General features: G+C 45.5%; 47 protein-coding genes and 1 pseudogene (2 of these 48 only partly in view). 28 read left to right on the forward strand and 20 right to left on the reverse strand.

Going from position 1 to position 57,671, the window contains the following annotated elements:
* The 4 genes from nirB to ITG10_RS24085 form a co-directional block, all read left to right on the forward strand.
* Positions 1 to 2,349: the 3' portion of a nitrite reductase large subunit NirB gene (gene nirB / locus ITG10_RS24070; protein WP_017632328.1), read on the forward strand. Its footprint begins 234 nt before the window's first position; 2,349 of the gene's 2,583 nt are visible here — the last part of the coding sequence; its start codon lies beyond the left edge, outside the window; its stop codon occupies positions 2,347 to 2,349.
* 59 nt (positions 2,350 to 2,408) lie between these two features.
* Positions 2,409 to 2,753, forward strand: a complete 345-nt coding sequence (gene nirD, locus ITG10_RS24075) for a nitrite reductase small subunit NirD (protein ID WP_102315612.1) — start codon at positions 2,409 to 2,411, stop codon at positions 2,751 to 2,753.
* A gap of 141 nt (positions 2,754 to 2,894) precedes the next feature.
* Positions 2,895 to 4,364 (forward strand): NarK family nitrate/nitrite MFS transporter, encoded by a 1,470-nt coding sequence (locus ITG10_RS24080; protein ID WP_017632326.1) that lies wholly within the window; start codon positions 2,895 to 2,897, stop codon positions 4,362 to 4,364.
* A 160-nt stretch (positions 4,365 to 4,524) separates the two neighbouring features.
* The gene (locus ITG10_RS24085; RefSeq protein WP_017632325.1) at positions 4,525 to 6,315 is read left to right on the forward strand and encodes a bifunctional protein-serine/threonine kinase/phosphatase; all 1,791 of its coding nucleotides are present in this window, start codon (positions 4,525 to 4,527) and stop codon (positions 6,313 to 6,315) included.
* A gap of 68 nt (positions 6,316 to 6,383) precedes the next feature.
* Here ITG10_RS24085 and cra read toward each other — a convergent pair whose 3' ends face one another.
* The gene (gene cra / locus ITG10_RS24090; protein WP_017632324.1) at positions 6,384 to 7,388 is read right to left on the reverse strand and encodes a catabolite repressor/activator; all 1,005 of its coding nucleotides are present in this window, start codon (positions 7,386 to 7,388) and stop codon (positions 6,384 to 6,386) included.
* A gap of 384 nt (positions 7,389 to 7,772) precedes the next feature.
* Here cra and fruB point away from each other — a divergent pair, with 384 nt between their 5' ends.
* The 3 genes from fruB to fruA are packed head-to-tail and all read left to right on the forward strand — an operon-like array spanning position 7,773 to position 11,651.
* Positions 7,773 to 8,906, forward strand: a complete 1,134-nt coding sequence (gene fruB, locus ITG10_RS24095; RefSeq protein ID WP_136996423.1) for a fused PTS fructose transporter subunit IIA/HPr protein — start codon at positions 7,773 to 7,775, stop codon at positions 8,904 to 8,906.
* A gap of 9 nt (positions 8,907 to 8,915) precedes the next feature.
* Entirely contained in the window at positions 8,916 to 9,893 is a 978-nt protein-coding gene (gene pfkB, locus ITG10_RS24100; protein WP_017632323.1) for a 1-phosphofructokinase, read from the forward strand.
* A gap of 15 nt (positions 9,894 to 9,908) precedes the next feature.
* The gene (fruA, locus tag ITG10_RS24105; RefSeq protein WP_017632322.1) at positions 9,909 to 11,651 is read left to right on the forward strand and encodes a PTS fructose transporter subunit IIBC; all 1,743 of its coding nucleotides are present in this window, start codon (positions 9,909 to 9,911) and stop codon (positions 11,649 to 11,651) included.
* Between the two features lie 83 nt (positions 11,652 to 11,734).
* Here the strand turns inward: fruA and ITG10_RS24110 are convergent, their stop codons facing one another.
* From ITG10_RS24110 to ITG10_RS24125, 4 genes and pseudogenes are all read right to left on the reverse strand, one after another.
* Positions 11,735 to 12,769, reverse strand: a complete 1,035-nt coding sequence (locus tag ITG10_RS24110; protein WP_026084389.1) for an AraC family transcriptional regulator — start codon at positions 12,767 to 12,769, stop codon at positions 11,735 to 11,737.
* Positions 12,766 to 15,900, reverse strand: coding sequence for an efflux RND transporter permease subunit (locus ITG10_RS24115; RefSeq protein ID WP_017632320.1), 3,135 nt, complete (start codon positions 15,898 to 15,900; stop codon positions 12,766 to 12,768). Before ITG10_RS24115 ends, ITG10_RS24110 begins: the two co-directional genes overlap by 4 nt.
* Positions 15,897 to 17,071 (reverse strand): annotated as a pseudogene (locus ITG10_RS24120) (efflux RND transporter periplasmic adaptor subunit). The gene ITG10_RS24115 and the pseudogene ITG10_RS24120 overlap by 4 nt, the downstream one beginning before the upstream one ends.
* Positions 17,061 to 17,948 carry an ABC transporter six-transmembrane domain-containing protein gene (locus ITG10_RS24125; protein WP_017632319.1) on the reverse strand — a complete coding sequence of 296 codons (888 nt, stop codon included), beginning with the start codon at positions 17,946 to 17,948 and terminating at the stop codon, positions 17,061 to 17,063. Before ITG10_RS24125 ends, ITG10_RS24120 begins: the two are co-directional and overlap by 11 nt.
* Before the next feature lie 180 nt (positions 17,949 to 18,128).
* Between ITG10_RS24125 and ITG10_RS24130 the strand changes: the two genes are divergently transcribed.
* The 5 genes from ITG10_RS24130 to ITG10_RS24150 all read left to right on the forward strand — a co-directional run bounded on the left by ITG10_RS24130 (position 18,129) and on the right by ITG10_RS24150 (position 21,854).
* Positions 18,129 to 18,719, forward strand: coding sequence for a hypothetical protein (locus ITG10_RS24130; protein WP_017632318.1), 591 nt, complete (start codon positions 18,129 to 18,131; stop codon positions 18,717 to 18,719).
* A gap of 11 nt (positions 18,720 to 18,730) precedes the next feature.
* Positions 18,731 to 19,642, forward strand: a complete 912-nt coding sequence (locus ITG10_RS24135) for a sterol desaturase family protein (RefSeq protein WP_017632317.1) — start codon at positions 18,731 to 18,733, stop codon at positions 19,640 to 19,642.
* Between the two features lie 8 nt (positions 19,643 to 19,650).
* Positions 19,651 to 20,325, forward strand: coding sequence for a response regulator transcription factor (locus ITG10_RS24140; protein ID WP_017632316.1), 675 nt, complete (start codon positions 19,651 to 19,653; stop codon positions 20,323 to 20,325).
* On the forward strand, positions 20,322 to 21,614 hold the full coding sequence (locus ITG10_RS24145; protein WP_017632315.1) for a HAMP domain-containing sensor histidine kinase: 1,293 nt from the start codon (positions 20,322 to 20,324) through the stop codon (positions 21,612 to 21,614). Before ITG10_RS24140 ends, ITG10_RS24145 begins: the two co-directional genes overlap by 4 nt.
* A gap of 87 nt (positions 21,615 to 21,701) precedes the next feature.
* The gene (locus ITG10_RS24150) at positions 21,702 to 21,854 is read left to right on the forward strand and encodes a hypothetical protein (protein ID WP_009844874.1); all 153 of its coding nucleotides are present in this window, start codon (positions 21,702 to 21,704) and stop codon (positions 21,852 to 21,854) included.
* A gap of 107 nt (positions 21,855 to 21,961) precedes the next feature.
* On the opposite strand, the gene ITG10_RS24155 is transcribed toward ITG10_RS24150, so the two are convergent.
* The 3 genes from ITG10_RS24155 to yghU all read right to left on the reverse strand — a co-directional run bounded on the left by ITG10_RS24155 (position 21,962) and on the right by yghU (position 24,776).
* A complete protein-coding gene (locus tag ITG10_RS24155) occupies positions 21,962 to 22,285 on the reverse strand; it encodes a DOPA 4,5-dioxygenase family protein (protein ID WP_017632314.1) in 324 nt (107 codons plus the stop codon).
* Between the two features lie 208 nt (positions 22,286 to 22,493).
* Positions 22,494 to 23,720 carry an NAD(P)/FAD-dependent oxidoreductase gene (locus ITG10_RS24160; RefSeq protein WP_017632313.1) on the reverse strand — a complete coding sequence of 409 codons (1,227 nt, stop codon included), beginning with the start codon at positions 23,718 to 23,720 and terminating at the stop codon, positions 22,494 to 22,496.
* A gap of 198 nt (positions 23,721 to 23,918) precedes the next feature.
* Complete coding sequence (yghU, locus tag ITG10_RS24165; protein ID WP_017632312.1) at positions 23,919 to 24,776, reverse strand: glutathione-dependent disulfide-bond oxidoreductase; 858 nt, start codon at positions 24,774 to 24,776, stop codon at positions 23,919 to 23,921.
* Between the two features lie 286 nt (positions 24,777 to 25,062).
* Between yghU and ITG10_RS24170 the strand changes: the two genes are divergently transcribed.
* The gene (locus ITG10_RS24170; RefSeq protein WP_017632311.1) at positions 25,063 to 25,407 is read left to right on the forward strand and encodes a YajD family HNH nuclease; all 345 of its coding nucleotides are present in this window, start codon (positions 25,063 to 25,065) and stop codon (positions 25,405 to 25,407) included.
* 190 nt (positions 25,408 to 25,597) lie between these two features.
* On the opposite strand, the gene ITG10_RS24175 is transcribed toward ITG10_RS24170, so the two are convergent.
* Entirely contained in the window at positions 25,598 to 25,978 is a 381-nt protein-coding gene (locus ITG10_RS24175) for a hypothetical protein (RefSeq protein ID WP_017060877.1), read from the reverse strand.
* Positions 25,979 to 26,572: 594 nt separating this feature from the next.
* On the opposite strand from ITG10_RS24175, the gene ITG10_RS24180 reads away from it, so the two are divergent.
* The 3 genes from ITG10_RS24180 to ITG10_RS24190 all read left to right on the forward strand — a co-directional run bounded on the left by ITG10_RS24180 (position 26,573) and on the right by ITG10_RS24190 (position 32,043).
* Positions 26,573 to 27,811 (forward strand): OFA family MFS transporter, encoded by a 1,239-nt coding sequence (locus ITG10_RS24180; RefSeq protein ID WP_017632310.1) that lies wholly within the window; start codon positions 26,573 to 26,575, stop codon positions 27,809 to 27,811.
* A gap of 57 nt (positions 27,812 to 27,868) precedes the next feature.
* The gene (locus ITG10_RS24185) at positions 27,869 to 29,533 is read left to right on the forward strand and encodes a VRR-NUC domain-containing protein (protein WP_017632309.1); all 1,665 of its coding nucleotides are present in this window, start codon (positions 27,869 to 27,871) and stop codon (positions 29,531 to 29,533) included.
* 155 nt (positions 29,534 to 29,688) lie between these two features.
* Positions 29,689 to 32,043, forward strand: a complete 2,355-nt coding sequence (locus ITG10_RS24190) for a fatty acid cis/trans isomerase (RefSeq protein WP_017632308.1) — start codon at positions 29,689 to 29,691, stop codon at positions 32,041 to 32,043.
* A gap of 124 nt (positions 32,044 to 32,167) precedes the next feature.
* On the opposite strand, the gene ITG10_RS24195 is transcribed toward ITG10_RS24190, so the two are convergent.
* On the reverse strand, positions 32,168 to 33,106 hold the full coding sequence (locus ITG10_RS24195) for a LysR family transcriptional regulator (protein WP_248386970.1): 939 nt from the start codon (positions 33,104 to 33,106) through the stop codon (positions 32,168 to 32,170).
* Between the two features lie 93 nt (positions 33,107 to 33,199).
* On the opposite strand from ITG10_RS24195, the gene ITG10_RS24200 reads away from it, so the two are divergent.
* Genes ITG10_RS24200 through ITG10_RS24210 form a run of 3 tightly spaced genes read left to right on the forward strand, consistent with a single transcriptional unit; the run spans position 33,200 to position 37,240 of the window.
* Positions 33,200 to 34,525 carry a cytosine permease gene (locus ITG10_RS24200; RefSeq protein ID WP_017632306.1) on the forward strand — a complete coding sequence of 442 codons (1,326 nt, stop codon included), beginning with the start codon at positions 33,200 to 33,202 and terminating at the stop codon, positions 34,523 to 34,525.
* Positions 34,526 to 34,530: 5 nt separating this feature from the next.
* Positions 34,531 to 35,655 (forward strand): DUF917 domain-containing protein, encoded by a 1,125-nt coding sequence (locus ITG10_RS24205; RefSeq protein ID WP_017632305.1) that lies wholly within the window; start codon positions 34,531 to 34,533, stop codon positions 35,653 to 35,655.
* A gap of 4 nt (positions 35,656 to 35,659) precedes the next feature.
* A complete protein-coding gene (locus ITG10_RS24210; protein ID WP_017632304.1) occupies positions 35,660 to 37,240 on the forward strand; it encodes a hydantoinase/oxoprolinase family protein in 1,581 nt (526 codons plus the stop codon).
* A 147-nt stretch (positions 37,241 to 37,387) separates the two neighbouring features.
* Here the strand turns inward: ITG10_RS24210 and torS are convergent, their stop codons facing one another.
* Positions 37,388 to 40,387, reverse strand: coding sequence for a TMAO reductase system sensor histidine kinase/response regulator TorS (gene torS, locus ITG10_RS24215; protein ID WP_017632303.1), 3,000 nt, complete (start codon positions 40,385 to 40,387; stop codon positions 37,388 to 37,390).
* A gap of 92 nt (positions 40,388 to 40,479) precedes the next feature.
* On the opposite strand from torS, the gene torT reads away from it, so the two are divergent.
* Together torT and ITG10_RS24225 are read left to right on the forward strand one after the other, a co-directional pair.
* Complete coding sequence (gene torT, locus ITG10_RS24220) at positions 40,480 to 41,613, forward strand: TMAO reductase system periplasmic protein TorT (protein WP_017632302.1); 1,134 nt, start codon at positions 40,480 to 40,482, stop codon at positions 41,611 to 41,613.
* A 61-nt stretch (positions 41,614 to 41,674) separates the two neighbouring features.
* The gene (locus ITG10_RS24225) at positions 41,675 to 42,130 is read left to right on the forward strand and encodes a methylglyoxal synthase (protein WP_017632301.1); all 456 of its coding nucleotides are present in this window, start codon (positions 41,675 to 41,677) and stop codon (positions 42,128 to 42,130) included.
* A 73-nt stretch (positions 42,131 to 42,203) separates the two neighbouring features.
* Here the strand turns inward: ITG10_RS24225 and ITG10_RS24230 are convergent, their stop codons facing one another.
* From ITG10_RS24230 to helD, 5 genes are all read right to left on the reverse strand, one after another.
* The gene (locus ITG10_RS24230; protein ID WP_248386971.1) at positions 42,204 to 42,401 is read right to left on the reverse strand and encodes an IS3 family transposase; all 198 of its coding nucleotides are present in this window, start codon (positions 42,399 to 42,401) and stop codon (positions 42,204 to 42,206) included.
* A gap of 24 nt (positions 42,402 to 42,425) precedes the next feature.
* Positions 42,426 to 42,836 carry an IS3 family transposase gene (locus ITG10_RS24235; protein WP_248386972.1) on the reverse strand — a complete coding sequence of 137 codons (411 nt, stop codon included), beginning with the start codon at positions 42,834 to 42,836 and terminating at the stop codon, positions 42,426 to 42,428.
* A 206-nt stretch (positions 42,837 to 43,042) separates the two neighbouring features.
* The gene (locus tag ITG10_RS24240) at positions 43,043 to 43,549 is read right to left on the reverse strand and encodes a helix-turn-helix domain-containing protein (protein ID WP_248386973.1); all 507 of its coding nucleotides are present in this window, start codon (positions 43,547 to 43,549) and stop codon (positions 43,043 to 43,045) included.
* 110 nt (positions 43,550 to 43,659) lie between these two features.
* Positions 43,660 to 44,010 carry a VOC family protein gene (locus ITG10_RS24245; RefSeq protein ID WP_017629647.1) on the reverse strand — a complete coding sequence of 117 codons (351 nt, stop codon included), beginning with the start codon at positions 44,008 to 44,010 and terminating at the stop codon, positions 43,660 to 43,662.
* Between the two features lie 92 nt (positions 44,011 to 44,102).
* Complete coding sequence (gene helD / locus ITG10_RS24250) at positions 44,103 to 46,178, reverse strand: DNA helicase IV (RefSeq protein WP_017629648.1); 2,076 nt, start codon at positions 46,176 to 46,178, stop codon at positions 44,103 to 44,105.
* Positions 46,179 to 46,355: 177 nt separating this feature from the next.
* On the opposite strand from helD, the gene yccS reads away from it, so the two are divergent.
* The 5 genes from yccS to ITG10_RS24275 all read left to right on the forward strand — a co-directional run bounded on the left by yccS (position 46,356) and on the right by ITG10_RS24275 (position 51,934).
* On the forward strand, positions 46,356 to 48,539 hold the full coding sequence (gene yccS / locus ITG10_RS24255; protein ID WP_017629649.1) for a YccS family putative transporter: 2,184 nt from the start codon (positions 46,356 to 46,358) through the stop codon (positions 48,537 to 48,539).
* Positions 48,540 to 48,871: 332 nt separating this feature from the next.
* Positions 48,872 to 49,057 carry a hypothetical protein gene (locus tag ITG10_RS24260; RefSeq protein ID WP_017629650.1) on the forward strand — a complete coding sequence of 62 codons (186 nt, stop codon included), beginning with the start codon at positions 48,872 to 48,874 and terminating at the stop codon, positions 49,055 to 49,057.
* A 121-nt stretch (positions 49,058 to 49,178) separates the two neighbouring features.
* Entirely contained in the window at positions 49,179 to 49,499 is a 321-nt protein-coding gene (locus ITG10_RS24265) for a hypothetical protein (RefSeq protein WP_017629651.1), read from the forward strand.
* Between the two features lie 185 nt (positions 49,500 to 49,684).
* Positions 49,685 to 50,947: a hydroxymethylglutaryl-CoA reductase gene (locus ITG10_RS24270; RefSeq protein ID WP_026084115.1), complete on the forward strand. Its 1,263-nt coding sequence runs from the start codon at positions 49,685 to 49,687 to the stop codon at positions 50,945 to 50,947.
* A 75-nt stretch (positions 50,948 to 51,022) separates the two neighbouring features.
* Positions 51,023 to 51,934: a LysR family transcriptional regulator gene (locus tag ITG10_RS24275; RefSeq protein ID WP_017629653.1), complete on the forward strand. Its 912-nt coding sequence runs from the start codon at positions 51,023 to 51,025 to the stop codon at positions 51,932 to 51,934.
* A 58-nt stretch (positions 51,935 to 51,992) separates the two neighbouring features.
* On the opposite strand, the gene ITG10_RS24280 is transcribed toward ITG10_RS24275, so the two are convergent.
* The 3 genes from ITG10_RS24280 to ITG10_RS24290 form a co-directional block, all read right to left on the reverse strand.
* Entirely contained in the window at positions 51,993 to 52,907 is a 915-nt protein-coding gene (locus ITG10_RS24280; RefSeq protein ID WP_026084116.1) for a YjjW family glycine radical enzyme activase, read from the reverse strand.
* Positions 52,908 to 52,931: 24 nt separating this feature from the next.
* Positions 52,932 to 54,488 (reverse strand): YjjI family glycine radical enzyme, encoded by a 1,557-nt coding sequence (locus tag ITG10_RS24285; protein ID WP_017629656.1) that lies wholly within the window; start codon positions 54,486 to 54,488, stop codon positions 52,932 to 52,934.
* Positions 54,489 to 54,775: 287 nt separating this feature from the next.
* Complete coding sequence (locus tag ITG10_RS24290) at positions 54,776 to 55,375, reverse strand: methyltransferase (protein ID WP_017629658.1); 600 nt, start codon at positions 55,373 to 55,375, stop codon at positions 54,776 to 54,778.
* Between the two features lie 161 nt (positions 55,376 to 55,536).
* On the opposite strand from ITG10_RS24290, the gene ITG10_RS24295 reads away from it, so the two are divergent.
* A complete protein-coding gene (locus ITG10_RS24295; protein WP_016797108.1) occupies positions 55,537 to 56,415 on the forward strand; it encodes a LysR family transcriptional regulator in 879 nt (292 codons plus the stop codon).
* 118 nt (positions 56,416 to 56,533) lie between these two features.
* Here ITG10_RS24295 and ITG10_RS24300 read toward each other — a convergent pair whose 3' ends face one another.
* Positions 56,534 to 56,884: a hypothetical protein gene (locus ITG10_RS24300; protein ID WP_017629659.1), complete on the reverse strand. Its 351-nt coding sequence runs from the start codon at positions 56,882 to 56,884 to the stop codon at positions 56,534 to 56,536.
* Positions 56,885 to 57,248: 364 nt separating this feature from the next.
* On the opposite strand from ITG10_RS24300, the gene ITG10_RS24305 reads away from it, so the two are divergent.
* Positions 57,249 to 57,671, forward strand: partial view of a cation diffusion facilitator family transporter gene (locus tag ITG10_RS24305; RefSeq protein ID WP_017629660.1) — the beginning only. The gene runs 474 nt beyond the window's last position; 423 of the gene's 897 nt are visible here — the first part of the coding sequence; its start codon is at positions 57,249 to 57,251; its stop codon lies beyond the right edge, outside the window.

The following is a 57,671-nucleotide window of genomic DNA, read 5'->3' on the forward strand; positions in this document are numbered from 1 at the left end:
CAAAAGGTTGCCAAGCTAGACACCGCCAATCAACAAGTCATCACTGAAAGTGGTCATGTTGAAAGTTACGATAAGCTAATCTTGGCGACGGGCTCTTTCCCTTTTGTTCCCCCTATTCCCGGTAACGACCAAGAACACTGTCACGTTTATCGCACCATCGAAGACTTAGACGCCATCGAGCTTTCAAGCAAAGGCAGCAAATCTGGCGTGGTGATTGGTGGTGGTCTGCTGGGCTTAGAAGCCGCAAACGCAGTCAAAAACCTGGGCTTAGAAACCCATGTGGTTGAATTCGCGCCTCGCCTAATGGCCGTTCAATTGGATGACGGTGGCGGTGCCCTACTGCGCAGAAAAATTGAAGACCTTGGTGTGCAAGTTCATACCGAGAAAGCGACCTCGGAAATAATCGACGGTGAAAACGCTCGCTACCGCATGAACTTCGCAGACGGCACCCATTTAGAAACCGATATGATCGTATTCTCTGCCGGTATTCGCCCTCAAGATGAACTAGCAAGAAGCTCTGATGTCGAGATTGGCGAACGTGGCGGTATCGTGATCAACAATCACTGCCAAACCAATATCGACAACGTCTATGCCATTGGTGAATGTGCACTTTGGGATAACAAGATTTTTGGCTTAGTCGCTCCCGGTTATTCGATGGCAAAAATTGCAGCTTCGCATATTGTCTCTGATGGTACTGACGACGCTGCATTCACGGGCGCTGACATGAGCACTAAGCTCAAGCTGCTTGGCGTCGATGTTGCCAGTATTGGCGAAGTACACGGCAAGACGGAAGGCGCTCAATCGTATACCTACAACGATGAAATTGAACAAGTTTATAAGCGCCTGATCATTTCGGCTGACGGCACAAAGATTGTTGGTGCAGTACTGGTCGGTGACGCAGAAGCCTACGGCTCGCTACTGCAAATCAAGCAAAACGATATTCCCCTTCCTGAAAACCCATCCGTGCTGATTTTACCTAACGTGGCCGATGATTCTGGTTCCGCTATGGGTGTTGAAGCTCTGCCTGATAGCGCTGTGATCTGTTCATGTTTTGATGTGACCAAAGGCGACATTAAAGACGCAGTATCTGCTGGCTGCACCACTATGGCGGCTCTAAAAGAAACCACCAACGCTTCAACAGGTTGTGGTGGTTGTTCTGCCCTTGCTAAACAAGTTCTCGATAGCGAACTGAGTAACCTAGGTGTGGAAGTCTCTAACGATATCTGTGAGCACTTTGCTTACTCTCGCCAAGAGCTGACTGACATCATCCGCGTCAACAAAATCAAAACCTTCGATGAGCTGTTAGATTCTCATGGAAACGGATTAGGCTGCACCGTGTGTAAACCCGCTGTCGGTTCGATTCTGGCTTCGTACTGGAACGATTACATCCTTGAAGATCAACATATCGAGCTACAAGACACCAACGACATCTATCTTGGCAACATGCAAAAAGACGGCACCTACTCTGTGGTTCCACGTATTGCTGGCGGTGAAATCACACCAGATAAATTGATCGTGCTTGGCGAAGTCGCTAAAGAGTTCGACCTGTATACCAAAATCACAGGTGGCCAACGTGTCGACTTGTTTGGCGCACAGCTTAACGAACTGCCTATCATCTGGAAAAAGCTGATTGACGCAGGTTTTGAAACGGGCCACGCCTACGGTAAATCGGTTCGTACCGTGAAATCGTGTGTCGGTAGCACTTGGTGTCGATACGGTGTCGACGACAGTGTCGGCTTAGCGATTCGACTTGAAAACCGCTACAAAGGCCTGCGTTCACCACACAAGATTAAGTTTGCGGTTTCAGGCTGTACTCGTGAATGTGCAGAAGCCCAATCAAAAGACTTTGGCATTATCGCTACCGACAAAGGTTGGAACCTCTACATCTGTGGTAACGGTGGTATGCGCCCTCGCCATGGTGACCTATTCGCCACTGATTTAGACGAAACCACCCTCCTTAAATACATCGACCGCGTTTTGATGTTCTACACCCGTACCGCAGACCGCCTACAGCGTACATCGGTATGGATGGAGAACCTCGAAGGCGGCATTGAATACCTCAAGCAAGTCGTGATTGAAGACAAGCTCAACGTAGCTGAAGAACTCGAAGCTGACATCGCACTCAATATCGAGAAGTACCAGTGTGAATGGAAAACTACCATTGAAAACCCTGAGAAGATGAAGCGCTTCCAGCACTACATCAACAGTGAAGAAATGGACACTAGTCTCTCTTTCATCAAAGAGCGAGAGCAACGTTTTCCTAAGCCGAGCTTGAGTGATGCTTCGAATTCAAAACGCGATGAAAAGCTCGCTAAAGCAGACCAAATCGAAGTGACTGAGGTTTCATAAATTTCATCAGGTTCACCAATAAAAAAATAAAAAACTCAATTTTAGACTAGGAGAAAGTCATGGAAAATTGGACAACCGTATGTAGCACCCGGGACTTAACCCCAAATGGGGGGATTTGCGCCAAAGTAGACGATAACCAAGTGGCTATTTTTTACTGCAAGCGCAGCGACACGCTTTATGGGCTCTCTAATTACGACCCTATCGGCAAAGCGAATGTGATGTCACGTGGTATAATTGGTTCATTAAGCGGTGAGCCTTACGTAGCCTCACCCTTATACAAGCAGCATTTCCACTTAGAAACTGGCGCGTGCCTTGAACAACCAGAACTCAAGCTCATGAAATTTGAAGTTCGCAAGCAAGGTGAACATGTACAAGTTCTCGCACCTCTTGCTATCGCCAGTTAATAAACAGCCGACATCATCCTGCAAACGCTTTAAAGCGTGAGCAATTTCGGCATAGGGTTTAGCCACATGAATGCGTTCGAATTTCGGAAGTAACGCACGAGCTAAAACCGGGTAATTTTCCAGATTTAAAGGATTTAAACCATGGATAACACAAAATTTTCGCTGCTTTCATTTACGGGTAAGATGAAAACCTTACACCTAAGTTGGATGGCATTTTTTATCACCTTTGTTGTATGGTTCAACTTTGCTCCACTACTGCAAATGGTAAAAACCTCGCTTGGTCTTTCCACTGAAGAGATCAAAACACTCCTTATTCTCAACGTTGCCTTAACCATTCCGGCACGTGTCGCAATAGGCATGCTAACCGACAGATACGGCCCAAGGTTGGTCTACTCTTCACTACTCGCGGTCTGTTCTATCCCTTGTTTTATGTTTGCTCTGGCAGACTCTTTCATTCAAGCGGCGATTGCACGTTTCCTATTAGGTTTCATCGGTGCTGGTTTCGTGGTTGGTATTCGTCTTGTGTCTGAGTGGTTCCCACACAATGAATTGGGTACAGCTGAAGGCATTTATGGTGGCTGGGGTAACTTCGGTTCAGCAGCTGCAGCATTCACGCTTCCAACTCTCGCTCTAGCTTTTGGTGGTGAAGACGGCTGGCGTTATGCGGTCGGTATTACTGGCGCAATGAGCTTAGCGTTCTCGTTTATCTTCTACAAAAACGTGTCAGATACACCAAAAGGTTCGACTTACTTCAAGCCTGCTCAAGTAACGGCGATGGAAGTGACATCAAAGGGTGACTTTTTCTTCCTACTTATTATGAAGATCCCAATGTATGCCGCTTTAGCACTACTGACTTGGAAGCTATCACCAAGCAACATCAACATGTTGTCTGACATGGCAGTTTACTCTGTGTATGCAGGTTTGGCTGCGCTTTACGTGTACGAAGTGTCGCAAGTTTGGAAAGTAAACAAGAACGTATTTAAAGAAGAAGTGCCAGAGATTCACCAGTACAAATTCAAGCAAGTTGCGGTACTTAACGTATTGTACTTCGCGACATTTGGTTCTGAGCTAGCGGTAGTTTCTATGTTGCCTCTGTTCTTCTCTGAAACCTTTGAATTAACACCAGTTCTTGCTGGTATGGTTGCGTCAGCTTATGCCTTTATGAACCTAATGTCTCGCCCAGGTGGTGGTTGGATTTCAGATAAATTCGGTCGTAAACCAACACTGCTTATTCTAACGATTGGTCTTGCTGTGGGTTACTTCGCAATGGGTCAAGTTGACAGCACATGGCCTGTATGGCTAGCGGTTGTCGCGGCGATGGCGTGTTCTTTCTTCGTACAAGCGGGTGAAGGTGCAGTATTCGCAACGGTACCTCTAATCAAGCGTCGTATGACAGGTCAGATTGCAGGTATGACGGGTGCTTACGGTAACGTGGGTGCGGTAGTTTACCTAACCGTGCTGTCATTCGTAAGTTACCAAACCTTCTTCTTAGTAATTGCGGGAACAGCGGTACTCGGCTTCGTTACGCTGATGTTCATGGAAGAGCCTAACGGCCAAATTGCTGAAGTGAATGACGACGGTAGCGTGACCTTGATTAACGTATCGAGCTAACCACTCATTGAATCGGGAGAAGCACCAAGGTTGGTATCACCGCTTTGGTGCTTCGTTCAGAGGCTCTACGTTCACTAGAGCTTTTGTTCTTCCGAGGATGTTCTGTCAAGGAAGCAGAAAGAAGAGCAGTTAAGAAGAGCAGTTAAGAAGAAGACCAGTTATGACAATTTCATTCAGCCAAGGGCAAATCATCGCGCCAGAATCAAACAACCAGTTAACGCTTAAGTTTGGTGGTTATTCGAATCAAGGCGTACGTGATGAAAACCAAGATGCCATCATTGTAAAACACCCCAGAACTCGCGCGGAACAAGAGTTGAAAGGCAGTGTTGCCTGCATAGCAGACGGCGCAAGTTGCAGTGAGCATGGCCAGAAAGCCAGTCACACCAGCGTGATGCAGTTTATCGACGACTATTACGCCACCCCCCAAAGCTGGAGCATTCAACGCTCGGCACAGAAAGTCTTAACTTCACTCAATTCTTGGCTCTTCAACACGTCTGTTTCTAATATTCATCCCGCCCAACAAGTGAACCACAATGCCCTCGTTTCGACGTTCAGCAGCGTGATACTTAAATCGAACACCGCACATATATTCCACGTTGGCGACAGCCGTATCTACTTATTAAGAGATGGAGAATTACGCCAACTGACACGCGATCACACGCGTAAAAATATGGGGCAGAAGCATTATCTAACACGTGCCTTAGGCATGGACAACCAACTCAACGTTGACTATCAAACCCTGCCTATCAAGAAAAACGACTGCTTTATCCTGACATCTGATGGGGTGCATGAGTTTGTCTCCCCCAACACCTTCAAGGAACACGTCAATAAGCCTGGAGCGGATTTCGAATACGCAGCACAAACCATCTGTAACACTGCTTTAAGCCACAATAGCTCAGACAACGTGAGCTGCTTGATTGTGCAAGTCAGTCATCTGCCTAAACCTTCGCTCATTGAATTCCATGAAAAGCTGGCTAAACGCGCGATTCCACCAGCGCTAAAACTTGGCCAAAGCATCGACAACTTTATGGTCCTTGAAGTGTTATATGCAGGCTCTAGAAGCCATGTGTATCGTGTGATGCAGAAAGAAACCCAAACCGAGTTCGTGCTGAAAGTCCCTTCCGTTCAGTATCACGATAGCCCTTCGCAACTTCGTGCCTTCTTTAATGAACAATGGGCGGGGATCTTGTTAAAAAATAAGAGAGTAATGAAGGTTCACCCGACGCCAGAGAACTCGCAATTCTTATATCAAATCTGTGAGTGGGTAGAAGGCATCACCCTGAGACAATGGATGTACGACAATCCAAAACCGTCACTCAATGAAGTGCGCGAGATATTAGAAAAGATCACACAGGGCATTCGCGTATTACAACGTGCAGATATGGTGCACCGAGACTTGAAGCCTGAAAACATCATGCTTCAACGTGATGGTGAGATCAAAATCATCGACCTTGGTGCAGTTTTAGTGAGAGGTATTGAAGAGGGAGAACAAACAGAACAAGACTCGACACCACTGGGCGCGGTGAATTACATCGCACCGGAAACCATTAAGCACAACACGGCCACCACAAGCTCGGATCTGTTCTCTATCGCAGTGATCGGCTATGAGATGCTGACAGGTACATTGCCCTACTCTGAAATGACTGCACAATCGCTCAAGCAATCTCGTCATCATCAGTGGGAATACCAACCACTCACACAAAAGCGTGCTGATATACCGGCTTGGGTGGATTTGGTATTACAAAAAGCCTGCGCGGAATCGCCAAGCGAGCGCCATCAAGTGTTGGGGGATTTTGTGGCAGACCTTTACACACCAAACCAAAGCTTGGTGAAAAGCAAAGCCAAACAACCTTTGATAAACCGAAACCCTATCCAGTTTTGGAAAGTGTTGGCTTTGTTGCTCGGCATTGTTGCCATTGTAGAAATGGGCTTATTGCTTGGTTCTAGTTAACGGTTAAGCTCTGGCTAACGACTAAACAAAAGCTAGCCGTTAAGCTCTGACTAACTGTTAAATGAATGCTAGCCTCGTTTGACTAAGCTTCTTGGCACAAGCTCAATTCCGGCTTGGTAACGCTTAGCCGACGCATTTAATGCCAAAGCAAAAGCACTATCGGCAATCACTTCGAATTGCTGCGGCAGTGAATGGACTTTGAAAGGTAAGAAATCCAATAAGCGGTTATCACCAAAGGTTGCCAGTTTCACTTGATTGATCAGCTCTGGCTTTTCAACCATCACATCCAATACACCTTCTAGCAAGGTGTAAGACATAGTCACAATCGCATCGGGCACTGTGCCTTTAGCAATCCACTCTTCAAACACTTCTCGACCTGATTCACGATCAAAGTGCTCGCCATAACCCACAACCATAGGCTTATTTTCTTTTAGCCCGGTTTGTTGAGTATGCGCTTTATTTGCCGCTTCAAAACCTAGCTGACGTTCGCGTGAGATATTTAAATCAGGCAGTGCGCCTATCAAGCCAACACTATGAATGCTGTCATCAAGAATCGAATGAGTCAGTTCAAACGCGGCTTCGAAATCTTCACTGATCACGCAAGCGAAGTGTTCATCATCTAACGGACGGTCAATCGCAATCACAGGTGTACCCGAGTTTTGCAGCTTCAAGTAAAACTCGTTAGCGTCTGGCATTGAGCTCGCCACCAACAAAGCATCAATACGACGGCTCACCAAAGCTTCCGCTACTTTACGTTCGGTTTCAGCATCATCATCAGAGCACCCAATCAGGATTTGATAGCCCACTTTACGTGAGTTCTGCTCTATCAGTTTTGCTAAACGCGCGTAACTGCTGTTTTCCAGATCAGGAATAATCAAACCAAATGAACGGCTATTACCAGCACGCAGCGACGAAGCAGCATGGTCTGGACGGTAGTTATACTCCTCTACCACCGCCATTACTTTTTGCTGCGTCTTCTCACTGATTCTGTATTTCTGCGCCTTGCCATTAATCACATAACTGGCTGTGGTTTTCGACACACCGGCTAGTTTGGCAATTTCATCTAGTGTCATATGGGTGACCTGTATTTTGTGCGTAGGATCATATAACCAATCTTCTGATCCTTGGATTAGTTGAATTATATGCTGAATCGATTCAGTATAAAAGCTGAAAGGATTCAGCAAAATCTGAAAAGTGACTTCAATCATCCTTTTGTATGGATTGAGCGTCATTTGTTGTGATTCAACTTCTCGTTATGAACGAAAGTGAAATTACGACACGCAGCAAAACTATTTTGAAAACCAAAATCGGCTTTGCTGAATTTTTTTACACTGAATGCTGAACCGATTCAGCAAACATAAAGCAAAGAGCAAGCAAAGAATTAAGCTCCATGAATCTTGCTCTAGACTGAATCGTAGCGATACACAAATTCTCAAGCGATACGCTAAAGAGGCACCATGCTTAAATTATCAAAATCTGACATCACTCTTGGTCAAACGGCCGATGACAAATTCAAAGCTATCCAGAACATTGCTGGCGACCTAACCGCGAAAGGCTTAGTTGACTCTGGCTACGTTGAAGGGATGCTGAACCGTGAAAACCAGAACTCAACGTTCCTAGGTAACGGCATCGCGATTCCTCACGGTACCACTGACACGCGTGGCCTAGTAAAAGAGACAGGCGTAGCGGTTCACCACTTCCCAGAAGGCATTGATTGGGCAGACGGCAACCGTGTTTACGTAGCAATTGGTATTGCAGCGAAATCTGACGAGCACTTAGGCATTCTTAAGCAGCTAACGAAAGTGCTAGCGGCAGACGGTGTTGAAGAGAAATTAAAGCAAGCGAAATCAGAAGACGAAATCATCGCCCTACTTAATGGCGAAGTTCAGCTAGAAGCCGACCTAGACGCTTCTTTAGTTCAGCTACTATTCCCTGCAAGCGACATGGTTCAAATGTCAGCTGTTGCGGGCGGCCTACTTAAGAACACAGGTTGCACAGACAACGCATTCGTTGCTGACCTAGTAACAAAAACACCGACTCACCTAGGCCAAGGCCTGTGGTTGTTGGGCAGTGATAAAGGCGTAACTCGCACTGGCGTATCGTTTGTTTCAACAGCAAACCACTGTGAGTACGAAGGCACACCAGTGAAAGCATTGGTCGCTTTCGCCGCTTGCAACAGCGCACACCAATCTATTCTGGCAAACCTAAGCAAGATGGTTTTCGAAGGTAAACAGCAACAACTGTTAACGGCTGACATCGCACAAGTGATTGGTCTTCTAAAAGGTGAAGCGGTTTCTACAGCCTCTCAAGACGATGACAACTGCGCAGTATTCAAAATTAAAAACGCACACGGCCTACACGCTCGCCCGGGCGCAATGTTGGTTGCTGAAGCGAAGAAATTCGAATCAACAATCCGCGTTTCAAACCTAGATGGTGACGGAAAAGAAGTGAACGCGAAGAGCTTGATGAAAGTCATCGCACTTGGCGTTAAACACGGCCACCAACTTCAGTTTGTTGCTGAAGGTGACGATGCAGCACAAGCACTTGAATCGATTGGTAAAGCTATCGCTTCAGGCCTTGGTGAAGGTTAAGGAATCGATATGCCTGATAAACAAATCAAAGCCGTTACCGTTACGCTTAACCCTGCCCTAGACCTGACAGGTGCTATCGACGCACTCAATGTAGGTTCAGTTAGCCTAGTAAACAAAGGCTCTCTGCATGCAGCAGGCAAAGGCGTAAACGTAGCAAAAGTACTTTCAGAACTTGGCGCTAAAGTGACCGTAACAGGCTTCCTTGGTCGCAATAACGAAGAAGCATTCTGCCAACTGTTTGAACAGATGGGCGCAACTGACCGTTTCATCCGTGTTGATGGCGCAACTCGTATAAACGTGAAATTGGTAGAAAACTCAGGCCAAGTTAGCGACATCAACTTCCCAGGTGTTCCTGTTGATGCTGACGCTGTTAAAGCGTTTGAAGAAACCTTGCTAGAACTAGCTAAAGACCACGAATACTTCGTGATTGCAGGCAGCTTGCCACAAGGCGTATCGCCAGAGCTTTGCGCTTCTTGGGTACAACGCTTGCGTGACCTAGGTAAAAAGGTGTTGTTCGACAGCAGCCGTGACGCACTAAAAGCAGGTATCAATGCACAACCTTGGTTGATCAAGCCAAACGATGAAGAGCTGTCTCAGCTGTTCAATGCAGAACTGACAACTCGTGACCAATGCCAACACGCAGGCCAAGCCCTAAGTGAAAAAGGCATCGATAACATCGTGGTGTCACTTGGCGCAGAAGGCGTGATGTGGCTAAACCAAGGTGAATGGTTACATGCTCAACCGCCGCGTATGCAAGTGGTGAGCACAGTAGGCGCAGGCGACACCTTAGTTGCTGGCCTATGTTGGGGTCACATGCAACAGATGCCAAAACCAGAACTTATTAAATTCGCAACCGCCCTATCTGCTCTAGCAGTTTCACAGGTAGGCGTGGGCATCACCAGCCAACAAGAGCTGGATTCAGTACTACAAAATATCCAATTACAGGCGCTTAGTGCTCCAACTAGCCAGTTAGACACAAGCAAATAGGACAAAAGGTTTATTATGAATATTACCATTATCACAGCTTGCCCAAGTGGCGTAGCAAACAGCATCATCGCCGCGGGCTTGTTAGAGCAAGCGACAAAAGCACTGGGTTGGAACGCTGCTATTGAATGTCAATCAAGCGTGCTACCTGAATCTCCAGTATCGCAAGACGCTATCGACAGCAGCGACGTTGTGGTTATCGCAGCTAACACAAACGTTGATAAAGCGCGTTTTGTTGGCAAAAAAGTGTACCAAGCGGCTATCTCTGAATGCACAGCAGATGCAAAAGCATTTCTAGAGAAAGCGGTAGCAGAAGCAACGGTACTAGACGCTTCTCAAGTTGAAGAAACGGTTGCAGTAACTGGTACGTCACCAGCGACAGGCAGCAAAAAGATCGTAGCGATTACCGCTTGCCCAACGGGTGTTGCACACACCTTCATGGCGGCTGAAGCGCTTGAAGCAGAAGGTAAACGCCTAGGTCACCAAATCAAAGTGGAAACTCGCGGCTCTGTAGGTGCGAAAAACCAACTAACAGACCAAGAAATCGCAGACGCTGATCTTGTTATCATCGCAGCAGACATCGATGTTCCACTGGATCGTTTTAACGGCAAAGCGCTGTACAAAACAACAACAAGTCCTGCTTTGAAGAAAACAAAGCAAGAGATGGAAAAAGCGTTCGCAGAAGCTAAACCATACCAACACACAGCTTCTTCAAATTCAGCACCTGCTGACGAGAAGAAAGGCGTGTACAAGCACCTAATGACAGGTGTATCTCACATGCTTCCTGTGGTTGTTGCGGGCGGTTTGATCATCGCACTCTCTTTCGTATTCGGTATCGAAGCGTTTAAAGAAGAAGGCACACTGGCAGCAGCACTGATGACTATCGGTGGTGGTTCTGCATTCGCACTGATGATTCCTGTTCTTGCTGGTTTCATTGCATTCTCGATTGCTGACCGTCCGGGTCTGGCTCCAGGTCTAATCGGCGGTATGCTAGCTAGTTCTACAGGTGCTGGTTTCCTAGGTGGTATCGCGGCGGGTTTCATTGCCGGTTACTCTGCTAAGTTCATTGCCGACAAGGTTCAACTTCCACAATCTATGGAAGCCCTTAAGCCAATCCTGATCATTCCGTTTATCGCGAGTTTGTTCACTGGCTTGGTGATGGTTTACATCGTAGGTGGTCCTGTTTCTGGCGTGATGAGTGCAATGACGACTTTCCTAAACAACATGGGAACGTCTAACGCGATTCTTCTAGGTGTGATACTAGGCGCAATGATGTGTTTCGACCTTGGTGGCCCTGTAAACAAAGCGGCTTACACATTCGGTGTTGGTCTATTAGCTTCGCAAACTTACGCACCAATGGCAGCAATCATGGCAGCAGGTATGGTTCCTGCTCTAGGTATGGGTCTTGCGACTTTCCTAGTGAAAGATAAGTTTGAAGCAGGCGAGCGTGAAGCAGGTAAAGCATCATTCGTTCTTGGCCTATGCTTCATCTCTGAAGGCGCAATCCCATTCGCAGCAAAAGATCCAATGCGTGTTATCCCAGCATGTATGGCAGGTGGCGCACTAACTGGTGCTCTATCAATGATGTTTGGTGCACAACTAATGGCTCCACACGGCGGTCTATTCGTACTACTGATTCCTGGCGCTATCTCTCCAGTACTTATGTACCTAGTGGCGATTGCAGCTGGTACAGCGGTAACAGGTTTTGGTTACGCTGCTCTTAAAAAGATGAGCGATTCTAAAGTGACTGCAGAGGCTTAATCCCACTACTCTGTTTAGATGATAAACAGAGGCTCTTGGTAAACACTTAAAACAAAAGGCTCCTCATATGAGGAGCCTTTTTATTATTCGCTGTCTTGTGTGGTTAAAACCGGCAACTGGAAAGAGAAAGTCACCCCTTCCACATCGTCATCATCTATATGGCGAATCATCTCCACCAAATAGCCGTTCACATCTAACTGTAAACCTTGCTGCTTAACCGCATTAAACAGCGCTTCTAAGGCTGTGCTATAAGCCACATCTGAAACCAGATAAACATCGCTACATAGGTAGTAACCTTCTGGAACGATCTTGTCGTAACGGTCTCTGGCCACTTGCCAATTTCCGATTTCAGCGTCTATATCGTCCCACTTGTTTCTCATCTGCTTTATCGGTGTGGTGCCCATGAGTTGTGTCGATTTCTGACCATACATCTCAAACACGGTATCCCAATCAGGATCGTCCAGTTTAAGCTTCTGCATACCGCGTTCTGGATACCAAACCAGCTCGGTCGGCATTGACTTAACCAATTCTTGTTCCATTGAAGACTGTACCCCCAGATGCGCCAATCTCTGAATGAAATCCGCCGTCTCCTTAGGTGTCGCGTTGTAGCCCATTTCTCGAATATGTTTTGCCGGCACCCCTAATTCACGTTTAAGCGCCTTACCTAAAGACTGTGACGATGAGAAGCCACAATACTGAGCAATTTCAATCACGCTCCACGGCTCATCATTAATCAACAAACCCACGGCGATTTGTAATCGAACGCGACTCAGATACTGCCCCGGTGTTTCATTAAATAGCTCAGTAAACTGACGATGAAAGTGATACGGAGAAATTGCGCTCTCGGTGGCGATCTCTTCCCAAGTACGACGCTCACCCCACTCTTCATGCATCAAAGTAAGCGCATGACTAAAGCGTTTTTGAAGGTGCTCTGGCAAAGATTCAATCAATGCAATCTCAGGCACCAGTTTAAAACCGGGCACCAATTGATAATCAGGTTTGTTCTCTTTCGTCATACGGTCTTTGTTTTCAGGCATAGAAGCTCTTATATCTGTCGACTTGATTGAATTCGATCGCTTGGCTTCACTATCGTCTTTGTCCTTTATAAAATCAATCACAAGCGCTCCAAAGTGAGCTGTGTCTGTACCTGTGGTTCTTGTTCGACCGCTCCATTTTTGATTAGATCTTCAACTTGAGGCGGTTTGCGGCAAAACAAACCAAGCAACACAGGTATCAAAATCAGCGTTACCGCAGTGGCGAACAGTTCACCAAACACCAACGACACCCCCGCAGGCTTTAAGTATTGTGCCTGTTCCGCAGTTTCGCTCAGTAACGGCAACAACCCACACACAGTGGTTATCGTGGTTAAGAAGATCGCTCTCAAACGGCTAGTACCTGCAATCACTAACGCTTGCTGTAATGGCACGCCTTGGCGATATTCAGCATTAAAGCGCGTGATCAGTACCAACGAGCCGTTAATCACGATACCCGTCATGGCCATCATGCCGAACATTGAGAGAATGCTGATTGGCAAATCCATTAAGTAGTGACCAAATATCGCACCTGCGAACCCGAACGGTATTACCGCCATGATAATCATCGGCTGCCAGTAAGACTTCAGAGGCACAGCCAACAAGATGTAGATCATTAGCAAGGTCAGAATCATTGCCGATTTAAAGCCATCCGACACTTCCCCTATCTCTTCAAACTCACCGCCCGCTTTAATGGTTACGCTTGGATATTGCAGGTGCAGAGATTCAATCGTATCATCAAGTTGCTCACGTGTTTTCTCTGGTGATTGTAGGTCGCGATTTTGCTTCCAATACAGGTTTATCACTTGCTCACGATCGCGGCGGTAAACCACTTGCGGCTCTTGCTCGTGACGGAACTCAGCGATATCGCCCATCATCACACTGCCGCCATTCGGCAACATAATTATGGCTTGTTCTAGCTGAGCTAAGGTTCGACGCTCATCTCTTGGGTATTGCAGCAACACCTTGGTCTCTTGTCCATTTTCTAACAAGCGATGCACTTCTCTTTCACCAAACGCTTCTCCGGCGAGTTGAGCTAATGTGGCTTGAGTTAACCCTAGTTGCTGACCATATTGATTCAACACTAAGCGAACTTGCGGTAAACCATCCTGACCATCATCGTAAACATCCGAAACGCCATTTAAGGACGCTAGAGTATCTGCTAGCTGCCCACTGACACGAGAAGCCAGATCACGTTCGTTGGAAGAGATCGTTAAGAATGTGCCGCCAGCAGGCTCCTCTGCTGCACTGAATTTCACCGAGTAAGCGCCTTCGATTTGCCCTGTACTCTCTCGCCATCCCTTCAGCAATAAATTGCCTGGCAAAAAACTTAAAGATTCATTGGTTAGCTCAGCGGTCACTTCAATTTCACCATAGCCATCAGACCACGCGAGCAGGTTTACGACGGGCTTTTCTTGCAAGGGATAATCGTCCATTAAGCCTTTCTCTACCTGCATCATCGCTTGCTCTACTTGCAACAAGGCTTGGCGCTGCAGTGGCAACGGCGCGCCGTCTTCTAACTCAATCACCGCAGTGATGTAACGCCCCGGAATTTCAGGGAACAGCGCACTGCGAATCGCACCATTTGACCACATGCCATAAGCCAGTGAAATAACCGCGACAAACCCAAGCAGGGACGCCACCTTGTAGCCAAGTGCAAACTCCAATACTGGCTTATAGATGTTGAGATTAAACCACTGCAAACCACCTTGAGCGGTATTCTGCATCTTGGCAAAGATACTTGTAGATGGCTTTTTCACTGAAAGCTGAGCCAAGTGCGACGGTAGAATAAATTTGCTTTCAATCAGCGAGAAGATCAAAGCGAATATAACCACTGCCGAAAACCCAGCTAGTACCTTGGCTAGCTCATTGTTAATCCATAGCATTGGAGAAAATGCAGCAATGGTTGTCAGCACACCGAATACAGTTGCCACCGACACGGAATGCACGCCCTGCCAAGCGGCTGTCTTTCCGTTTATATTAGGAGAATTCCGTTTTTCATGTATCGCTTCCCCGACAACAACCGCATCGTCCACCAGCACACCGAGTACCAAGATAAAACCAAACAAGGTGATGTCGTTGATGCTGTAGTTAAACCACTGCATTGCGGCGAGCGTTCCAGTGAGTGCTATCGGAATCCCCATTGCGACCCAAAACGCGAGCCTAATCTCAAGAAATATCCCAAGTAAAATCAGCACTATCAACAAACCTTGCCATGCGTTTTCGCTCAAACGAAACAGTTGTTCTTCAATGTAAGGCGCCATATCAGCCATGGTATTCAGCTCAATATCCGAAGGCAGAATCGCACGTTGCACATCCAGTGTTTCACTGATCGCTTCACTGACTTTAAGCAGATTGTCGGTTTGGCTAGTACTGACCAATAAAGCGATGGCATTGGAATCGTTGTTACGCACAACAGAGCCGCTGTATTGGTAGCCACGGGTTAGCTTGGCGATGTCTCCCAAGTGTATTTTTCCGTTGCTCCCTGAAATCACGACAAGCTGATTCAGTTTCTGCAAATCATCGGCGTAACCGTCACCACGAATCACCATCCGGCCTTTGTCACTGATAAGCTCACCGCTGCGAGATTCAAGCGAACGCTGCTCAACTAAACCTGCAAGATCTTCCAAGCTCAACCCCAGCGCTTTCAGTTGGTCAGGATCAGGCTCGATAACCAACTGGGGCGTTCGAGTTCCCCAGTTTGATACCTTCGATATTTGAGGGTTCTTCTTCAGCGCTTGTTCAAGCTGCTTCGCGATAGGTTGCAGCTCGTCATCGGTTCTTGGACCTGATACCACCACAAACGCTGCTAAATTGGTGAATTCATTGCGCACCACTTGTGGTCTTTCGGCTTGCACAGGAAAGCCGTTGATGGCGTTAACTTGGTTACGAATATCATCCAACAACTTATCTAAGTCTGTGCTGCTGGTTTTACGAACCACAACTCTAGACACGCCAGCACTCGATTGGCTGGTGATCTGTTTGATGCCTGCAATGCCGCTGATCGACTCTTCGATTCGTTGAGTCACGCTCTCATCAATCTGTTGCGCCGTACCGCCAGGATAAGCCACAGTAATACTGATTGATGATGGGGCAATTTGTGGAAACGACTCGACACGCAGTTGCCCAAACGCAAGCACACCACTGATCACAATCGCCATCATCAACAGATTGGCAGCGACTGGGTTATTAATGAACCATTTTGTCATCCAACTCATTGGTTTGATTCCTTAATCTGTTTGGCATCAGATTTACCCGCGAGCATGGCTTCAGAATGGATTCCATTGAATCTAGGCGCGACTTGTTTACCGATTAGCATTGAAGAAAGCGGATATTGCACCACGCGACGAGCCTTATCACTTTGATCGTTGAAGCGAATATCAAGCTCTTGGCTGCCTTGCCCAATAAGCGTTACCGACTCTTTTCGCAAACGATCTTCTGTATCTAACGTCCACACATAGCCATCTCGCGTCATCGCGCTCAGAGGTACGCTTACCACATCATCTTTTAGACCTAAATTAACCACAGCCTGAACCTGCTGATTAGGGAAAAGCCTTGGTTTGTTTTGATAAGGTGCCTCAACCGACAGCACGACTTGCCTTTGACGAGTCACCGAGTCCACTTGCGGTGATACATAGCGCACCTTTGCCGGCCATTGATTCCCAGAACGACTCACGACACGAATGCTCGGCTTAACCAAGGCAGCCTGTATTGTTGCCAATGTAATTCAGAAATTGGAAGCTCGATATCAATCGAATCACTGGCGGCTAACTCAAAGGTCACTTGCCCCGCCTCTACCCACTCTCTTGGGCTAATGTGACGCTTCATGACGACCGCATCAAAAGGCGCAGTAATCACTGACTCTTCGACTAGCTTCTTCGCACTGACATAAGCTTGTTGGTCTTGTTGCAGGTTGGCTTTTGCTGCAAGCACTTGAGGTTCTCTGCGCGCAAAGGACGAACTTGTTTTTGGGTTGAGCATTTTAAGAGCGACCGTTTGTTCATGCTTAGCCTGTTTCAATTCCAGCTCCGCTTGTTTTAACGCACTTAACGCTTGCGCCAAGTTCGCATCAACAGCGCTACTATCTAGCCTCGCCAACACATCGCCCTTATTCACTAAATGTCCCGGTTCGATGCTTTCATTCAGCCATTTTAGTTGCGCACTACTCGAGGCTTTCAGTTGAATTGGCCAACGAGCAGCGGTTAAGCCTAGTACCGTTAACGTCGATTCGTGCTGCGAAGGTGTCACCTCCAATACAGAAACCGGTGCCAATACTGTTTGTTTCTTCACAGGTTCCGCTGCCTCAGGTTCCAATTCGTCGACAACAATCAAGGCAGCAAAGATAGCCGCACAACCGACTAATACCGAAAGTGGCTTTTTAAACTTCATAAGGCATCTCCTTGGTAGCCTGTTGGACAGAGGTATGATTGAGTCGCTGACTGATCTCAGTAAGACGAGAAAGGGTTTGCAGAGTAATTGGCAACATCACTGCGGTTTCAACAAACTCCAATGAATAGGTAACGATTGAGAACACTTGCCCTGCAGTAGGCTGAATTAGCTGGCTCACCATCCACAAATTGCCCACGACTGCGCCAAACAGCACGGTAAAGATCAGCCCGTAAACAATGGCCTCGGTGTCTGAAAGCTTGATTTCACACTGTTTAAGTCGCTCAAAGTGCCAACGAAGCGCAGATAAGCGAACGCCACTCAACAGTTGAACTTGCTGTTCGACTTGATCGTTAAATTGGCCATTGAGCCGCCTGAATGTTCTATGAAACAAACCATAGATGGCCAGCATCGACAGCCCAGCAAACAACATGCAAAGCGCCAATGAGAAGTGAAACGTAGAGAGAATCACCACAGTCGCGACAAGCTGCACCACGGCCGTCATCAAAGCAGGCAAATCGTCTTCTAAGAAATCAACCAGCTCACGCGACATGGTGAGTCGCGCGTCTTTGGTTGATACAGATAAACCACGCAGGTTTCGCTCAACGATACTCGCCAGCTTTACACGAATCGCCCCATAAACACGGGTATCGTAAAAACGACGAACAACACTGATGATCACCAGCACAAAAAGAATCGCGGCTAGCATCACCAAAGGCTGGAAACTTTGGTTTAACACGCCGTCGATGGCGTAACCAATAAACAGCGGCAACAGAATAAGCATCACGTTTTCCGCCAGCACCATTAACCAGGTCGCAGCGACCTTTAATGGATTCAGCCGAATAATCGTCAGCAGAGAGATGGGATGTTTGAATAGCATTATTGAGCCCATAAATGAATATGGCGCCAGTATTACCAATTCAGCTTGGGAAAAAGTGTCCCAAATTGCTGTATTAGAAAATTAGGCGCCAGACTCGATCAACGAGAAACTCGGTTACCTTTTGTTTACCTTAGCTCCTTTACTGTCCTTGATAAGAAAAATGAAAAACAAGGAAAGAGCATGAAATTATTCGCTTCATTACTCACGACTGTCGGTATTACTGGCGCAGTTTGGGGGCTATTACATATTCAGCCCGCGATTGCGGATACATCGACTGAGCAGTCAATAACTGAGTCATCAACGAACAACGCCTCAAAGAAACAATCATCAGAGGTCAAACCACAAGCGACCGCAAGCACGACTTACCTGCGAGGCTTAAGCAAAACCATTCCTTTGGAAGACGTTCCAGAGTTGTGGGTCGATTTCTACCAAAACCTAGAAGCCAATGATGAGGAGATCGCAGAGCAACAAAAAGTCATCGTGATCTATCAAGACATCAGCTCAGACTTCAGCAAGGCTACAGTCACGATTGGTTTCCCGACTCAGCAATCAACATCAAATAAAAACAGCACCTTAATTAAGGTTCCAAGCAAGTCTGAAGGCACTTTGTTACTGAGCCAAGGCGAGCATACTGAGCAGGAGCTAGCGCTGGCTTGGGAAGGTATTGCAGTCTTAAAACAGGTAGATATGGTTATCGAGCACCACCAATTGAATCAGCATGGGTTGCCAGATTCCAGCGAGTTATACGTCTATTATAAGAATGGTCAGTAAAGGATTTAGTTATGGATTTCACTATGGATAGCATTGGGAACTTTCTCTCTCAAACATTCACAGAAACAAGCGTCATCCTGACCGAGACTTGGGTTGATGATAACTTTCTACTGCTTGCTCTGGCTCTGTTTATCTTTGAGCTTATACGCTATGCCTTTAAGAAAAAGCTAAGTTGGAACATGTTGGGTGACAGCGCGACTAACTTAGTCACCTTGTTCTTCTTATTGGTTACCGTTTTCTTTGTCGGATTAGCTTATGTGGGTGCGTTTGTTTACGCCTACGAGAACTTCAGCCTGACTCAACTGCCAATAACCGGTTGGACAATTCTTGGTTGCTTGATCTTGGCCGATCTCGCGTACTACTGGGAGCACAGATTCTTGCACAGCAACGGCTTAGCATGGGGTACACACTCGGTTCATCATAGCTCGCCTTACTTTAATATCTCGGTCGCTTACCGGTTTGGGCCTTTGGATTGGTTCTTCCCATTCTTCTTTCACTTGCCGTTAATTCTGCTCGGCTTTAACCCGTTTGTCGTGCTTATGTGTGAAACCTTTGTGCAGCTATACCAAACGTTATTGCACACGGAAACAGTTAAGCGATTACCTCGTCCTGTTGAAGCCGTGTTCAATACACCTTCACACCACAGAGTGCATCACGCAACCAACAAACAGTACCTTGATAAGAACTACGCTGGGATATTGATCATTTGGGATCGTATGTTCGGTACGTTCGCCAAAGAAGAGGAAGAAGTCAGATACGGTGTGTTCCCTAGAATCAACTCTGTGAACCCATTTAAGGTATATTTCCACGGCTACGTTAAACTGTGCCAGCAGTTATGGCACGCGCCAAATTGGAACTACCGACTACAACTTCTTATCCAGCCGCCTATCTGGGCTTGGAAAAGAGAACGAGAAACAAAGTAAGGACACTTATGAGCATTAACGCCCTGTTGATTGAAGACGACAGTGACTTGGCAGAAGCCATTGCAGACTATATGGAACTCGACGGTTTCGAATTCGATTTTGCTTACAATGGCAGCGCTGGGCTCAATCTTGCGTTAGAGGGGCGTTATGACATCATCTTAACGGACATCAACATGCCCAAAATGGACGGGCTTGATGTCTGCCAATCTCTTCGCCAGCAAGGCGTGACCACTCCAATTCTCATGCTGACGGCAAGAGACACGTTACAAGACAAGATCGCAGGGTTTGAGGTCGGTTCGGATGACTATCTAGTGAAGCCTTTTGCAATGGAAGAACTCAAAGTACGGTTAATGGCACTTGTTCGTCGTGCTCAAGGTTCCGTAACTTCATTGTCCGTGGCAGACCTCAAGTTGGACTTGGATAAGCATCAAGCCATTAGAGACGGCAAGCTATTGAAGCTTTCTCCAGTATGTTGGCGAATGCTCGTGATGTTAGTGCGAAACAGCCCTAACGTGGTGAGCAAAGCTAAGCTTGAAGAGGCATGGGAAGACGAAATGCCAAGCTCTGACAGCGTAAAAGCGCACCTGTTTAAGCTTCGCCAAGTGGTTGATGCGCCCTTTGATTCAAAGCTAATTCACACAGTTCATGGCATTGGTGTTGTCTTACATGAGGAGCAATCATGAAACAGGCAAACATGAATCGAGTCAGTATTAAGCGCGACATTTACCTCTACCTGTTTGGCATTGTCGTGCTATTGACTGCCATCTACAGCTTAATGGTGTCTCAGAGTTATCATATTGGCCTTAATGAGTCGGCAAAATATGGATTCTTGTATGAACTAGAAGTCGCAGAGCAACGTTACATCGAAACCGGGCAACTGCCAGACTATCAAAATCCGACATTCCAAGCCTTTCTAACCTATTCGGAACTGCCCGCTAAATTTCAACAAGCCTTTGATTGGAATACATTTGATAACGACGCTATTTATGAACACTACGAGGCTTCATCTAGCAATGAGTCAGGGCAATACCTCTATGCAGCCAAACATCAGATTTCTGACAAAGACGAAGCCTTGTACATCATTTCTGAGTACGATGAAGCGATCTACCTGAATCTATTCGAACTCAACCCACCAGAATCCGTGAATCAAATAAACAGTGCCTTTATCGCCATCGGTGCTCTTTTACTTTTGGTGTTCTTGATCATTCGCCTTCTGATACACCGAGTCACCAAACCGATTATTACCTTATCCAAATGGTCTGAATCTCTTGATGTGAACAACACTCAAGGACTGACTCAGTTTCGGTATAAAGAGATCGATAAGTTGGCTTCTCAACTGGTTAAAAGCGTACAAGGCGAACGCCAAGCCAATGAGCGTGAGAGCTTCTTCTTAAAAACTGCAAGCCACGAACTAAGAACACCGATTGCCACCATTTCAGCCAGTGGCGATATGTTGGTTCGATTGTCTGAAAGCATTCCGAACAGCGGTCAACGTGCCGTCGCACGAATCCAACGCTCAGCCACCAACATGAAAGCCTTAGTGACGACTCTGCTGTGGATGAGCCGCAATAACGAGATGGAAACCAACTATGAGCAAATCAAGCTCGCTCCCCTACTCGACAGCATTATTGAAAGCCAGCGTTACCTTTTGAAAAACAAAAAAGTCGATATTCAAATCAAGGTTTTTCAAGAAGAACATAACCTTCCTCGAGAGCTCACTGAAGTTGTGCTCACCAATTTAGTTCGAAATGCATTCCAACATGGTGGCAGCGGAGATATCAGGATCACGCTGACAGAACATCAGTTTGAGGTAACCAACCATTTGAAAGACGAAAACATGGTAAACAACTCTGAACAACAAACCTCTTTTGGTATCGGCCTAGAGCTCATTGAACGTGTTTGTCACAACCAAGGTTGGCAGTTTACTCATGAAACCAACAACAATGAGTTCAACGTTAAAGTAATTCTGTAGCGGTTTTCTAGATGCTCAATTGATGGTGACCAAAAGTTTACCTTGTCTTGGTTATGCTAATCGCACAATCTAGTTAGGAGTTATGTTATGGGCACTTGGATTTTAGAAACACTATTGTGGGCTGTGGTAACCGTGGCGGTTTGTGTCGCGATTTGGGGACTTTACTTACCCAATATCTTAATCGCACTAGGTGTGTCGGTAGCGGTATCGCTGTTACTGGGAAATAGCTGGAGAAGCTAGAATTTAAAAAGGAAATCATTCGAAAATTAGTGAGCTTTGATACACCCGACAGCAGCTATGTTTATTAAAAACGTTGATTAGCTAAAAACTGTCGGGCGCGAATTAAATTAGCTACTTAGTGTCTCTTCGAATACACCTAGTTCACGACCAAGCCAAATCGCACGTACTGTGTGGTCTAGCGTCTCTTCACCGCCCGTTACTGGGTGAATCAGCACCGACATATCGCCGCGCTCTTGTTCAAGCCACTCAACAATACCCGACTCTTTGTTAGCAAAGTGAATTTCAAACATCGGCATTTTATGCGGACCAACCAAACGCTGGATTAGCGGAAAAACCTCTAATACATCTTTACGTTCCGATAGAATTTTCTGACGCAGTGTTTCTGCTTGCTCTGCAAAGCGCAGAGGGAAATAGATATGACCGTGGTACATGGCACCATCCTTTAGAATTATGATGTCGCAAGTTTATACCTAAACCGCATTCAATAGCTAAAGCTAAATATTATAAGCCAGCCAAATCAGCACTCTCGATTTTACTCGATATCGCAGTTCTAGACTGTCTTTTGCATAAAACAAAAGCGCCATACATAGCCTTATGTATGGCGCTCATTGACGTATCAACCTGAGGGTAAGCCTCAAGTTAGATCTTTTTACTGTATGGGTTTAGCGCACATTTCAGTCTTTTTAGTACAACCAATGCGCTCACACGTCCCCAACTAAACAACACTCTTTGATGTAAACGGAAAATAGTGTCGTAAAGGTTTCGTACAAATCTACCACGCAAAAGTACTCTGTCATTCATCAACGCGCCGACCGCATAGTCATGCCCAACCGCTACCAACATTCCTCCATCGTGGAACACAAAGGGTTGTAATGCCTTACCTTTCGCTAAATGCTTAAACTGCTGAGCCAAATGACCCGCAGCTTGATTGGCAGCTTGAGCTCTTGGTGGAACAAAAGAACCATCCGGTTGTGGACACTCAGCACTGTCGCCAAGGACAAAAATATCATTGTCATTGGTTGTTCTTAGTGTCTGATCTACCACTAATTGATTGATTCGATTTGTCTCTAAGCCGTCTAGTTCGCTTAGCCAATCCGCACATTTAATACCAGCAGCCCATATTTGCAGATCTGCTGAAATAACCTCATATTCTGAAGTGACTAATTTCGCCTCTTCAGCTCTTTGAATTCGAGTGCCGGTTCTAACGTTAATGCCTTGTTTTATCAAAGCTTCATGAACTCGTTTCGACATGCATTCAGGCCCAACAGGCAACACGCGATCAGCCGCTTCAATCAAAGTAATTTCAAGGCTGCCTTCCTGACGATAGCGCTGTAGCTTGGCGCTCACTTTTGCTAGCTCCGCCGCCAGTTCAACGCCTGTTGCACCTGCGCCAACAATTGAAATTTTGCGCTGACTGCTTGCTCTCAATAGAGGGTTGATCTCCTGCCAAGCTTTTTGTGCTTGCACTGCTGAATCGAGGAATAAACAGTGTTCACTCACGCCTTCTGTTTTAAAGTCATTGCTAATGGCGCCGACTGCAATAACAAGATAGTCGTATTCTAGTTCTTGTGTCGTACCGCTAAAATGATTCAGCTTGATCACTTTATTAGCACGATCTAAGCCGCTCATTGAAGCTTGAACGTAGGTGTACCCATTACAAGATGCATGCTGGAAGTAACTGACAGCATCGAGTTCTTCGTCGAATGTTCCCGCTGCAATTTCGTGTAAGCGCGGTTTCCAGTAGTGGTGTGACGATGGCTCTACAAGTGTCACATCATAACGTTTATCACGACCTAAACGCGTAACCAATTCAAGGCCAGCAGCGCCGCCACCAACCACAACAATCTTCTCTTTCTGTTTCAGCATTCGCTTACCCACCATGCCTAAAGGCAAAATTTTTCTGATGGAGTGCATTATATTTATAACAAAATTGATGATAATCCCAATTAAAATCAAATCACCTTTACTAGTATGTAATAATAAGACTCAGATTGATTCATTGAAGGATCAAAAAAGCGCCACATTCAAAAAGAATATGTGGCGCTTCTATCTATCTAAATAAAACTAAGGCTTTAGTTTCAGCACGTTATCAATGTCTTCTGCAGAATGGCGCTCAGGAAGTTGCTCCCACTCTTCGCCCCATGAACGGTTGATAATACGGCCACGCTGAACGCCTTCACGGGCTTCTAGCAACTTCGCCCAGCGAACTACGTTGGTGTAAGACTCAACTTGCAGGAACTCAGCGGCATCATATAGGTTGCCCAGCACAAGGTTGCCATACCAAGGCCAAATCGCGATATCAGCGATGCTGAACTCTTCTCCCGCAACAAAAGTGCTGTTAGCGAGTTGCTTGTCTAACACATCTAGTTGACGCTTCGCTTCCATTGCGAAGCGGTTAATTGGGTATTCTTGCTTTTCATCCGCATAAGCGTAGAAGTGGCCGAAACCACCGCCTAGGAATGGGGCTGAACCTTGTGCCCAGAACAACCAGTTGATGGTTTGCGCGCGCGCTGCCCCTTCTTTCGGCAAGAAGTGACCAAATTTTTCAGCTAGATGCATCAAGATAGAAGCCGATTCGAATACATTTACATCTTCGTTGCCTGATTTATCAAGCAGAGCTGGGATCTTCGAGTTTGGGTTTACACCAACAAAACCAGAAGAGAATTGGTCTGACTCACCAATATTGATCAAGTACGCATCATATTCAGCTTCTTTAACACCCGCCGCTAACAACTCTTCTAGCATGATAGTGACCTTCTGACCGTTAGGCGTACCAAGAGAATACAGTTGCAAGGCGTGGTCACCAACAGGAAGCTCTTTATCAAATCGAGCGCCAGATTCAGGACTATTAATGTTTGCCCACTTGTTACCACCAGCAGCATCGTTAACCCAAACTTTTGGCGGTGTGTATTGTTGTGACATGATATTTCCTTATTAATATAGGGTCTCACAAACTGATATTAGGTCACATGTCCTTGGTTAAAACCCCTGAATACGATTTATTTTCAAACTGTTAAGCATGGCTTATTCCAGAAAGACATAACCCGTTTTACAAGATGGCTCATGTCAAAGGTAGGCATCTATTCGTGTCCTATTTCTAACCTCATTCAATGTTGGTTAATCTACCGCACCATTTAGCAACGACAGCCCTACCCGTTCCAGAAAGCTGTGATAAAATCGGGGGATTATAATTGATAAGGATTTGGCAATGTCTTCTGATTACACAGGCTCGAGTGCAGCGTACGCTCGCCAAGAGAAAGGCTACCGCGAAAAGGCACTAAAACTGTACCCATGGGTTTGTGGTAAATGTGCACGTGAATTCGTTTACTCGAACTTAAGAGAGCTGACCGTTCACCACGTGGATCACGACCATACGAACAACCCTGAAGACGGCAGTAACTGGGAACTATTGTGCCTGTACTGTCACGATCATGAGCACTCAAAATACACTGACCATGAGCGTTATGGTGTGGACGCAAAAGCACGTTTAGACGATCACCAAACGGCTACGCATAACCCATTTGCTGATCTCGCGAAGATGATGAAGAAATAGAACGCTTTTCATAGAGACTCAAAAACAAGAAACCCCAGTATGTCGCCATACTGGGGTTTCTTTTATCTACCGTCATAACTAAATAACAGAGTTCAGGTAGACAGGATCAAAAAAGCCTTCCGAAGAAGGCTTTTTAAGAATCAAATCAAATCAAATCAAATCAAATCAAATCAAATCAAATCAAATCAAATTATGCTGCCGCTTGTTTGCGAGACTCTTCTACCTGTTTAGCACGCTTTTTTAGCGTCAATTTATCGCGGTATGCAAACCAAACGTAAGACACAACCACTAAGAAGAACAGGTATGACAATGAGAAAATGAACGGTGATTGAATGATATCGTTCGAGATACCCCAGGAAACACCGATAACAGTCACTGCAATTTTCGCAAAAAAGCCACACATCAATAGCACTAATGCCAGCTGTGGGAAACGCGTACTGCGGAATGCAAGCCAGTAGCAACTACCAACAGCTAGAGCCGCAACATAGAAGCCGAATAGGAAAGAGTGAATATGGTCAGCTGCCGCTACACCACCAGAAATTGACATCAATAGAATTAAAAACAGTTTCATAATACTCGCCTCGCAATAGACTGGAAACGCATCCTTTCAAATTTGGAATCTCATTTTGCATGCTATTTTCCTTGTTTTTGAGGAGAACACAAGCCCAAAACATGACCAGTTTGTGTATAAATATTAACCACAAAACCATATTTAACATCGTGTTAACAAGTTGATTTTTGAGAAAGTCCGTTATCACTTGTCCTACATAGAAAAAGTCCCATTTCAATTTATTTTGTTACACAAAATTAACTTTAGAAATTATTTAAAATAATTTGTAACTCTGTGATATCCGCACGTAATACGTGGCTATTAAAAAACCAATACCCAAAAATCCCTGAAATAATAAGGCGACACGCCTAAAAAGAACAAAATAGAAAGGTGTTGAGAACAATTTAAAAACTTACAAAAAACAACCTGTTAACAAAGTGAATTTAATTTACCAAAAATGGAAAAAGAGATTCCAATCACATTTTTATTGGTTATAATCCGCGCTCTTTTGCGGTATCTGTTGATAAACGCAAACTAATTTTGAAGAAACAATGACAATAACCCGTCTTTCGTTGAGTGACTGTTACTAAACAAAAGACAGAACCGAGAATAAAAATGAGCAAGATTGATAAAGCAACACGTATCCTGCTAGCAGGCTTCTGTATCAACCTTTGTCTTGGCATCCTGTATGCTTGGAGTGTATTTAACAAAGCGCTAGTAACTGAAGCTGGTTGGAGTGCTGCTGAAGCATCTTCTCCTTACGCTATTGCAACTATCACATTCTCTGTTTGTCTTCTTGTTGCAGGCATCCTACAAGACCGTATGGGTCCACGTAAGATCCTAATCCTAGGTACGGCTCTAACAGGCATAGGCATGATTGCTTCTGGTTTCGCTACAACACCTATGATGCTGAACATCACGTTCGGTATTATGACAGGTGCTGGTATCGGCTTCGGTTACGCATGTCTTTCTCCATCAGCAATGAAGTGGTTCCACTCTTCTAAGAAAGGTATGGTTAACGGTCTAATCGCAGCGGGCTTCGGTCTTGCAGCTATTTACCTAGCACCAGTAACTTCTGCGCTAATCGACAGCATGGGTATCCAAACAAGCTTTATGATTCTTGGTGTTGGTGTACTTGCAATCGCAGTACCTCTAGCAGCAACAATCAACAACCCACCAGCGGATTACACGCCAGCTGAGCCTAAAGTAAAAGCAGGCCAAGCACCTAAAGCGGTTAAGAAGACTGAAGACCTAACGTGGAAAGTAATGCTGAAGACTCCTCAGTTCTACTCTCTATGGATCATGTACGCATTTGCTGCATCTGTTGGTCTAATGATCATCGGTAACATCACTACAATCGCTAGCGTTCAAGCTAACCTGCCAAACGCAGTTTACCTAGCGTCTATCCTTGCAGTATTCAACTCAGGCGGCCGTGTTGCTGCGGGTATGCTTGCAGATAAAATCGGTGGTGTACGTACTCTACTTCTAGCGTTCATCCTTCAAGGCGCGAACATGGCTCTATTTGCTACGTTCAACTCTGAATTCACGCTAATCATTGGTACAGCAATCGCAGCTGTTGGTTACGGTACGCTTCTAGCAGTATTCCCAACACTAACTGCTGAATTCTACGGCCTGAAAAACTACGGTACTAACTACGGCGTGCTTTACACGGCATGGGGTATCGGTGGCGCTATCGGTGCAGCAGTTGTTGGTTTCTCAATGGCAAATGGCGAAGGTTACGGTCTAGCTTACACAATCTCTGCAGTTATGATGGCAGTGTGTATTGTTCTAGCAATCATCACTAAGCCAATCTCTGAAGCGAAAGTTGCTGAACTAAAAGCATCGCAAGCTTAATCATCAGAAAAGATTGAATTTGTTACTGAAGAGCTTAACCTTAGGGTTAGGCTCTTTTTGTATCAAGCGACTTCTCCATTGACGATAGAAACCACTCCCCAATTCTCGCCTACTTATTATCTCGACAACTTCAATCGATTGGTTGAACACGCGCAAAATCTCTACCCTGATCTTCTGAGTGACGATGAGTGCCGTTGGTTGTCTGAATACAAGCGCCTTTCTGTTTCAAGCCAGTGTTTAATGGTTCGTTTGCTTTCTCGTAAAGGCTGCTGGTTTCGTAGTGACAAGCTCGCTTATGTTGAAATCCCAGATATAGACACTGCATTACAAGAGCTAAACTCATCACGCTTCATTACGTTAAGTCACCCAACGGACAAGCATGACTTAGAAGTCAGTCAGCTCGAACTTGGATTGAACCTGCTCACTAAGCCTGAGTTGCTAAATGTATTCCCATCTCTTAAGAGCAACAAGGCAGCTAAAAAAGATCAACTGTTAGCGTTGCTTGAACCACAAGCTTTTGAACAGTTCCAAAGCCTATCGTTCGATTGCATTTACGTTGTCGAATCTCAGGTGATTGATGTATTGCTGTTGCTGTTTTTTGCCAATACGTACCAAGACCTAAGCCAGTTCGTGTTAAGTGACCTTGGACTCAACACCTTTGAAAACTACCCGTTAAGCAAACAACGTCGGTTCTTCACCGCTAGAGAACAGATCAATCAATTGCTTGAAATGCGTGAAATTCAACACCAGTATTACGAAGGTGATCGTAAAGACCCTGAGTTTATTGAACGTCTTTTACAGGCTATACCCGAAGAATCAGAACACAAAAGTATTGCTAGAAAACGGTCGCGATTGATCAACGACCTGGCACGCGATCTAGAAAGGCTTAACCAAAACGAGCAAGCTGTCTTTTGGTTTAAACAATCGGTGCTTTCTCCAAGCAGAGAGCGACTTGCGCGCATCTATGACAAACAAGACGAGTTAGACTTGATGTGTGACATTGTCACGCAAATACAAGAGAATCCATCGGATGTATCAGAGCTAGAGGTCGCGATTAAGCTTGAACAGAGGTTATTACGCAAGCAGGGCAACAAGGTTCCCCGCCCTTCAAAGCCAAGTTGTACGCAGATAAAACTTGAGTTAGACCTCAGCCAAACCAGAGTTGAGCTTGCGGTAAAGCAGCACTTTGAAAGCCAAGGTTGGGATGTCTATTTCTCTGAGAACAGCTTTCTGTGTGGCTTGTTCGGTTTGGCCTTCTGGGATGTCATTTTCTCTGATGTCGAAGGTGCTTTTATCAATCGTTACCAACATCGACCACTGGACTTGTATCACTCAGACTTCGTAGACAAACGAGTCGAGCAAATTGAAGCTGTGTTCCAAACACTATCCGAGCACGGGCTCAGTCATTTGCTTGATACTTACGATAACAAGCAAGGCATCGCTAATCCTTTTGTTCATTGGAATCATTTCCCTAAAGCACTTATCGAGCACAGCATTGCTTCCATTCCAAACACTCTACTTGTTGATCTCTTCAAGGTGATATTGAGTGACCTAAAGCTATTCCGAACTGGGATGCCAGATTTGATTGCTTTCAAAGGCGATGAATTTCATTGGATTGAAGTCAAAGGATCGGGAGATAAATTGCAAGACAACCAGTGGCGTTGGATCAAAGAGTTTGAACGCTTGTCTGTTCCTTTTTCGGTGTGTTACGTCAATCAATAAGCCTTAGCTAAGCTTTCTGAACCTTGGTTTGATGATGGGGCTGACGCGATAAGTGGCTCAGTTCCATCAATATCTTATCTACAAAATTGTTAGAACATGAGCATTTTCAATCATTTTCGATATAATTAGAGAAAATACCTAATATTTAAATACGTATGAATTTGAAAAAACTCTTCATCTTAGCTTTTGTTAGCGTCTTCTCAGGTTGTGCCGTGTACGCGGGTCTAAACTTTGACGAGCTGTTTGGTGAACAGCAAGTACGCGATCGCCAAGCCCCTATTCTTTCGGCTCAATCACAACACTTCATCAACGAAGTGAAGCCGATCATTGATAACCGATGTGTGGTTTGTCACGCTTGTTATGATGCGCCTTGCCAACTCAAAATGTCTTCAGTTGAAGGTATCGATCGTGGCGCAAGCAAGGCTCTCGTTTATCAAGGTACGCGTTTAACGGCATCTGCCCCTACTCGCCTATTTGAAGATGCATTGACCACTCAAGAGTGGCGTGAAGCCGACTTCCACCCTGTGCTTAACGAGCGTATGCAAAACTCAACCGCTAACCTTGATGCGGGTCTTGTATCTCGAATGCTTATTCAAAAAGAGAACCATCCGCTTCCAGACCAAAAGCAGTTAGAAGGTTTCGACTTCTCGATTGATCGCGACCAACAGTGTCCGACCATCGAAGAGTACGCTCAATACGAAAGAGATTACCCAACTTGGGGCATGCCTTATGGGATGCCTAACCTAGACAAGACCGAGTACGCGACGTTAATGAGTTGGCTGGAAAACGGCGCGTTAATGAATGAACATATTCCGTTGAGCGAAGCCGAGCAAGAGCTGGTTAATGTCTATGAAAAATTCCTGAATAAGAGTTCGAGAAAGAGCCAGCTTTCTGCACGTTACATCTACGAGCACCTATTTCTATCACACGTTTATTTTTCTGATTTAGGGCAGCCAACACGTTTCTTCTCGATCGTTCGTTCTACAACACCTCCGGGCGAAGCAGTACAGCGCATTACCACTCGTCGCCCTTACGACGATCCAAAAGTCTCTCGCGTTTACTACCGATTGATTCCAGAGCAAGGCACCATTGTCGACAAGACACACATGCCTTTCGCGCTCAATAAAGAGCGCCTACAGAATTGGAATACGTGGTTTGTTGATGCAGATTACGTCGTAAATAAGCTGCCTAGCTACGACGTTGATGTTGCTGCTAACCCAATGACTTCGTTTGAAGCCCTGCCTGTTAACTCTCGCTTCAACTTCATGTTGGATAACGCACAGAACACCATCATGGCGTATATTAAAGGGCCAGTTTGTCGTGGTCAGCTTGCGCTCAATGTGATTAATGACCGCTTCTGGGTGTTCTTTATTGACCCTGAGAAAGCTGATGTGCCGGAGATTAACGACTTTTATGCAAGCCAAGAGAAAAACTTGAAGCTTCCAGGTGAGTTGAAAAGTAATACAGTCCCAGCGACCAATTGGGTACGTTACTCTAAGCAACAAGCACGATACCTAAACGCTAAATCAGACTTCACCAACAAATGGTTTGAAAGTGGCGTAAACCTCGATACGGGCATCATTTGGGACGGAAATGGCACCAATCCGAATGCCGCTTTAACGATATTCAGACATTTTGACAGCGCTTCCGTTGTTCAAGGTCTGGTTGGGCCGCAGCCTAAAACGGCGTGGATTCTTGATTACGCCCTACTTGAACGTATTCACTACCTGCTTGTTGCCGGCTTCGATGTATACGGAAACTTCGGCCACCAGCTGATTACGCGTATGTTCATGGACTTCTTACGTCTCGAAGGTGAGAGTAACTTCTTAACTCTTCTTCCTAAAGACGTTCGCCACCTTGAACACTCAAGCTGGTATCAAAACCAAAGTGTACAATTGAGCGATTTCTTGCAGCGCAATATCGCGCCTTTCGATCAGCCAACCAGCGTGGTGTACAAAACGGCCGATCCTAAGCGTGAATTGCTGGATATGATCAAACAGAAGCTAGAGCCAGTTCTGAATAACCGTTTTGATATTGTCGAAACAGGCTTTAGTAAAAAGAATGAAGCGCTACTGAATCAAGTGAGCTTGATTAAGGGAGAAGGCTTACGCCACGTTCCTCAGTTGGTGATGATCATGATTGAAGGCGAGAATGGCGAAGAGCAACTCTTTACCATGATTCACAACAACGCTCACAGCAACATTTCGAGCCTGTTTAATGAGGAAGGTAACCGAGATTACGCCAACGATGACTTAACACTCGTGCGTGGCGTTGTAGGCAGCTACCCAGCGGCTTACCTCTCACTAACCGAAAGCGACATTCCGACTCTGGTTAAAACACTCCAGAACTTGAACACGGAAGAAGACTACGTGGCGTTACTTGATAAGTTTGCTGTACGACGCAGCTCTCCGGAATTCTGGCCGTTCAGTGACCGTGTCCATCGTTGGTATCAACAAGCGCAACCTATCGAGTTCGGCCTGTTGGATTACAACCGCTTTGAGAACCGCTAGTTTTCACACATAGCGATTAAAAACAAAAATCCTCTGTCATGGCAGAGGATTTTTTGTATATGGGGGGAAAGTATCTTAAGTGCTATTGAGAAGCGAGAAGTGCTCTTGAGAAGCGAAAAGTTCTCTAGATTGAACCCGATGGTTCCGTTTGGTGTAGCTCATCAAAAAACGCGCGAGCGGCAGGAGAAAGAGAATCCAAAGGCTGCTTCAACACCAGATAAAACTGACTTTTCAGGCTCCACTTGTCCGGTTGTAGCGCGATCAAAGCCTGGTCATAGTGACCACGGTCGATTAAGTGAGACGGCAAGAAACTCAAGTGTGTACCCGCTAAGGTGAGAATCACACCCGACTCTACATGCCAGCCATCAAAAGGCTTTACGGAATCGTACTGTTCAATATTAAGTAATCGGAACATCTCATCTTTGGCATAGCCACCCATGTTGATACGACAGCCATCAAGGGAAAAATCGTTATCCATGATCTTCTCAGCCAGATCCTTACGCGCATAGAGATAGCTGTGCTCTTCAAACAGTGGGTATTTATGTTGAAAGGCTGATTTTTGATGTGACCCGAGAACGACGATCATCATATCTATCTGGTTCTTTGCCAACTTCTCATTCAACTGAGTGAAATCACCGACATCGACACTCACTTCAACACTGTTACTGCGTTGGTAAAATGTCTCTATCGCTTTTGGAAGTGGGTTGTAGGGCAAAGTCACCGTGTTATCCAAACAGCCAATTCGCACGTGCCCAGAAAGTTCTGTTTGAACGCCTCGAAGCTTATAAGCGAAGTCGGTTAAGGTTGATTTTAGCTGGTTCGCATATTTATACACTTGCTCACCTTCATGAGTGAGCTTAAAACCGCGCCGACCACGTTGGCATAATGTTAATTCTAAGCTTTTTTCCAAGGCAATAAGTTGATTACTGAGCACAGGCTGACTAATTCCGGTGCTCGCGACTGCCTGATTGATACCTCCCTGCTCAACAATTTCACAAAAAAGTTCTAATCTTCGTAGGTCTCTTTTATCTAACTTATTGTTTGGGTTCACTTTGCCACTCACATTTGGTTCTTGATATGTTTACATCTGATTATATTCATTTATTAACAATAAATACATCAGTATGCTTTATTCACACTTATGGAATAACAATGCATGGATGGCGCTATGGCGACAGAAGCTTACATGAATAAACCCGAAGCAACACACAGCCACAAAAAGATAGATGACTTCGAACTGGAACCCGTTCCCGAGAAGGCCAAACGTTCTTGGTGGGTGATCAGCCTTATCTGGTTGGCTATCGGTATCGATATCTCTGGCTTGTTCCTTGGCTCAATTTTGAGTAGCGGGATTGGTTTTGAAGATGCGCTACTAGCGACATTTATCGGTTCAAGCTTACTCGCAGTCATCGCGATGCTGTGTGCCAACATCGGTTTTCAAGCGGGCGTTTCAACTCCACTCGTGAGTAGCGCAGTGTTTGGTCGTAACGGCGGTAAAATCCTTGGTTTCATCAACGGTATTTCGCTAGTCGGCTGGTTTGCTTTCCAAGCTGATTTCTTTGCGTTCATCATGGTGGATGCTCTCGCAAAATACGACATTGTGATTTCTCACCTAACCGCTCTGATTGGCGGCAGTGTATTAATGATGATGACAGCCATCTACGGCGTTCGTGCCTTAGGTAAACTCAGCACCTATTCAGTACCTCTGATGGTGACGCTTATTACCATTGGCTTGTTCATGGCTGCCGACTACCAAGGTGGCGCTGCTCCAACCATTGAAGATCCTCTAACACTTGGCCAAGCCATCTCTTTCGTTATGTCTATTTGGATTCTTGCAGCCGTCGCTGCACCTGATATTGCTCGCTACGCTAAGACTCGCCGTGATGCGATTCTCGGAGCAGGTATCGGCTTTCTGGTTGGTAACAGTGCCATCATTCTCATTGCATTAATCCTGACCAAAATGACAGGCACCGACGACCTAGTAGAAGTCTTCTTCACGCTTGGTTTGGGTATGGCTGCCATCATCGTACTGGTGTTTGCGCAATGGACGACCAACAGTAGTAACCTGACTTCAGGTGGCTTATGTATGTCGATGGTACTGCCTAAGATCCCTCGCCCTGTATTGGTTGTGATCATGACCATCGTCGGCATCGGTATTGCTCAACTCGGCATGGTGAACAAGTTTACTGACTTCTTAATGCTCCTCAGCGTGACCATCGCCCCTGCTGCAGGCGTCTACATCGTTCAATACTACGTCTTAGACTCTGCAAAAATGAGCTTTGAGAACATCCAACAAGTTCCAGCGTGGATGTTTAAAGGCCTCGCCTCTTGGGCGTTTGGTACTGCATTCAGCGCCTGTACCGCACCTGAATTATTCAACCTGTTTTCATTAACCAGCATCTCGGCGTTAGACGGCATTCTCGCAGCTGGTGTTATTTACCTAGCCCTAATGAAGCTTTCTCCTTCTAGTGATAAGGAATAGTAGTTGTGATTATTACTGAACAAATGATTGATGACATCGCGCTTGGTGCCACTGTATTAGGCACGGGCGGCGGTGGTGACCCATACAGCGGTGCATTGATGGCGAAAGTCGCTATCGCAACAGCAAAACAACCTGTACGCATGATTCCTCTGGAAGAAGTACAAGACGATTGGATGACAGTGCCCTCTTCAATGATTGGCGCACCAACCGTTGCAGTAGAAAAGCTCAACTCGAAAGATCAAATGCTGGTTGCATTCGAAGCGATGGAAAAGGCGCTTGGTACTGAGGTAGCGGCAACATTCCCTATCGAGGTAGGCGGTTTCAACTCGCTAATTCCAATTCTCGTTGCAGCGCAAAAGAACATCCCAGTAATCGATTGTGATGCGATGGGACGCGCGTTTCCTGAAGCGCAAATGGTGACTTTCTTCCTCGACGATTTACCTTCAGCACCCAACACATTGGCCGACGAGCGTGGCAATGTGGTGACGCTGTACCCGATAGACGGTATTTGGTCTGAAAAGTTTGCTAGGCCGATTACAGAGCAAATGGGCGGCTCGGCGGCGATGTGTGATTACCCAATGAACGGTAAGAACCTAAAGCGCAGCGCACTGCCTGCAACACTCACTCAAGCAATGAAGATCGGTGAAGCGATTAGATTAGCGAACGACAACAACCAGAGCGGCACACAGGCTGTGTTGGACATTGTTGGCGGTCACACGATCATCAGCGGCAAGATTGTTGATATTCAACGCGAAACCGATGGTGGTTTTGCAACAGGTGGTGTCGTGATCGAGAAACTGGCTCAGTTCGAAGATACCGGCGTAGATAACGTATTCGTGCAGTTCCAAAACGAATTGCTGCTGGCGCACAAAGGCACAAGCCGCGCCGACATGAATCAAGATAACCTTTTGGCTTCGACACCAGATCTTATTTCGATATTGGATCATGAAACCGGCAAACCAATCACAACCGAACAGCTTCGCTACGGACAACGCATCGATCTTATCGCCTACCCTTGTGACCCGAAATGGCGCACCGACAAAGGCATCGAAGTCGCAGGGCCAGGTTACTTTGGCTACACCGTCGAATATCAAACCATTGAACAACTAAAGTCTGCATTGAAGAGGTAGTAGCATGACAAACATTACGCTTGATTACTGCCGTTTGGGCATTGACGTTGGTGGCACCAATACCGATGGTGTGTTGCTCGACGCAGACTTGCATGTGGTTGCTAAGGTCAAAACTGCAACCACACATGATATTTCAACTGGTATCGATAACGCGATTTCTGCACTACTAAGCCAAGCGAACATTGACGGAAAACAAGTGAAGCATGCGATGCTTGGCACTACTCAATGCACTAACGCGATTGTGGAAAGAAAAGGCTTAGACAGAGTTGGCATGATTCGTTTAGCCCTTCCGAGTGGCGACAGCGTCCCGCCCCTTTGTGGTTGGAGTGAAGCGTGGCAAAACCTGCTTGGTGAACACTTCTACCAAGCACACGGCGGCTATGAATACGATGGCCAATTGATTGCTGACATTCAAGAGTCTGAGATCCGCGAGCTTTGTCAGAAAATGAAAGGCCACGTAGATTCAATTGCTATCAGCGGTGTGTTCTCACCCGTTAATGGCGACCAAGAACTGCAAGCCGCAGAGTGGATTCAGCAAGAACTTCCGGGCGTGAACCTATCGCTCTCCCATAAAGTCGGCAGTTTAGGGCTTCTGGAGCGTGAGAACGCCACAATTCTCAATGCAGCCCTACAAGGCACAGCAAAACGATTCGTCGATGGTTTCTGCAATGCGCTAATAAACCATGAGATTCACACCACACCCTACTTTGGTCAGAACGATGGAACATTAATGTCGCAGCAGTTCGCGTTGATGTACCCAATTCTTACCGTGGCTTGTGGGCCAACAAATTCTATTCGAGGTGCAAGCCATCTAACCAAGCTGAAAGACGCAATTGTAGTTGATGTAGGCGGCACTACGTCTGATATTGGTGTGCTTACCCACGGTTACCCGCGAGAGTCGAGTTTAGCGGTAGAGATTGGTGAAGTGAGAACCAACTTCCGCATGCCTGATATTTTGGCATTAGCCATTGGTGGCGGCACCAAGGTTCGTTTTGAACAACAACGTATCGAACTAGGCCCCGAAAGTGTTGGCCACACTCTCACGCAAACAGCGCGCAGCTTTGGCGGCGATGAACTCACGTTAACCGACATCGCACTCAAAACCGGTCAAATGCAGTGGCAAGCGGAACATCAATTGAGTGATGAGATTGGTATTTCGACCGAGCAAGCAAATCAGGTGTATCAACAGATGGTGACCGACGTTGAGGAAGGCATCGATAAGATGAAGACTTCCGCAGCGAGCGTACCCGTCATAATGGTTGGTGGTGGTAGTGCCCTATTCCCAGATCATTTTGAAGGTGTGAGCCAAGTAGTACGTCCTGAGCACTTTGAAGTAGCGAATGCAATTGGTGTTGCGTTGGGTGAAATATCAGGTCAGTTCGATAAGATTGTCCCGATTGATCCCGCTTCACGTGAGGAAACCTTAAAGGGCTTGGAAGAGCAATCAAAGCAACTGGCGATTGAGGCAGGTGCATGCAGCGACAACGTGGCAATTATTGAACGCAGCGAGATCCCATTAAGCTACCTACAAGGCAACATGGTTCACGTGAAGATCAAAGCAGCAGGTCACATCAAAATGGCTTGAGACAGCTCTTCTTTGGTCTGGTTTTAAATTACATCCAAGACTAAAAAAGCAGGTTATAACTTCATGGAAACACGAAGATACAACCTGCTTTTTTATTTCTAAGTTACTGTTTATTAGCTATTATTTTACTAAATATGAGCGTCTTATTTACAGTTGTTCGCGCAGAGCCGCTAGCGAGTCTTTGACCAATTCAGAGAGTGAATCGGCATGGTCACGATATTGGTTCAACGGCTCTTCACTCGCTTCAATGCTCTGGCACAAAGCAAACAAGGCAGATAAACCCAAACTTCCCGCCGAGCCTTTCAATTTATGAGCCAGCGACTTAATTTCACGAGCGTTCTCAGCTTGGTCCGCTACAACAAACTCATCGAGAGTGGCTTGGCTGCTTTGATCAAACAGACCAACGATCTGCACTATTTTCTCGTGGCCTAAAATGGCTAAGTCATCTTTAATGATTTTCGGATCAATAATCTGCACGCTCTGATCTCCTTGGTTATTTTCTGTGTCTTGATTTGCCTGTTGTGCTGTACCTCCGAGCGCCAATGCCGATAAATCTAACTCGGCATCTTGAGATTTCGAACCGACCTTACAGCAAATAGCATCCGATGGATCGGGCTGAGGCAACAATAGAGTGTGACCGTCTAATTGCTCTACAATCAACTCCGATAAGGCTTCTTTCTCTAAAGGTTTAGGTAAGAAACCATCAAAGCCCGACGACAAGTAACTTTCGACTTCTTCGTTAAACACGTGAGCCGATACAGCAATCATAGGTGGCAATTTACGTGTTGCGCCTTGTTCATGTAGGCTTGCATCGTCTTTCAACTGTTGAATCAATTCAACGCCATCGCAATCAGGTAAGTTGATGTCCACCAACGCAATATCGAACTCTTGTTCACTGAATATAGCTCGTGCTTCTTGCCCTGTTGTCGCGATGACCACATCGTGGCCTAAGTTATTCAAGAAGCCTTCCGCAACTATGCAGTTCACTGGGTTGTCTTCAATCAGAAGCACCTTAGCGCGAATGCAGGCTTCAACAATCGTAACTTTGTTTTCAATCTTCTCGCCCACTTCAAGCGGTAGTGAGAACCAAAACTGGCTGCCCTCTCCTTCTTCAGAGTGAACACCAATATCACCGTTCATGGCGTGCATCACGCTCTTACTGATCGCTAAGCCAAGCCCTGTACCACCGGTTTTGTTGCGACCGCTTTCTGTTTGGCTAAACGCATCAAACAAACATTTCTGCTCACTGATATCGATACCAACACCGGTATCTGAAACCTCGAACATCACACGATTTTCATCTTCCAGATCAAGGCTGACAAAAATATCTACAGAGCCACTTTCGGTGAATTTGATGGCGTTACCGACCAAGTTATTGAGGATCTGACTGATACGAGTGACATCCCCGCGCCAGTAACGCTGAACGTCACTCTCGATGAAGTAGTGAAAGTCGAGTTTCTTCTCGGATGCTCGCCCTTCCATCAATTGATAGGTGTCTTGAACCATTTGATGCAGGTCGAACGACGCGACACGCACTTCTAAATGCCCCGCTTCAATTTTGGAATAATCCAACACGTCGTTAAGGATCGCTAGTAGGTTCTTACCACTGCGGTTAATAATATCCGCATAGCCCGATTGCAGCTGATTCAAGCCGGTGTCTTTCAGTAATCGAGCCGTACCCAACACCCCATTCATCGGCGTTCGGATTTCGTGGCTCATGGTCGCCAAGAACGCAGACTTCGCTCGGCTTGCTTGTTCTGCAGCACTGCGCGCTTTGGCGTGGTTGGTTACTTCGACATTAAGCTTTTCATTGGTTTGTTGGAGTTGATAGGTACGCTCGGTAATCAGCTCTTCCAGTTGTTCTTTATGCTCTTCAAGCTCACGCTTGGCTTTGGCTTCACCTACCGCCACCACTTGCAGCGCTTGTGCGGTATTTCTCGCGGTAATGATCGCCTCACCCATATGAGCAATTTCATCATTACCTTTCACCGAAATATCGATGTTCAAACGCCCTTGAGCGATAGACATTAATGCGGTCGAGTATTCCGCAAGGCGTTTCACCACCGAGATATACACCACGCGCCACACGATAAACGCCACGATAATAAGGCCAATAATCGAAATCACCGACAGTGACCACTGTGCAACACTCAGCGTTGAAGTCAGCTCGTCCACCGCCTTCTTAGTGCTCAGGTTTGAATCATCGACCAATTGGTTAACAGTGGTGTTCAATTTGGAGAAAAGCTGCAGCGTATTCTGCATCAAGAATTCAGATTTCTTGGTGTTCTCATACTGCTCAAGCGAGATATCAAACACCACTTGGCGCTTGCGAAGCTCATCGAGCAACAATGACATTTGCTCTGAACGAGTCGGGTCTTCTACCGCTTTAACACGGCGATCCATGATTTTAAGGTTGGCTTCAAACTCTGATTGAATTTGATGAATGCGTTCTACGTTGGTAACGGTTTGCGTTTCTTCAATCTGGTTAAGGATTTTGAATGCAAGAAGATGAAGTTCGTGTAAGCGCTCAGAAAGGTCTAAATCGACTTCAACTAATGCATCAAGAGCTTGATAGGCTTTGTCGGTTTGTTTGGTTTCTAGCAGGTCGTAGATATGGGTTACGTTCGCAATCGCGATGGTTGCGGTGTTCAACACTTGCGTACGCGTGAGTTGTTCTAGCTCTTCAGCCAAGAACTTCATCTCTTCGACGCGTGCCGTCAGCTCTTTGTTGAGCCAAAGCTTACGTTCAACCGATACACCCAGCTCTGCCAGTGTATTGATGACACTTTCAACGTGGGTTTCAAGTTCGTGCAGCAGTTGGGAGTCAAAACTATCAACACCCAACTCTTTAATATGAGTAAGAAGAGCCTCAAGTTGGCCGAATAGCACGGTGCCCGCTTCTTTTCTCTCTTGCTCGTTTTTAGCATTGGAGAGAGTTTGAACGGAGGAAATAATGCGGTTACTGAGCTCAGAAACTTGTCGCGCTTCAATCATCGCAGGGAGCGCAGAATCTACGACGTTTCTTTCTGTTTTCGCCACAAAGCTAAATCCAGAGACACCGATCAATGCCGATACAAGAACCAAAAGCGCCATGACCAAAAACGAAGCAAGTAGCTTGCGTCCAATACTTGCTGTGGCTAACAACATATAACTTAAACCTTAAAACGATCTTCTTTACCCACCCAGAATACGCTATATTTTGTAGTGTTTCTTATCTAAAGCCAATAAAGCACCAATTCATGCTATCTAAAACGCTCGCGACAACAATCATTTCCTCTTTACTTGGCTTATTTGCGAATTCGGCCTTTGCTGCGACTTCATCAGAAGAACAAATCGCACCATTGAACTCACTGATGACGGAAAGCTCCGATGTCGTGCTCAGTTCAAAGAAAATACCCAAACCAACGGATGAAAGCCATGTTGAGTTGCTCCCTGTACCGAAGGCAGAAACCTCTGCGGGCGTAGAAAAGATCTGTGCGATCTACCCTCACCTAAAAGACTCTTACTGGCTGTCGGTAAACTACGGCATGATCTCGGAAGCGAAAAAGCAAAATGTAGAGCTTCGCGTACTAGAAGCTGGCGGTTACCCCAATATTGCAAAGCAAGCCTCTCAAATGCAGCTTTGTGTTAAATGGGGTGCAGACGCCATTATCTTAGGCACAGTATCACCGGATGCTTACTACGATACGCTAACCAACTGGGTAGGCTCTACCCCTATGTTTGCAACGGTTAACGAACTGACCTTAAGTGAAAAACAACAAAAAGTACTAAAAGGCGTGGTGGGTGTCGATTGGTACCAAATGGGCTATGACTCAGGAAAATTCCTAAGCGAGTTACACCCTAAAGGAACCGGTAAAACAGACGTTGCTTTGCTATTAGGCCCTCAAGCAAGTGGTGGCACCAAACCAGTCGCACTTGGCTTCTACGACGCAATAAAATCGAGTGATATTAATATTGCTGTAAGTTACTGGGCGGATAATGACAAAGAGTTGCAAAGAAACTTAGTCCAACAGGTGATTGAACAGCCTGAAATCAAATACATCGTTGGCAGTGCGGTCGCGATTGAAGCGGCGATCAGTGAGCTTAGAGCTGCTGATAAATCAAATGAGATTGGATTGGTTTCAGCTTATCTCAGCCATGGTGTGTACCGCGGGTTGCTTCGCCATAAAGTACTGTTTTCACCAACAGACAAGATGGTTGAACAAGGACGCTTATCCGTAGAGCAAGCCACGAATTACTTACGCTCAAAGCCATACGATAAACATGCAGCGCCAGAAATTGAAATTCTGACGCCATCAACACTAAAAGATCAGGTTATTGCCGACTCGCTCTCACCTTCTGAGTTTCGACCTGTATTCAGTGTTCAACCTTAGTGATATATTCGAGAAAGAATTTAGAACAATAAGAATTAGACCAATAATTTAGGGAACATTCATGCAAAAAACAACACGTACAATGCCAACGCATAAGCATATCGCTTTAGTTGCTCACGACCACTTCAAGCCTGAGCTACTAAGATGGGTAAAAGAAAATAAAGAAAAGCTACAAAGCCACTTTCTTTATGCGACAGGCACAACGGGTTCTCTACTAAGCAAAGAGACAGGCTTAGCAATCAAGAGCATGATCAGTGGCCCTATGGGCGGCGACCAACAACTTGGTGCACTTATCTCTGAAGGAAAAATCGATATGCTGATTTTCTTCTGGGATCCACTAAATGCCGTTCCACACGACCCAGATGTGAAAGCATTGCTTCGTATTGCTAGTGTTTGGAACATTCCAGTAGCAACCAACCGCGCTACTGCAAACTTCTTGTTTAACTCTTCATTGCTTGAAGAAGAAGTGATCATCGAGATCCCAGATTACGAAGCGTACCTAGCTGAGCGTACTTAACGTTTACGTTCAATACGTTACATACTAAAAAGCCTGCTTAATTGAAGTGACCCCGTAAAGTTGGACATTTCTGTTAAGCGGCTTTCAAGGCCTGAGTTCGATATTCCATCGGAGTCAGGCCTTTTAGTTTCACTTTTATACGTTTGGTATTGTAGTACTCGATGTATTCTTTAATTTGCTCTATCAGAGCATCTGCATCTTCAAAGCTTTGGTTGTGATACATCTCTGTTTTGAGTAAAGCAAAAAAGTTTTCAGCAACAGCATTATCCAAGCAGTTACCTTTTCTCGACATGCTTTACGTTAACCCACTCTCCGCTACCTTTTTCTGATAGTGTCGATGACGATATTGCCAACCTTGATCGCTATGTATAATTGGCTTTGAGTTGGGTTTAAGCGTAGATATAGCCTCCGTCAGCATATCCGTGACAAGCGGCAAACAAGCATTTTTGGCCACTCTATAAGCAACCACTTCCTGAGTAAACAAGTCGACAACGGGAGACAAGTATACTTTCTGCTCTTTGACTTTGAACTCCGTGACATCAGTTACCCATTTTTCATCGGGTTGAGTCGCACTAAAATCTCTTTCAAGCACGTTAGGAGCAGTTGTTCCAGACTCACCTCGGTATGAACGATACTTTTTAATCCTGACCGTCGATTTAAGGTTGAGCTGAGCCATAAGCCTTTGAACCGTTTTATGATTGAGCACGAACCCCTGATTTTTAATTCCAAGTGAATACGGCGGTAGCCGTATCGGCCTTACTTATGTTCATGATAAATTGACTTTATCAACTGCAGCTCGGTTCGTAGCTATTTGGGCGCTTGCTTGTTTGAGCCTGATAATAAAAGACACTTTTGCCAGCTGTAGAGTGTGCAGTAAGTGCTTCAACGGGTACTGGCCTTTAAGAGTTAGAGCTATGACCGCTTTTCTTTGTTCGACGGTTTTTCCTGCTCCAACTCTTCCAACTTTTTTAGAACGGCATTCTCGGTTCGTAAGTAGACCAACTCCTCTTTTAGCTCCTCAAGTGTCATTTCATTATCAGGCTTAGTAGTACGTTGAGGTTGCTGTTTCATTGAGGGTTTTCCTTTCTGGCGCATTTTGAGCCCCTTGATACCGAGCTCATTAAATCGTTTGAGCCAGACAGAGAGTATCCCAGGGGATGAGAGGTTTAATACTGCGCTAGTGTGCGTGAGAGACCATTCATTCGTCCACATTAAATTCAATGCTTTTCGTTTTGTCTGAGCAGTAGCAGCATGCTTAGTTGGTAAAAATGAAGCAGTGCCGTGGATGGCAAACACTTGAGCCCAATACCGAACCTGTCTTGACGAAATTGAATATTGTTTGGCTAAGTAGAGAGATGACGTGCCATCTAAGTATTGCTTAGCAATGATACATTTTAGCTCTCGGCTATATTTAGACATAAAAAGACCCCCAATAATTGGTGTCCAACTATTGGGGGTCAGTTCAAATCGCAGGCTTTTGCTTATCTGAATATATTTTTTTATCTGAATATAGAAGTGTTGAGTAGAGGCTATTTGTCACTCCACACTGCCATTTCGTTGCCGCTGGGCTCTCGAAAGTGGAAGCGTCGACCACCGGGAAAACTGAATATCTCGCGGTTTACTTCTCCACCAGCCTCAATCACATCTCGCTCGGTCTGCTCAAGGTCTTCGCTATAGAAAACCATCAGCGCTGCACCCTTGTCTGCATTAGAGGCTAGATCCGCCAAGTAGAACCCGCCCATTAAGCCTTTACCTTCAAAAGCAGAATACTCAGGCCCGTAATCTTCAAATTTCCAACCGAACACTTGGCTGAAAAACGCCTTAGTTGCCGCGATGTCACGTGCTGCAAATTCAATGTAGTTGATTGAGCCATGTTCCATATCTGCTTCCTTTTGCTTTCGAACTTCAACCTAATGAGAATCAGGCAAAAGAGGCCTGAAAATCTAATCTTAGACGATCACCTCACGTGACATCATTTTTTACGAACCACCGGGTAATCTGAACCATGCAGCTCTTGAACGAAACCAGACCCATCTCCGCTGTGCGTGATCCATACCTTCTCTTTCGCACGAGTCATTGCCACGTAGAAAAGGCGACGCTCTTCAGCATAAGGGAATACGTCTGACGATTCCGTTAACGCACCATCAATATGCAGCTGCTTCTTCTTCGCTGGGAACTGCCCTTCATCAACACAGAGGATAATCACAAAGTCGGCTTCTTTACCCTTACTGGCGTGACAAGTCATGAAGCTGATATCAACAGAGGTAAAGATCTTCTTCCAGTCTTCCAACAACTCTGGTTTGTGGTAATGGTTACGACCAAGCAACAACACAGACTTATTAGTTTTACCTTTCGATTGACGGTTCAATTGGTCGAGGATTTTCTCAACTTCTTTACTTGGCGCACTGTACACCGACTTTTGCTTCTGTTGTTTGAAACTATTCAATTCTTTCGGCAATTGAATCGGGTTTTCTTGTACGAAGCGATTAGCAACCGCACCTAACTGATTGTTAAATCGGTAAGTGGTATCTAGGTGGTGAATCGTCGAACTCTCGAAACGATCTTTAAATCCAGTCGTGAGATCGACATCAGCGCCTGCAAATTGGTAGATTGACTGCCAGTCATCACCCACCGCAAAGATAGAGGCTTGGTGCTGAGCTTTCGACTGATTACAAAGCGCTTCAACCAAAGCAAGACGATCTGGCGAGATATCTTGATACTCATCGATCATGATGAACTTCCAAGGCGAGATAAACTTACCCTTTTCGACGTATTGGGTCGCACGGCTGATCATGGTCGAGAAGTCGATGTGGTTCTCTTCTTTCAGCGCTTTCTGCCATGCCGTCACACAAGGCCAACACAGAGATAGTTCACTGTTAAGGCGCGTGTAATCTCGGTGATCGATAAGCTGCTGCTGAACTTCTTTCTTAGTTAGGCCTGATGCATTCAGCTGTTCAAGTTGCTTCTCTAGCCAGCCAATCAATTTAAGGTTTGAAACATGGCTGCCAAGTTCATCATCACCCGTTAGGTAAGCAATAGGCCATTTAGATAAGTGTTTTTGCCAGCGCTTGAAGTTGGTTGGCGTCATCCAGTGCTTCTTCAACCAATCAATGCACCAAGCTTGGCGTTGATTGTCATCCAAGGCTAATGGAGAGATCACAACACGCTCGGTTTCAACCTGATTCAGGATTTTCAAACCTAATTGGTGAAAAGTACTCACTTGTACCTTCTCGGCGGACAAGCCAATTTTGCTATCCAAACGCTGCTTCATCTCTTCTGCGGCTTCACGGCCAAATGCGAGCAGTAGAAGCTCTTCAGCTTGCGCCTGATGGCTTTGCAGAAGATAAGCGACACGAGCGGTAAGAACACTGGTTTTACCCGAGCCAGCACCTGCAAGAATCAGGTTATGGTCATCGTTCATCAAAACCGCGTATTGCTGCGACAAGTTCAAAGGAGACGACTCACACTGAGCAAACAACACTTCCCAGTTCTTCCTTTCTGTCTCTAGCCATTGCTGGTTTCGATCCGCTTGTTTGATCTCGGTTTCAGATAGCCAAGGCTGCATTCGCGCGATGCGATTCGGCATGCGCTGCGCGGCTTCTTCTAAAGTCATGGTCATGCTTTCTAAACCAGCGTTGACCATGTCGACCCAAGTGTTGACTTTAGAATGAGGTAAGAAGGCAGGAAGCTGCTCTAGACGCGTTAATTCAGCTTCCCATTTAGGAACGTGCTCAGCCAACTGTTCACACTGTGTGTCGTGCCATTTTTGATAAGCGGCAACCGATGTGCGTGCAAACTGACGACATTGATCCCATGGCAAACCTTGAACTAACCAACTGCGCTGTTTACCGTCTTGTTGGTTAGCAAAAAACTGTAACGATCCCCAAAACAATCCGCGCTTTATCGCGATCTTGCCACTCCAAATAGTAAACGGGATACGTTCTTCACTGCCTACTGAAGATAACAGCAGACGTGAACCATCAAGTTCAACCTGATGATATTCATTTTGAATAAAAAACTGTGCAGTCTTGTTAGCGCTTAGCTGCATTGGAGTGTGCTCTTAATTAGGAATATTGAATTTATATCATGATGCAATGAGAATTAATAATATCTCATATCTTATCGACGCTTTCATGACCACCTACGGGCAATTATGGATAAGTATCAAATTCTTGTGCTTGATTTCTGTTAGGATTATGGTTTTTAGTGTGTCAAGTGAGCGACTGTGGACTTTTCAGCCAAATTACGCCTCTATTGGGCGAATAAAACCATAAATTACAGCGTATTAATTCTCATCACTCTGCTCGGTGTTGTCGTTCCTGCTTGGTATTATGGGCAAAACACACTCATCACTCCATTGATCTTAGGTGTCATCGCCGCTGCACTAGCAGAAAGTGATGACAGCTTTACGGGACGCTTGAAAGCGCTTACCCTGACCTTTATCTGTTTTGCGATCGCCGCCTTTTCTATTGAACTGCTGTTCGACACACCTTGGCTATTCGCATTAGGGCTTTTCGCATCCACATTCTCGTTCATCATGCTCGGCGCAATTGGGCCGAAATACGCCAGTATCGCCTTTGGTTCTCTGCTGGTTGCTATCTACACCATGCTCGGCGCTCATGAGAGCATCAACTTATGGTTCCAACCTTTATTGCTCTTAACAGGCGCGGCTTGGTACTACTTCATGTCGATGATCTGGCAGATTGTGTGGCCGATGCAACCCGTCCAGCAGAACCTTGCTAACGTGTTTGATCAGATTGGCACCTACATGGGATCCAAGGCTGAGCTATTCTACCCAGTGTCTGATCTTATCCCTCAGCCACACCGCATTATTGAAGCGAAATTAAATGCGAGTACCGTCAATGCACTCAACATGTGTAAAGCAACCCTGCTTAACCGCTCTAAACGCGGACACATTGACGGACCCAGTGACCGATTCCTAAATACTTACTTCATCGCGCAAGACATTCACGAGCGTGTAAGTTCGACCCACTATCGCTATCAAGAACTTGCCAAACACTTTGAGCGCTCTGATGTGCTGTTCCGTTTTAAATATCTGCTGGAAGCGCAAGCAACTGCGTGTAAAGAAGTGGCGAGCTCACTGAAGGTTGGCGCAGAATATCAACATGGCGATAAATCGGTATTGGCGCTTGATGAACTGATGTCTTCACTTAATCATCTGCATCAGCAAAACAAACCCGAGTGGAAGCCATTGCTGAGCCAATTAGATTACCTGTTCAATAACCTTGCAACGGTTGAAAAGCAGCTGTCGAACATCAGTAATCCAGATGCAGAGAAGTTAGAAGAAGATGTGTTAGACGATACCAATCCGCACACCTTGACTGCGATGTGGCAAAAGATAAAAGCCAACTTACATACAGACTCTATGCTGTTTCGTCACGCGATTCGTATGGCGATCACACTGACTCTCGGTTACGGCATTATTCAAGGTTTTGACATTGAACGCGGCTACTGGATTCTACTGACAACGCTATTTGTGTGTCAGCCAAACTACAGTGCTACTCGCCAAAAGCTGACTGCGCGTGTCATAGGCACCGTTGCAGGCTTATTAATTGGCGTTCCGCTACTGACCTTCTTCCCTTCTCAAGAGAGCCAGTTGGTGTTCATTGTGATCAGTGGCGTGATGTTCTTTGCGTTCCGTATCAACAATTACGGATTCGCAACTGGCTTTATCACCCTGTTGGTACTGTTCTGTTTTAACCAACTTGGCGAAGGCTACGCCGTGGTGTTACCAAGACTGGCTGATACCTTCATAGGCTGTGCCCTGGCTGTATTGGCAGTCGTTTATGTGTTGCCTGACTGGCAATCAAAACGACTGCACAAGGTGATGGCTGATGCTCTTGATTCCAATAAGAACTACCTCGCGCAGATCATTGGCCAATATCGTGTAGGTAAAAAAGACACGCTGAATTACCGCATAGCTCGCCGCAGCGCGCACAATAACGATGCGAACCTGACTAGCGCTATCAGTAGCATGTTGGTTGAGCCTGGCAAATATCGTACTTCTGAAGATGAGAGCTTTCGCTTTCTGACGCTGAATCACGCTCTACTCAGCTATATTTCGGCACTGGGCGCGCACAGAACGCGTATTGACGACGAATCCACACACAAGCTCGTTCTGGATGCACACCGTGTGATACACGAGCACCTCGATGCTCTGAATGACCAACTCTATTCACATCGTGAACAGTGTGAGGTTAAAAATGCATACGACCCTGAACTTGATAAACGTCTAAGTGAGTGGCGAGAAGAAGATGAAAGCTCTGTCAGAATGGTCTTACAACAGCTCCATTTGATTTATCGAATGCTTCCAGAACTGCATACGCTAGCGACCAAGTTTGCGGTTAAGGTGAAGATTGATAAACCGCTCGATAAAGCTGATTCTTAATAGACAAACAAAATACTGTAAAAACAAAAAGATAGCATTAATCGCACATCTTTTGATCATTTGTTACAGTTATATGTTGCTCTACCAATACCTCTAATTGAGTAGAGCAACTGCTTACCTACCCTTACCCCATAAGGGTTAAGACGATTTTTACATTGTAGGAATTTTCTGACTTTGATTGACCAAGCCTTAACTTTGCCTAACATTTCTCGGACAAAAAACGACCAGAGGAATTTATAGTTGTCTTAGTTCTAGGAAATTACAAATTTCGTTTGATATTCACTTAATCTTGTTTGATTTTCTGTACCAGTAGTCTATGCTCAATTGAGCATATGGATTTGCACCAAGGTCACATTATGAATACACAACAATTTGAAGCATTCAAACAACAGATTCAGCTTCTTAGCCCACAGCAATTAAAAGCGTTGCAAGGCGAGATTGACGGTAATCTTGAAACGGAACAACAAACTCTTCTTACCGATGAAGAGCTAAATGCGTTGAACGACCTGTTCAGTTAATAGACAGACGTCACTATTTTAGTTTAAGTACACTGTTTCACTGTAAATTTTACCCCTTCACCATTGCGCTCAAAATATCGTCCACCTAGACTTATTCAACACGTCAATTAAAGGTTCTGCTATGTCGATATATGGTATTCAATCTGGTTACGCCATTATTCAGCAGTCAAACAACATGGCTGAAGAAGCCGCGCTCGAACTCAATCAAGCCTCTAAACATACTCCAGAATCCGATGATGCTTTCAAAGGCAGTGATCTCAGCTTCAACCAAGTAGAGCCTGAACAATCCATTTCGTTTAAAGACAAAGATCCAGAACCTGTTTCATCATCAACCGATTCACTATTGAAGCTAACCCAAAGCGCCAGTTATAACCGTGTGGGTGCGAGTGTAGTTGATCGTCAAAACGAAGCGATCGGCAGTCTTCTAGACATCCATATCTAAGCTAGACTTACTGTTCGCACTTATTTTCAACGTTCTAAATCGTCTTGATTCAACCACTTTGGACGCTTTTTGACGCAATAAGCACACAAACTGTAACTCATTATATCTGACGCTTGTTTCTGGTTTATTACTCGGTAGAATCAGCGCAAACCAATTTGCTGCACAAACTTTACTTCATACTATTTATGCCAAAACTAAATCTGCATCGCCGTGACTATGTTTCTATTTTAGGAGGCGACATCTCCGCAGACGAATTAGAAAAAAAGCTTCAACCTCACTTTGAAAAGCCAGTAAACAAGCTGACACCTAGCCCCTACCTGACAGAAAAGAATCTCACACGCCGTTGGACTGCTCTCGATAATGCAGAGTCGCAAAAAGAGCTGCTCGACTCCCATACCGAAAGTCAGATTCAAGCTTATGAGAAAAACATCGAACACTTCATTGGAACAGTGAAAGTGCCTGTCGGTGTCTCTGGCCCGCTAAGAGTCAATGGCCTGTTTGCTGAGGGGGATTACTTGGTACCACTCGCAACCACAGAGGCAGCGCTTGTCGCGTCTTACAACCGTGGTTCAAAGCTAATTACAGCTTGTGGTGGCGCAAGTGCGATGTTGCTCAATGAAGGCGTAACACGTACTCCCGGTTTTGCATTCCAAGGTTTAGTAGAAGCAGGACAGTTTGTGGCTTGGGCAGTAACCCAATATGGGCAATTTAAAGCGTTAGCTGAATCAACTACATCACATGGCAAGCTTACCGACATCAATATCAACATCGAAGGCAACCATGTCTACTTGGTGTTTGAGTTTCTAACTGGAGACGCTTCTGGTCAGAACATGGTAACCATCGCAACTAATGCCGTGTTTGAATACATCATTGAGAATACACCAGTTAAGCCTGACCATGCTTTCCTTGATGGCAACTTATCGGGCGACAAAAAAGCCAATACCCAAACCTTACGCAGTGTTCGTGGTAAAAAGGTCACTGCAGAAGTAAACATTCCTGCAGAGCTTGTTGCAAAGTACTTGCACACCACACCTGAGAAGATGGTGCAGTTTGGCCAGATGACAACCGTTGGTGGCGCTCTGAGCGGTACGATTGGTATCAATGCCCACTACGCGAATGCACTTGCTGCTCTTTACATTGCTTGCGGCCAAGACGCGGCGTGTGTGGCTGAGTCTGCGATTGGTATGACACGTATGGAACTGAACAAAGAAGGCGGTTTGTACGCGAGCGTAACCTTACCTAACCTGATGCTAGGGACTGTCGGTGGCGGTACTGGGTTGCCAAGCCAAAAAGCGTGTCTCGATTTGTTAGGGCTGCACGGCAACGGTAAATCACAAGCCTTAGCCGAAGTCTGTGCTGCGCTGTGTTTAGCGGGCGAGTTATCGATTGTCGGCGCATTCTGTGCAGGCCACTTTTCACGAGCTCACCATAAGTTGGCTCGTAAATAACCTTAATCCAATTTGGCTTGTTCGGTTTTGTCGTTCATGCGAAATCACAAGCCAATCTGAATACGTGAGTCACACATGGATTACTTACACTTATCGAGAGTGAGCCTTAAGCACCTCACTGTGCTGCATATTATGCTGAACACCCACAGCGTGACTCAAACGTCTGAGCAACTTTGTGTGAGCCCTTCGAGTGTCAGTAAAACACTCTCGCAACTGCGTGACATCCTTAACGATGAACTCTTCTATCGAGACGGCACTAAGCTAATCCCAACACCTTTTGCCTTAAAGATAGCCCCAACCGTTCACGCCATTCTCTCCAGCATGAATGGACTCCTTCATCAAAAGAGTTTTACTCCAGAGAAGTACCAAGGCAGCTTTTCGCTCTCGATGCGTGAAAGCACCTTTGAAGTGTTCGCCTCAAAGATCAGCAAAATCACCACAAAACTTGCGCCTAAAGCGAAACTCAATATCTATTCAAAGCAGCAACTTGGTTTCGATGCTTTGCTTAGCGGCAAGGTGAATTTGATCTTGTTGCCTCACGATATATCCCAACCACCAACCGATAACAAAGAGTTGGTTTGGGAAACCATTCTTCCCGATGAGATGGTGTGTTTGATGGGTGCTCACCACCCCCTCGCACAGCAAGAGCTGACGGTTGAGGGCTATTTAGATTACAAGCACATTGGTATTTTAGATAATGAACTGTCTCAGCCTTACTTTGAGCAAAACTTAGTTCAATGCCACCAGCCGAGAGAAATGGCGATATCGGTAGCGGACTTTGGTGCTGCAGCCGTACTTTGTCATCACACGCCTTTCTTGTTCACCTGTTCGAAGCAATGGGCTGAGCATGCAAAACAAGCACAAGGTTTGGTGAGTAAGCCACTTCCCTTCGATTACGGTAAAGTGGCGTACAGCCTAGTATGGAACAAACCAAACATGAATGATCAAGCGATCAAATGGCTATGTGACTTGTTCTTAGAAGCTTAATCCTTTTAAAGACTTAACACTCTTAGAAGCCTGACTGAGCGTCTAAACCACTTAAAAGCTAGGTATAAACCTCTGGCGTTTGCATCGGCCTTTGAACTATCGCGTAGAGCTTGTCGTGAAAGCTCTGCATTTGTTGCTCTGTACATTTAGGCCACTCTAGCGCTTCGCCGATCACGCCGTGATGTTGAAAAGCATTAAGTCGAATCCGAACACCGCTTGGCAATCCATTTAAGTAATAGCCAACTTGCTCTATCTCGTCCTCAAGATCGCTTTTATTTGGAATATGCAGTAACCGAACTTCATGTAACTTACCTTTATCAGCCAAATAGTTAATGGTTTCAATCACTCGATGATTGCCTCTGCCGACTAACCATTGGTGTGTTTCTGATTGCCACGATTTTAAGTCAATCATCGCGCCATCAAGGTAAGGCAATACTCGCTCCCAGCCTTGTTTAGACAGCGAGCCATTACTGTCAATAAAACACGTCAAATGTGCCAACTGCGCGTCGCTTTTGATTGCTTGAAACAGTTCAATGATAAACGGCAGTTGCATGGTTGCTTCACCTCCCGAAATGGTAATACCGCTCAGAAAGAACTGATTATGCCTAACGAGTTCAAGTACTTCCGAGACCATCATCGATGTGATTTTCGGGCTCGATTTATGGTTACAGATGTCAATGCACTGATCGCAGTTAGTGCAAGCCGCCGAATCCCACTTCACTTTGCCATCAACGGTGCTCAACGCACCGCTTGGACACCCGCTGACGCAGTCTCCGCAGTGGTTACAGTGATTAATGGTGTGTGGGTTGTGACAGGTTATACAATCGAAATTACACCCTTGTAGAAACAGCACTAGGCGATTTCCCGGTCCATCAACACAAGAAAAGGTCAGCACACGGCTGACCTTCGCTTGTTTTTCTGTCTTATTGTTATTAACCCTAGCCATTTGAGTTGTTAGATCAGAAATTTTCATAATTAATGTGATTCGATTACAACGCTATTCGTATGTTGGCGACATCTCTAAGCTCGCCACGCGCGGTTTACGTTCTAAGATACCGGTGTTTTTTGCAGCTTCAGCACCAAGGAAGGTGGTGTTGGTACGTGAACCTTGCTCGTCGTATTTAGCAATATCAGATAACTTGATCATGTAACCCGTCACACGAACCAAGTCGTTCGATGCCACGTTGGCAGTAAACTCACGGTAACCCGCTTGGATTGCGCCTTTACACAAGTTAAACATCGCTTCAGGATTCGACTTTACTGTTTCGTCGATGGTCAGAATGTCGCTGATACCTGAGGTATAGAACTTGTGATGACCCGCAGTTGCGCGAACGTAAGAGACAGGATCAGGTTCTGTACCATAAGGAATACGCACACCTGGCGTTACATCTTCATCTAAGCTGATACCACCTTGAGCATGCAACAGAGCCTTGCCTTCCAACCCATACTTCACTTCAGAGCTTTCAACGATCTCAGCCAGCTTTTCAGAAATACGGTGTCCGAGTTGGTTAGCTTGTTCGTCATGACCATAACGCCCTGCTTTGCCCTCTTTTTCCATCAAGATGTTGACAGCTTCAGCCATGCCGTAAATGCCAAACATTGGCGCAAAGCGATCTTCTTCGATCAAACCCTCTTTGGTTAAGAAGCCTTCGAAGAAGTTAGACTCTTCGTGCAAGAAACGGCTACGCGCATTCATCAGCTCAATCATGATACCGCTGTAGTTTGGCAGCACTTGTTGTAAGAAATCGGCACTGTCCTCAGACTTCAACGCCACTTGTTTCAGGTTCATACGTACTAGCGTATTTGAACCACCCGCTAGAGGTAGAGAGTTGTAACAGCTCACGATGCCAAAACGCTTATCACCGTAGGCCGCAGCGTGTGCTGGGTAGTTGGCGATGTGTGGCTTGCTGCATTCACAGATGTTACTCGCAGCATGACGCAACAGATCATCAGGTGTCACTGCTGGGTCGTACATAAAGGTTAAGTTAGGTGCGATCTGCTTAAGTTCAGCATCGACACGTAAAATAGTGCGGCAGATAATATTATCCGTAGGGCCGATATTCACATGCATGAAAGCATCTGGCAGCGTGCGATCCAACATAATCCAGAACAGCTTAAGCTTTTGATAAACCTGCTCTTCCGTTAAGTCACCCACGAAAGGCATCAACACATCATCCAGTTGACCTAAGTAAACCGGAATGGAAGTCACTGACGGAACGTGATGATAAAGGATGGTCAGCATGTTCAATGCTTCGTCGAAATTAGTTGCCGCGCTAAGCTCTAAATACTTTGAGCCTTGATGTAAGTATTTAGAATAATCGGGAAGCACATAGCGCGGCTTAAATGGGGCGTGACCTTCAAACATGTCACATAGCACACCTTGTTGTAAGGCTTGTTCTACTTCATTACTTACCGGCATATACGGCAGGCTTGCTTCAGCTTCTAAGGCAAGATAACTCGATTTCTGTTTTGGAGACAGGTTGGCATCTGAAATGATATTGCTAAAGCGTTGTTGTTGCTCTGAAAGTTGTGGAGAAGCAGATTGGTGGCTCATGATTAAACCCTTAAAATTGTTATGGGCTTATTTTATATCTCGCGGTTACATTTCCACTAATGAAATGTATGCAAGACTATTTTTCCAAAATGGAAATTAGACATTTGAAATTAGCCGTCATTAAGACACTAGGTATAGAAATAGGAATAGTCCGTTTAAAACACGAAGCCGTAAAAATAGAAAAACCCACATAACTGGCTTTAAGGCCGTTGATGTGGGTTTCGTTATTTAGGTTCGCTCTGTCAGAGTTGGCTAAAAGCAATACTCTTTACAGATAAGGGAAGCAATTACAGGTGAGGAAGCACTTGTTTGAGTCCAACGCCCATTAGTACTTTTAACTCACCTTGTGGTGTATCAACCGAGAACGGTGTCGACACTTCAACAACAGAGAAACCTGCCGCACTCAATACATTCTCTGAGCGCTGCTGGCTTACGCCATAATCTTCACTGCCGTTTTCTAGGTACCAATCCCAGTGGACAAACGTGCCATCATTTTCAAGCAATGTGTAAATCAGACTGACTGTATCTTGTAGGTTCGGGATAAAACCACACACCGAAGAAGCGACCACTAGGTCAAACTGGTTTCTGAATGCTGGATGCTGCGCTGCTAGTCCGCGCGATAAAATATCAACAACCGGTTCAACGTTTGGTAACTCTTTCTTATCTAACTCTTCAATCATCCCTTCGGAGATGTCGAGTGCGATGATCTCTTTTGCTAAAGGAGATATTTTCTGGCTGAGTAGTCCTGTACCACAACCAAAATCAAGGACACGGGTTCCGTTTAAATCAACGAGCTGTGTCAACTGGTCAAATACGGACTGTGCGAATACTGCGGTCGCGGGATCTTTATCCCAATCAACGGCGTACTCGTCCCATTGTTTCGCCATCATGGCCTCCATCTTTACTTCTTGTAGGTTCGGAACTTCCCCAGAGTAAACCAAATTAGTCAATTCGTCATAGAGTTATCATGCAAAGATGGACTATTTCTAAGATAGTCAGCACAATATTCAGATAATATGCACCGACACCCGCTCAATATGGAAATGAAATGAACCTTTCTCAAGTCCAAGCCTTTTGTTCTGTTGCTGATTTAGGATCAGTCTCTGAAGCTGCACGCCAGCTAGAATGCAACCGAACCAAACTCAGCATGTCGATTAAAGCCTTGGAAAAAGAGTTAGATGTAGAACTGTTCGTGCGTAGCGGAAATCACGTCGAGCTGTCTGAAGCAGGCAAAGCCATCTACAAAGACTGTGAAGGCATGTTAGTTACAGCAGCACGCATTAAGCAAACGTGCTTGCATGTGTCTGGCGAGTTCAACGCCGAGATATGGATTGCCCGCGACGACTCATTACCCGATGAGATGTGGCAGGATTTATCTCATGCCCTCAATAACAAGTACCCTTCTACCTCATTCAACTTTGTTCTCGCGTCGAGTGGCGACTTAGCCAATCTGGTTGAGACTCAGCAAGTGGATTTCGCTTTTGGTGTCGATTACGAACGTGTCGATGACCCGCGTATTATCTACAACCCGCTTGGCAAGATTCGAATGATGTCGGTGTGTAAGAAAGGACACGATCTGAGTGCGATGCGACGTGTTTCTGATGAGGTGTTAAGAAATTCGATGCAAGCTACCATGGTTTATCTCAATGAAAAGGATAATCCAGAGCTTGAGCCCTTCTCACGTCGTTACATCGGCTTCTCTAGCTTTGATTTTATGTTGGATACGATTTTACGTGAAGAGGCATGGGGCGTAATGCCAGAGCCATTGATTCGTCATTTGCTACGTGAACAAGAGTTAGCGGTGATCAAACACACATACGGCCTGACTCAAGAGGATTACTGCATGTTTACTGCGGCAGGCATGGCTGAACACCCTGGTATGAACTGGCTCGCGGATCAGCTCAGCGACTACTTGTTCGATTTCTAATTTTAGCTTCCCAATTTAAGAGCGGCACGAGCTATTGCCTGCGCCGCCTTGTGCAAACTGAGACTAGTAACCTAATACTAATACAGCCTAATACTGATATAACCAAAGACTGAACCGATTAGAAAACCATGACGTGATCCACCAAGTAACGTCCCTCTTCCTCAGCCAGTACCATTTCAGCCACAAATTCACCTTTAGCAATGGTATACGCTTGCTTCCACACAAAGGCGATAGAATCAGAACGTCTGAATAGCGCTACTGGCTCACGTTCAGCAAAGAAGCCATTGCTGTGCTGATAATGATGACACACCTTCTCCAAGTACTCGGGCGTAACGATATCCTTCATTCGCTGTGTAAAGTCTCGACAGTGTTGTGCATGGTCAACCTTGGTTGAACCTTCCATCAAGTTATCCATGATAGGCGTAGCAATCGCCCATAACTCGCTGTCATTGAGGTTATCAAACTTCATATTTATCCATTCCTTGATACTGATGTCATGCAGCTAAAACCGAACGATTTACGCAACGTATTCGAACGCTAACGTTGCCTTTATCGATATGCTTAAGTTTATGTAAACATTGAGCTCACGAAGCTATACGACACTGATGACTGATATGTTTTATTAATCATAAACCATCTATTCTCAGTTGCACATATCCCCTAGAAAACAGTCATCGTCAACTTTATTGACACCTTGATGTCAACCTAAACCACTGAATTACAATAACTTTAATGAACTACTTAAATAGTACATATAAAGGTCATCAGATAAAGTTTGTAAAGTTAGCTCATTATTAGAACAATGAAGTTATCAAAAACATCTGGAAAATATTATGTGTGACAGGAAAAGCCAAAACGAAAATCGAGTACTATTGTTCTCAGCCCTTTTAGCATCAGGCTTCGCTATTGGCGGATTGGTGTTGGGTCTTATCGTTGGCTCTCTGGTCATAGTATTTGACGGTGTCTATTCTCTTATCAGCTTACTGTTAACTTTATTGTCACTAGCTGCTTCAAAATACATTAATCGCCCTTCAGATAGAGAGTTCCCGTTTGGTCGAGCTATCATCGAGCCCATTGTTATTGCGATTAAAGCCGTTGTGATTTTACTTGTGGTTGGTTATTCGCTTTACTCTGCGATTGGTGCCTTGATGACAGGTGGTCGTGAGGTCGATGCTTCTATCGCAACTCTGTTTGGTATTTTCAACGTGTTGGGTTGTGGTTACGCTTGGTGGTACATCGCTAACAAGAGCAAACGT

Source organism: Vibrio sp. ED004 (assembly GCF_023206395.1).
Classification (GTDB): domain Bacteria; phylum Pseudomonadota; class Gammaproteobacteria; order Enterobacterales; family Vibrionaceae; genus Vibrio.

What these genes read in the sequence shown, in the direction of transcription:
- nirD (WP_102315612.1), top strand. Translation starts at nt 2,409, where the DNA reads ATGGAAAATTGGACAACCGTATGTAGCACCCGGGACTTAACCCCAAAT.
- ITG10_RS24080 (WP_017632326.1), top strand. Translation starts at nt 2,895, where the DNA reads ATGGATAACACAAAATTTTCGCTGCTTTCATTTACGGGTAAGATGAAA.
- ITG10_RS24085 (WP_017632325.1), top strand. Translation starts at nt 4,525, where the DNA reads ATGACAATTTCATTCAGCCAAGGGCAAATCATCGCGCCAGAATCAAAC.
- cra (WP_017632324.1), bottom strand. Translation starts at nt 7,388, where the DNA reads ATGACACTAGATGAAATTGCCAAACTAGCCGGTGTGTCGAAAACCACA.
- fruB (WP_136996423.1), top strand. Translation starts at nt 7,773, where the DNA reads ATGCTTAAATTATCAAAATCTGACATCACTCTTGGTCAAACGGCCGAT.
- pfkB (WP_017632323.1), top strand. Translation starts at nt 8,916, where the DNA reads ATGCCTGATAAACAAATCAAAGCCGTTACCGTTACGCTTAACCCTGCC.
- fruA (WP_017632322.1), top strand. Translation starts at nt 9,909, where the DNA reads ATGAATATTACCATTATCACAGCTTGCCCAAGTGGCGTAGCAAACAGC.
- ITG10_RS24115 (WP_017632320.1), bottom strand. Translation starts at nt 15,900, where the DNA reads ATGAGTTGGATGACAAAATGGTTCATTAATAACCCAGTCGCTGCCAAT.
- ITG10_RS24125 (WP_017632319.1), bottom strand. Translation starts at nt 17,948, where the DNA reads ATGCTATTCAAACATCCCATCTCTCTGCTGACGATTATTCGGCTGAAT.
- ITG10_RS24130 (WP_017632318.1), top strand. Translation starts at nt 18,129, where the DNA reads ATGAAATTATTCGCTTCATTACTCACGACTGTCGGTATTACTGGCGCA.
- ITG10_RS24135 (WP_017632317.1), top strand. Translation starts at nt 18,731, where the DNA reads ATGGATTTCACTATGGATAGCATTGGGAACTTTCTCTCTCAAACATTC.
- ITG10_RS24140 (WP_017632316.1), top strand. Translation starts at nt 19,651, where the DNA reads ATGAGCATTAACGCCCTGTTGATTGAAGACGACAGTGACTTGGCAGAA.
- ITG10_RS24145 (WP_017632315.1), top strand. Translation starts at nt 20,322, where the DNA reads ATGAAACAGGCAAACATGAATCGAGTCAGTATTAAGCGCGACATTTAC.
- ITG10_RS24150 (WP_009844874.1), top strand. Translation starts at nt 21,702, where the DNA reads ATGGGCACTTGGATTTTAGAAACACTATTGTGGGCTGTGGTAACCGTG.
- ITG10_RS24155 (WP_017632314.1), bottom strand. Translation starts at nt 22,285, where the DNA reads ATGTACCACGGTCATATCTATTTCCCTCTGCGCTTTGCAGAGCAAGCA.
- ITG10_RS24160 (WP_017632313.1), bottom strand. Translation starts at nt 23,720, where the DNA reads ATGCTGAAACAGAAAGAGAAGATTGTTGTGGTTGGTGGCGGCGCTGCT.
- yghU (WP_017632312.1), bottom strand. Translation starts at nt 24,776, where the DNA reads ATGTCACAACAATACACACCGCCAAAAGTTTGGGTTAACGATGCTGCT.
- ITG10_RS24170 (WP_017632311.1), top strand. Translation starts at nt 25,063, where the DNA reads ATGTCTTCTGATTACACAGGCTCGAGTGCAGCGTACGCTCGCCAAGAG.
- ITG10_RS24175 (WP_017060877.1), bottom strand. Translation starts at nt 25,978, where the DNA reads ATGAAACTGTTTTTAATTCTATTGATGTCAATTTCTGGTGGTGTAGCG.
- ITG10_RS24180 (WP_017632310.1), top strand. Translation starts at nt 26,573, where the DNA reads ATGAGCAAGATTGATAAAGCAACACGTATCCTGCTAGCAGGCTTCTGT.
- ITG10_RS24190 (WP_017632308.1), top strand. Translation starts at nt 29,689, where the DNA reads ATGAATTTGAAAAAACTCTTCATCTTAGCTTTTGTTAGCGTCTTCTCA.
- ITG10_RS24200 (WP_017632306.1), top strand. Translation starts at nt 33,200, where the DNA reads ATGGATGGCGCTATGGCGACAGAAGCTTACATGAATAAACCCGAAGCA.
- ITG10_RS24210 (WP_017632304.1), top strand. Translation starts at nt 35,660, where the DNA reads ATGACAAACATTACGCTTGATTACTGCCGTTTGGGCATTGACGTTGGT.
- torS (WP_017632303.1), bottom strand. Translation starts at nt 40,387, where the DNA reads ATGTTGTTAGCCACAGCAAGTATTGGACGCAAGCTACTTGCTTCGTTT.
- torT (WP_017632302.1), top strand. Translation starts at nt 40,480, where the DNA reads ATGCTATCTAAAACGCTCGCGACAACAATCATTTCCTCTTTACTTGGC.
- ITG10_RS24225 (WP_017632301.1), top strand. Translation starts at nt 41,675, where the DNA reads ATGCAAAAAACAACACGTACAATGCCAACGCATAAGCATATCGCTTTA.
- ITG10_RS24240 (WP_248386973.1), bottom strand. Translation starts at nt 43,549, where the DNA reads ATGTCTAAATATAGCCGAGAGCTAAAATGTATCATTGCTAAGCAATAC.
- ITG10_RS24245 (WP_017629647.1), bottom strand. Translation starts at nt 44,010, where the DNA reads ATGGAACATGGCTCAATCAACTACATTGAATTTGCAGCACGTGACATC.
- helD (WP_017629648.1), bottom strand. Translation starts at nt 46,178, where the DNA reads ATGCAGCTAAGCGCTAACAAGACTGCACAGTTTTTTATTCAAAATGAA.
- ITG10_RS24260 (WP_017629650.1), top strand. Translation starts at nt 48,872, where the DNA reads ATGGATTTGCACCAAGGTCACATTATGAATACACAACAATTTGAAGCA.
- ITG10_RS24265 (WP_017629651.1), top strand. Translation starts at nt 49,179, where the DNA reads ATGTCGATATATGGTATTCAATCTGGTTACGCCATTATTCAGCAGTCA.
- ITG10_RS24270 (WP_026084115.1), top strand. Translation starts at nt 49,685, where the DNA reads ATGCCAAAACTAAATCTGCATCGCCGTGACTATGTTTCTATTTTAGGA.
- ITG10_RS24275 (WP_017629653.1), top strand. Translation starts at nt 51,023, where the DNA reads ATGGATTACTTACACTTATCGAGAGTGAGCCTTAAGCACCTCACTGTG.
- ITG10_RS24280 (WP_026084116.1), bottom strand. Translation starts at nt 52,907, where the DNA reads ATGAAAATTTCTGATCTAACAACTCAAATGGCTAGGGTTAATAACAAT.
- ITG10_RS24285 (WP_017629656.1), bottom strand. Translation starts at nt 54,488, where the DNA reads ATGAGCCACCAATCTGCTTCTCCACAACTTTCAGAGCAACAACAACGC.
- ITG10_RS24290 (WP_017629658.1), bottom strand. Translation starts at nt 55,375, where the DNA reads ATGGCGAAACAATGGGACGAGTACGCCGTTGATTGGGATAAAGATCCC.
- ITG10_RS24295 (WP_016797108.1), top strand. Translation starts at nt 55,537, where the DNA reads ATGAACCTTTCTCAAGTCCAAGCCTTTTGTTCTGTTGCTGATTTAGGA.
- ITG10_RS24300 (WP_017629659.1), bottom strand. Translation starts at nt 56,884, where the DNA reads ATGAAGTTTGATAACCTCAATGACAGCGAGTTATGGGCGATTGCTACG.